This window comes from Paenibacillus sp. J31P13, assembly GCF_056269295.1.
Window position 1 is genome coordinate 57,672 of the sequence record NZ_JBWDNR010000012.1, and the last position, 57,671, is coordinate 115,342.

The window sequence follows — 57,671 nt, forward strand, 5'->3', positions numbered from 1 at the left end:
CGGACCAACGAAAGCCACGAAAGTTCCTGCATCGCTGTAATGCTTGAGATCAGAGTGATAATAACGCAATTGTTCCTCTGTTAGCGTGAATTCGATTTCTTGCGTCTCTCCCGGTTGAAGCGTTACCTTGCGGAAGCCCTTCAATTCTTTAACCGGACGAACAACCTCACCTGATACATCTCTTACGTAGAACTGAACCGTTTCTTCGCCAGCGACAGTTCCTTTATTCGTCAACTTGACTGTAAGCGTAAGTGATTGCTCTTGCGTCATCGTATCCGAGGAAATCTGTGATTCGCCGTATTGGAAATCGGAATAGCTTAAGCCGAAACCGAAAGGAAGCAGCGGCTCATTAGGAATATCTAGATATTGCGATACGTAACGAACTTGTGCGTCTGGAGCACCTTGAGGACGGCCAGTATTGAAAGCATTATAATAAACAGGAATTTGACCAACACTATATGGGAATGACATCGTCAAACGGCCGGACGGATTAGCATCACCGAACAACAAATCGGCTACTGCAAGCCCGCCTTCGCTACCAGGGAACCATGCTTCTAGAATAGCATCCGCTTCCTCATATACACCGTGCAGATCAAGTGGACGACCATTAAATAGAACAACGACAATCGGTTTTTGAAGTGTTTTCACTTTACGGATAAGCTCTAGCTGAACCTCAGGCAGCTGAATATTCGCACGGCAGCCAGCCTCACCGCTCATGTCTGAATGCTCACCTAGTGCTAGAACGATAACATCAGCATCTTTCGCAGCCTTTTGAGCTTCCACCCATTGGTTTTCTGTTGCCGTTTCAATATCACAGCCATCAGCTGTGAACAGATTTCCGGATGCAGTCAGCTTCCCTTTGATTGCTTCTGCTACCCGAACTACAGCATCCTTAGAGCCTGTCCAAGACCAAGGACCAAGCAAATCCCCGCTTTGAGCAAATGGACCAATGACAGCAATCTTCTGCTCTGGACGAAGCGGCAGGACGCCTTCATTTTTCAATAGCACGCATGATTTTACAGCTAGCTCTCGTGATACCTCGCGATGGGCGTCACAGAATACAACTTCCTTCTCACGTTCAGGATCAGCAGCTCGATAAGGGTTCTCGAATAAGCCAAGCTTTTCTTTAAGAGTCAGAATACGAAGCACGGCTTCATCAATAAGAGCCACATCCACTTCATTTTTCTCTACGAGTTCCTCTAGATTTTTGGAATAGCAGGTCGTCATCATTTCGATGTCTACTCCTGCACGGATCGCTTTTAATGCCGCCTCGGCTTCATCTTCAGCAATACCATGAGCAATTAATTCCTTAACTGCTCCCCAGTCAGAGATTAGAATGCCGTCAAAGCCCCATTCCTCACGAAGCAGATTACGCATTAGCTTTTCATTACCAGTTGCCGCAATGCCGTCTACCGTGTTGAATGACGTCATAACCATCTCACAGCCCTCATCAAGAGCAGCTTTGTAAGCTGGCAAATAGAACTCGCGAAGCTGACGCTCCGACATATCAACGGTGTTGTAGTCACGGCCAGCTTCAGCAGCACCATATGCAGCAAAATGCTTCACGCAAGCTGCAACTCTATCGTTGTCACCTGCAAGATTCGTTCCTTGAAAACCGCGAACGAACGCCCGAGCGAATTGTGTATTCAAGTATGGGTCTTCACCTGTCGATTCCATAACCCTGCCCCATCTTGGATCACGAACTAGATCCACCATCGGCGCATAAGTAACATGTACACCTGATATAGAAGCTTCCTTCGCTGCAATCTCTGAGCTTAGCTCTGCCAGCTCTAGATTCCATGAGCAACCGATTGCCAGCGGCACTGGGAAGATCGTCTTAAAACCATGTACGATATCCGCCATCATAAGCAAAGGAATACCGAGACGGTTATTTTGCAAATGCGTACGTTGAACATTGATCGTCTCTTGCGCTCCTGCCATACCAAGCACGGAACCTGAATTATGAACCGTCTCCTCCGTTATACCAAGCTCGTTCATGGGACCTGTAATTAGCCCGTCGCCATCTGCTCCTTCAAAGAATGGAACAGCCAGCTGAAGCAGCTGTGAGATTTTTTCGGAAAGCGTCATTTGCTCCAGCAATTCATTTATGGATGAGCGTCCTTTTGATGGGTCTGAAGCTGTGTTTATCGGATTAGACATAATATTTTACTACCTCCTAATAATAATGTACGATTCAATCGAAACGTTTCGATTCGTTCCTTTTTTGATTATAAATCTGTGTTAATTCGAAGTCAAACGTTAATTATCGATTAGAATATTGGACCAAATTGAAGTTGCGTACGTTTTCAAAATGCTGTAAAGTAGAAATCGAAACGTTTCACTGGAAACTGTTCAATTCATGCAGGATTTACGAGAGGAGTAAGAACGGTGGCTAGTATTAAGGATATCGCCAAGCTGGCAGGTGTTTCCATATCGACAGTTTCTTACGCTCTTAATGGAAGCAATAAAGTAACGGAAGAAACGACTGCAAGGATTTTAAAAATAGCTAATGAATTAAATTACGTGCCAAATGCTGCTGCTAGGTCACTCAAGAAAAGACAATCCAACATTATTGGAATCTTCTTAACTGATTTTAATGGCAATTTCTATGGGGAACTACTACAGGGTGTAAAAGAAACGCTTAACCGGTTTAACTACGATCTCATCGTATGCAGCGGCCTACAGTCGCATCGCATGATTCCTGAGAGACTGATCGATGGTGCAATCATTCTAGATGAAACCTTTTCTAATGATGCGCTGCTCAAATATGCAGATCAAAATCATAAGCTGGTCGTTCTGGACCGCGAGTTGAACCATATTAATATCAATCAGGTTTTACTGGATAATAAAGCTGGCTCTACTCTAGCAATGGATTACCTGCTGGAGCAAGGTCACAATAAGATTTACGCCATTACGGGACCAAAAGGCTCCTATGATGCCAATCAACGACTGCTGCCTGTCAAACAAGCCGTGGAACGTAATCCTCATCTCGAATATATTGAAATTCATGGTAATTTCGACAAAGCTTCCGGTCAAGCAGCTGCTAAGCAAATTGCTGAACAGTATACGGAGCCAGCTGCTGTCTTCTGCCTTAATGATGAGATGGCGATTGGTTTATATAATGAACTGAAAGACAACACGACACTGATCATAGGGGAACATATTCATCCTATTGGCTTTGATAATATTGAACTAAGTCAATATGTGACCCCTAGACTAGCTACAATTGATTACTCGATGCGCAAATGGGGCGCTTTAGCCTCCGAACAGCTTCTGAAAATGATTGAAGGTAAGCCCATTGATCATGAGAGAATCTATGTAACACTGATAAAGGGCGAATCCGTTAATAAAGGGCCCCAGGCAAAAATGTAATTCCCCCTAGTGGAGTATTACCGCATACTGCTGCGTCCAATTACGTATAGTAGTTCCGCATATTGCTGCATTTCGTTTTTATGAGTAACTATAGTGTTAAAACGACTTACTGCTACATCTAATTAAGTATCGTACTCCCGCTTATTGCTGCATTTCGTTTTTATGAGTAACTTTAGTGTTAAAACGACTTACTGCTGCATCCAATTACGTATAGTAGTTCCGCTTATTGCTGCATTTTGTTTTTATGAGTAACTTTAGTGTTAAAACGACTTACTGCTACATCTAATTACGTATCGTACTCCCGCTTATTGCTGCATTTCGTTTTTATGAGTAACTTTAGTGTTAAAACGACTTACTGCTACATCTAATTACGTATCGTACTCCCGCTTATTGCTGCATTTCGTATTTATGAGTAACTACAGTGTTAAAACGACTCACTGCTGCATCTAATTACGTATAGTAGTTCTGCTTATTGCTGCATTTCGTTTTTATGAGTAACTATAGTGTTGAATATTGAAATTAATCAAAAATTGCAACAGAATTTTGTTGTCATAGTTTCAATTATTGAAATAATACCGACAAATTGGACTGTGGTAGAAGCATTATGAGGGGTTAGTTTCACTTTTTGACACTAAGCAAGCCTCTGGCAGCCAAATGACTGCGTTAGTTTCATCATATGAAATTAATTTATACAATTGTGAATTGTATAGTGTAGGCGACTTACTGCTGTGTCCAAGTACGTATAACAGTACCGGATAATAGCATATATGACTTACTTCTGTATCCAAATACGTATAAAACTACTGGTTTATAGCCTATATAGCTTACTGCTACATCCCATTACGTATAGTAGTCCCGCATATTGCTGCATTTCGTTTTTATGAGTAACTTTAGTGTTGAATATTGAAACTAATCAGAAAATGCATTTTAATTTCACTGTTGTAGTTTCAATTATTGAAATAATATCGACCTATTGGACCTCGGTAGAAGCAATACAAGGGTGCTAGTTTCACTTTTTGAAACTAAACAACCATCTAGCAGCCAAATGACTGCGTTAGTTTCATCATATGAAATTAATTTATACAATTGTGAATTGTATAGTGTAGGCGACTTACTGCTGTGTCCAATTACGTATAACAGTACGTATAACAGTACCGGATGATAGCATATACGACTTACTTCTGTGTCCACATACGTATAAAACTACTGGATTATAGCCTATACAACTTGCTGCTGCATCCCATTACGTATAGTACTCCCGCTTATTGCTGCATTTCGTTTTTATGAGTAACTTTAGTGTTGAATATTGAAATTAATCATAAAATTCAAAGGAATTTCACTGTCGTAGTTTCAATTATTGCAATAATACAGAGCAATTGGACTACGGTAGAAGCATTACGAGGGTGCTAGTTTCACTTTTTGAAACTAAGCAACCCTCTGGCAGCCAAATGACTGCGTTAGTATCATAATATGAAATTAATATAGTCAACTGCCAAATTTATAGCATAGATGATTTACTTCTATATCTGCTGCGTCCAAATACGTATAGCAGTACCAGATTATTGCATAGATGGCTTACTGCTGTGTCCAAATATGTATATAACTACTGGTTTATAGCATATACGACTTACTGCTGCATCCAATTACTTCGTATAGTATAGAGTTTTGCTTTTAGCAGTAAAGGAATTTAAATAAAAAGACAAGAAAAAGAGCCACTAGAAGCGATTCTAGCGGCTCTTTACTATTTACCAGAGAGTTATGTACACTCCCTCACATTATTATATTTATCTAACACTCCAAATGAGAAACCTTATTGCGAAATGGAGAATCCGTATTTTTTAAATACGTCTAATGCTTCATCCGTCTGAAGAAACGCGTAAAACGCTTTGGCTTCTTCACTATGTTTGGTGGCTTTCACAATTCCGATTGGATAATTCACCGGTGAATAGCTGCTTGCGTCAACGTCAAAAGCAATTTTCACTTTAGAAGACGTTAAAGCATCCGTTTTATATACAAATCCCAAATCCGCATTGCCTGTTTCTACGTATTGCAGCACTTGCCGTACGTCCTTGGCTTGTACCATTTTCGCTTGCAAGCTATCCCATAGTTTTGCATTCGTTAAAGCTTCTTTCGCATAATTCCCCGCAGGTACACTCTCAGGGATACCAATTGCGATGATCTTCAACTCGGCTTTCTCCAGATCTTGCTCACTGGCAATGTTCGAATCGGAATCATGTGGCACTACTGCAACAAGCTCGTTTGCCAGCAGATTTTGCTGCTCTCCGCTATCAATCAATCCTTTATCGACCAACGCTTTCATATTTTTAGTTGCAGCTGACAAAAACAAATCAGCTGGCGCGCCTTGCTCAATTTGCTGCTGTAGAGCTCCCGATGCGCCAAAATTAAAAACAAGCTTAATATTGCTGGATTTTGATGCGTAAATCTTCTGAATTTCACCCAAAGCATCTGTCAGGCTTGCAGCAGCTGAAATCGTCAGCTCTACTGATTCTACAGAGGCTTCACTTGTTCCAACGGGTGATTCTGAACTCTGATTTTTATCAGAATTCACATTACTTCCACAAGCACTCAATACAATCGACAACATCAAAATCACTGAAATCCACAAACTACCTTTACCTAATTTGAACATATGACTTCCTCCATCTCTCTATCTAGTTATATCTAGTTATAATTAGTTTTCATTATACTTACTTTCTCTATGAATTGTAAACGGAAAACATGCAAAAGCCTCCCGTACAAAGGTATGCTACAATGAAACTATATAATTTGAGATGGAACCTTCTATGAGGAGGCAAGGAATGTCACAAGAAATTTCTTATACAACAGAAGAAATATCAAAGCTTTTAAAGATTTCCAAGCTTACAGTCTATGATTTGATCAAAAAAGGCGAGTTAACCTCGTACAGAGTGGGCAAGCAGATGCGAGTTGATGCGTCGGATCTAGAATCGTACAAGCTTAGAAGCAAAGGCGCACAAGCTCAAGCACAAACACAAGCTCAGATTCGTCCTGAACCGCAGACACAAGTGAATTTTACACCTTCTAATGTCAGCCATAGCATGCGTCCACTTGTTATAACCGGTCAAGATATGAGCCTTGATATATTAGCCAAGCATTTGGAGAAAAATACGTCTGGATTTAGGCCGTTACGCTCCTATGCCGGCAGTCTCGACAGCTTGATAAGCATGTATAAGGGTGAATCTGACATTGTCAGTACCCATCTCTTGGATGGTGATACAGGTGAATACAATCTTCCTTATGTCAGCAAGCTTCTAGTAGGCATTCCTTATATGGTCGTTCATTTACTTTCGAGAAAAGCCGGTTTTTATGTAGCAAAAGGAAATCCGCATAACATTCATACATGGGCTGATTTAAATCGTTCAGGCCTGCGCTTCGTCAACCGCGAGATAGGATCAGGCGCTCGTGTTTTACTCGATGAACAGCTTCGACTTCATGGGATCAAAACCGAGCAGCTAACTGGGTATGACCATGTACAGACCAATCACTTGTCTGTAGCAGCTAAGGTATCCTCAGGTGAAGCAGATGTTGGGGTTGGTATAGAGAAAACAGCTTCAATCGTTGATCAAATAGACTTCATTCCATTGATTCATGAACGCTATGATCTTGTGATGATCAAAAAACCGGAAAATCAAGCGTGGATTCATGCTCTGATGCTCATTCTACAATCCAAAAACTTCAAACAAGAGCTTGGGGCAATTGCAGGCTATGATCTTTCACTTACCGGACAAATTTTATTTGAAAGTGGATCAAAATCCTTCTATTAAAAGCGAATAACCACTTTGATGGTGAAATCAAAAATCCCTCGTCCAAAATTATGGACAAGGGATTTTTTATTCAATGAATTATTTCCAAATCTCATCAGCAATTTCTTTAATGAAAGCAAGTTTTTCCCACTGTTGTTCTTCCGTTAAAATATTTCCCTCTTCCGTAGAGGCGAATCCGCATTGCGGGCTAAGGCAAATATGGTTGATATCAACGATCTCAGCAGCTTCCTTAATCCGGCTAATAATCTCCTGCTTATCTTCCAGTTCACCATTTTTTGAAGAGAACAAGCCTAGCACTACCTGCTGATCCTTCAATGCTTTAAGAGGTGTAAAATCTCCAGCACGATCTGTATCAAATTCCAAGTAATAACCGTCAATGTTATCGATGTTGAATAGGGCTTCCGCTACAGGCTCATAACCGCCGGAGGATGCCCATGTTGAGTGATAGTTACCTCTGCAAACATGGGTCGTAATAATTAAATCGGACGGCAGATTGGCGATAGCCACTTGATTAACACGGGCATACAATGCCACGATCTCATCAACACTAACTCCCTCTTGCTGCCTTGCCTCCCAGTAGTTCTTGTCACAGAGCATACCCCATGTGCAATCATCCAGCTGCAAGCTGCGGCAGCCTGCATCATAAAAAGCAAGAATGGCAGCATGGTATGCGCTAGAAATGTCAGCCGCAAGCTCATCCGTATTGCTATAATAGGCTTCCGTGCTTGCCTTATTCTCACCGCGCTGCAGCTCTGCAAGGAATTGCGCAGGAGCAGGAATTGTCTGACGAGCAATGACTTCTTCACCGGCAACTTCCTTCAAAAATTTGAAGTCTTCTACAAAGGGATGAGTAGAGAAACCGATTTTCCCAGTCAAGCTCGCTGTCTCCGCTCTTGTCTCGATCCCTTGGAATTGGTAGCCCTTTTCAAGATTAACCTTCTCTACACCATCAAGGCCCCACATAAAATCAAGATGCCACCAGGAGCGTCTAAATTCGCCATCCGTTACTGCCTTTAATCCTACAAGTTTTTGCTTCTCTACCAGCTTGATAATCTCTTGATCCTCAATCTTCTTTAATTCATTCGCAGAAATTTCATTCTTCTGAAACTGGCTTCTTGCATCCTTAAGCACCTGCGGTCGCAGGAAGCTGCCTACTGTATCATATCTAAAAGGAGTTACCGTTCTCTGCTCTGCACGCTCTACTGTTTTAGTCATTTGTATGATCTCCTTTAGCTTTTATTATTTTTTCTTCGCTAAAAGAAAGATACCATGAACGTTTAGTTATAGTGTAACTCCAAAAACCTATATCTAGATATAGCCCAAAGCTATAGCATTAAAAATGCTCATCATCATAATTAACTTACTGTTTACTCCCTGTAGCCTCCTGAAGCTTCTCAACATAAGCGCTTGCCAGCTTGGATAGTGCTACGTTTTTATGACAAATCCAGCCCACGTTAATGGTTTCATCACATGCCAAGGGAACAGGAATAATATCATTGCCATTCAAATCAGAACTAAGTACTCCTGTTGAAATCGTATAGCCGTTCAAGCCAATCAATAGATTAAAGAGCGTTGCCCGATCGTTAACACGAATGCTTTTGGGATGAGACAGCGTACTAAGAATCTCCTCTGAGAAGTGAAAGGAATTATATTCTCCTTGTTCAAATGACAGGTAAGGATAGTTTTGCAGCTGATCGATCGTGACCATTGATTGCTTCGCTAATGGATTGTTTTTACTGATGAAAATATGCGGTTCGGCCGTAAATAAGCTGCTAAATTTCAAATTTGCCGCTTCAAGCAGTTTATTAATAACTTTTGAATTAAATTCATTGAGATACAGTACGCCAATTTCACTATGCAAGCTTTTAACATCCTCAATGATTTCAAAAGTTTTCGTCTCACGCAAAGCCAATTCATATTCATCATGCCCATGCTCTCGAACCAGATTTACAAAGGCATTTACTGCAAAAGCATAATGCTGAGTCGATACGGCAAAATGCTGCGGGGAAGGCTTCGCGTCCAAATAGCGGTTCTCCAGCAGCTCTGCTTGTTCAACGACTTGCCTAGCATAGCCAAGAAACTCTGCCCCCTCCATGGAGAGAGAAATCCCTTTATTGGAACGATTAAATATCATTATTCCGAGCTCTTCCTCCAAGTCTCTTATCGCATTTGATAGGCTGGGCTGGGATATAAATAAACGTTTGGCTGCTTCATTCATCGAGCCGCGATTAGCTACCTCAATGACATACTTCAATTGTTGTAAAGTCACTTGCTCTTATCCTCCCTAGTCCATTACTCAATCGTGAAATTTACAGCTTCATTTTGGGTTTCTGCTAGTCTTGTGCACACAAAACCAGCAATATTAGAAATGGCGGCTTGCGCCTCTGGCAGCATGTAAGCCAACAAATGAAATACACTCCACATATTGTCCCATACTTCCAGCGTAACTGCGACCCCCGCAGCTCGAGCTCGCTCATCTAAACGTGTAGAATCACTTAATAATACCTCATGATCCCCAACATGGATAAATAAAGGCGGCAGTCCACTCAAATTCATTCTTAATGGTGACAACAAAGGAATAGTCCCCATCTGATTCCCTAAATAAATATCTCGAATTCGTTTATTTCCTTCCAAGCTGCCCGTTGGATCTAGCTTCGATCGACTCCTGTAAGATTCACCATCCAAATGAATGAGGTCGGTATGCGGTGAAATAAGAAATGCACCTGCGGGAAGTTCTTCAACGTTATCACGAAGAGAAATAAGCGTCATAAGCGCTAAACTCGCCCCGACCGAATCTCCCCCAAACATGATATTACATGCTTGATATCCATTAGCAAGCAACCACCTATAGGCACTCAAGCAATCCTCGTTTGCAGCAGGATACGGATGTTCAGGTGCAAGACGATAATCTAGGGTTAACACCTTTATTCCGCTGGTTTTTGCTATTCTTGCAGTCAGATCACGATAAAACGAGGGAGTGCCTGAAAAAAATCCACCACCATGGAAATAAAGAATGGCTTGATCTTCATTTCCATGAGTAGCTTCCGTGGGACTAACCCACTCGCCGCTCATATAATCTATCGTTATTTTTTCAACAATAATATCCGAATGCTTTGGAAAATTCGCTTCAGAGTGAGCCATTTCTTCTCGGATCTGCTCTACTGATTTACTTCCAACCCCACTCGTCTGTTTCAAATAATTTTTAATCGCTGACAGCTGTTCCACACATGTCTTTTCCATGTTTTTCCCTCCTACTGGTTATACGGTTAGCTTACAACCTGTAGTAAGGTACAAGGTCAACCTACACATTCATATTTAGCATTTGCAGCGTCATCTGTACATCGGGATGTTTATCCGCAGCTTGTAAGTTTCTTTTGAGATCCGCAAGCTGTGTAAGAGTTTTCTCCTGGCTTAACATAATCGAATGAATTTCTCCCATCTTCTTGTCAATGACCGCAATAAAATCATCAAGAGAGATAGCACCCTCAGGCTTAGATAGCGCCTTTTTGATTTCCTTCAACGAAAAACCGCAATACTTAGCATTTTTTATAAAAGCAATTCGACTCAAAACCTCTTCGGAATAAATGCGATAGCCAGCTTCTGATCGTATAGGTACTGGAATCAATCCTTGATTTTCATAATATCTGATTGTTTCTATATTTACATTAGCCATTTTGGCAATTTGTCCACGTAAATATCCCGTCACTCCGAGCACTCCTTTCGCAAAACAACTACAATAATTTTACATTAATCCAAGACGGAAGTATGTAAAAAAAGGGAAAGGGACTATTTTAGAGGTTACAATAACCACTAAAATAGTCCCTTTACTGTTTCATGCTTAGATTGACTAGCCCTTAATAGCGCCTTCAGTCAATCCTTTCTCAATAAACCGTTGAATAAACAGGTAGATAACTAATACTGGGATGACCGTCAAGGAAACAGCACTTGCCATAAGTCCAAAATCGGTTCCGTATTGTGAACTAATTTCATTTAACAATGCAACGATTGGGCGTACATTTTCTTTGTTTACAAAAATCAAAGAGGAGAACAAATCGTTATAAGCCCATAAGAAAACGAAAATACTTGCTGATGCGAATACGGGTCTTGAGACCGGTAAAAATATTTTCGTAAACATATTATATCGGTTACAGCCGTCAATAAATGCTGCTTCCTCTAAATCCTTCGGAATGGTGGCCATAAATCCGGCAATAACCAGAGTAGCAAAGGCTAGATTACCAGCGGTTTGAGGCAATATCAGTCCTAGGTACGTATTAACCAATTTCCATTTTATAAGCAATTCATAAACGGGAACAATCGTCGCAAATGTAGGAATCAATAGTGTTGCGACAAGAATGGAATAAATAATGTTTCTACCGCGGAATTTAAATCGTGCGAGAATATAAGCAGCCAAACCACCAAATATTAAAACCAATAAAACGGTGCTTATGGACATGATCAAGCTATTCATATAGCTTTGTCCCATATTGATTCGGTTGAATGCATTTGTATAGTTCGTCATGACTGGACTTGAAGCGATAGAAAATGAGTTATTCATAACATCTCTAGAAACTTTAAAGGAGTTGTTCACGACCCAAAATAATGGATAAATCGTTGTTAAAGCCCATAAGGATAAACAAATATAAACAAAAATATCGCTTAATCCAAAACCTTTTTCTAATTTCATTTTTTTCACCTTACGATTATTCATATTAATTTGTTGTTGCATTGTCGGTCCCCCCTTTCCCAGTTAGTAAGTAACTTCTTCATTTTTCAACAACCGGTTTGTAATAACTGATAAAATGACGCCGAAAACAACAATATAAATAGCTATCGTTGAGCCGTAACCAAAGTTCAAATCAATCATCGCTTTTTTGTACATATACGTTCCAAGCACTTCTGTACCATTTTGTCCACGTGCCAATATCCAAATAAAATCAAATACCTTCAATGTCCCAGTAATGGCTAAGATCATAACGACTTTAATATCACTCATGATAAGTGGAATCGTAATAGAAGTCGTCTTCTTAATGCCTGAGATACCTTCCATTTTCGCTGCTTCGTAGAAATCTGAAGGGATTTTGGACATTGCTGTAAGGAATAAAATGAAGTAAAAACCAACATAATGCCATACTGTAGGAACTGCAATCGCCTTTAAGGCACCCGATTCGCTTAACCATAGAACTTTATCTAACCCAAGATTAGCTAATGCTCCATTTAATAAACCGAATTGATAGTTGTAAATGAGTACGAACATCAACGAAATCGCTGCGCCGGAGATGACGATTGGAAAAAAGAAAACAGTCCGGAAAAAGCCTTTTCCCCATCTGAGACTATCAACCATAACCGCTAATACTAGAGCTATACCAACTTGAAAAACAAGAACATAAAGCATAATTTCCAATGTGTGTAGTGTTGCTGCACCTAATATTTCATCCGAAAACATCCGTTTGTAGTTCTCGAATCCAACGAATTTTTTCTCAAAAAATCCTTTTGTCCGAAAAAAGCTTAAATAAATACTTTTTAGAAACGGATAGTAAATGAACGTTGACATTAAGACCGCAGCTGGTAACAAAAACAAAAATATATACTTCTTATCGCCCTTCATACTATCACCTACGGTGTAATTTATTTTTGAATCTTGAAATGATTTCGCCGCCCGTTCTAACTAGGGCGGCGAATATCATTGGCGGTTTAAAAATTTAATTATTTATTTTCGTCTTCGATCTTCTTAGCAGCTTCAAGTGCTTCTTTAGCTGTTTTTTCACCAGTTACAACTGGTTTAATGAATGAACGAATAGTTGTGAACGTTTCAGGAGCCATTTTACCGTCAACTGCAGAGCTGATTGAATTAGCTTTGGATACCATTGCAAATCCATCAAGCGCTACTTGTGGTTGACCAGTGATTTCTACATTAAGAGCAGCAGGTGAACCGCCATTTACTTGAGCGATTGCTTGGATGCTTTCTTTAGATGTAACATGTTTCAACAATGCAATTGCAGCGTCTTTTTTCTTAGCATCGTCAAATGTTTTTTGTGCAAGGTAGAAACCTGAACCAAATCCACCTACGATATCATTACCAGAACCAACGCCACCTGGAGCTACAGGGAAAGGAAGTACTGTTGAGTTAGCTTTAACATCATCAGACATACCGCCGATTGCCCATGAACCTTCGATCAGCATTGCTGCAAGACCTTCATAGTAGTAGTTTTGTGCCATACCAAGATCGATTGTTGCTGCATCTTTAGGGAATGCGCCAAGCTCATAAAGTTTTTTCAGACCGTTCAAACCAAGTTCCCAGTTTGGATCGATATCGCCAGTAAGTGCTTTAGATTGGCTTTCTGGACCAGCAGCAGTCAATACTGCATGCTCGATTAGGTAGTGAGATTGGTCAAATGGTGCGGAGATAGGAATAATGCCTTTAGCAGCAAAAGCTTTAACAGCTGCTTCTAGTTTAGCCCAATCAGTTGGAAGCTCGATGTTGTTATCAGCGAAAAGTTTTTTGTTTACGAACATACCTTCATAGTAACCAGTTACAGGAACAGCATAGATTTTGCCGTCTGCTTGTGTTACCAAGTCAAGTACAGCTGGGTTCAAGCTGTCTTTCCAAGTTGGGTCTGCAGCCAAGATGTCATTCAATGGAGCTGTTTTGCCAGCGTTTACAATGCCTTCAGCATCTTTACCGATGAAGTAGAACGTCAGGTCAGCTTCGTTGCCGCTGTTCATGTCTGTGTTCACTTTTGTTCTGAAGCCGTCATCATTTGCGGACATTACATCATTTTCAATTGTTACATTTGGATTTTTATCCGTGAAGTCTTTAAGGATTTTTTCGAATGCAACTTTAGCAGGGTCAGTACCGCCGAAAGTTGAGAACACGCGTAGTTTAACTGGTTCAGCAGGAGCTTTTGTCTCTTCTACTTTTGGAGCGTCCGTTTCTTTCGGTGCGTTAGTTGCTGCACCTTTGTTTCCGTTGTTGTTTCCACCACAAGCGGACAAGATCAATACGAAGACAAGCGATAGAGCCAAAAGTACTTTTTTGCTTCTTACCATTTTTGTTAATCCCCCTTAAAATAATTGGTTTTGAAGAATAATATTTCGTCTTGCTAATAAAAATTTTAGGTTAATTCTATTGTCTTTTCAATGGGATAAATGGCAAAAACAGGGGAAGATATCTCTGAAAACGGGGGTAAAAATATGTAGATTATGCTCTCGAGGGGTAAAAAAAACTTATCGCATTTGCACTAAAATGGACCCTGTTAATCTTCTATCCTCACTATTTTTCATTAATTGGATATTTAAGAAGTAATTTCTTATTAAATCTCTCAAAAAGAAATTTTTCGAAAAAAAACAATAACAAAGTAGCATTTAAATAGTTCCTGAGCATCATGACTAGAGTTGTTCACTTATGAGGTTTTTAAAGGATTAGCGGAGATATAATCATGATATTCCAGTGAGAGGGGTAAAAAAATCTTGAGCAAAGGACAAAATCATACACAGAAGGAAAATAAGAAATGTCTTCTTTCGAGGCTTAAAAGGCCAATCGCCAGCATTAGAACAAATGCTGGCGACGCAACCCATCAATATGGAAAATGGCTTTAAACCTATTCGGTTTTGCCTTAGAATTCCTACAGCAATTTAACTCCGCCCAAACTAGCACCTTTAACAAAAAATCGCTCAATGTTCTTCTCAACAACCGGATCGGGAATTAAAGGCGGCGCTTGATGAGGTTTGATTCGCGCATCAATAATGACATTATCACAAGCCCAATGCTTATTCTCATAACGGCTGTTCACGCCATAAATATCATGTGAAGGATTGCTCCTTGTGAAGGTAGCCCATAGAAAATTATTGATCGTCTCGCTGATAAAACTGCTGTCATCGCCGATAATAATCATCGGACAAGAAGGAATGGAGCCTCTTTCTTGAATTGCGTCACTTAATTGTTTCATTTCTTGCTGTGCGCTCTCGTAATCTGTAAAGGCAGATCCCTGAATGACCACCACACCCGGCATAACCAAGCGTGCATTCGGATACCCCTGTATCTCTTGCAAAGCTACCGGCACTTCTTTGCACAATTCCCTTTTCTTATCTCCATATGCCGCAAAAACGACCTTGCTGCCGCTATTCAATCCCGTTCCGGAATAATCAAGCGTATCAATTGTCGTATTGGTATAAAAATGAATGTCTCTTTGAAGATTGATGCGCTCCAAAATATATGCTAAAAATTCGACTTCATGATGAGAGTCCAGCGGCTGCTTGTCTTCTGCAGTAATAAATAAATACTTGGCTAAGCTCAGCTGTCCCGTTCCTAAAATACGATTGGCGATGGTCAGAAGCTCAGCCGGCTGTTTGACCTGCTGATAGGGCGTATAACGCTCACTGCCAATTGCGAATAGCAACGGATGCACGCCCGCTGCGTCTATAGCATGTACTTCTTTTACGCCAGGTATCTCCTGCTTAATTGCATCACCTGTTAGCTCATGAATGAGCTGACCGAATGACGTATCCTCTTGCGGAGGCCTGCCCACAACGGTAAAAGGCCATATAGCACCTGGTTTGGCGTATACCTTATGCACCTTCATCACAGGGAAAGGATGAGTAAGACTGTAATAGCCGAGATGATCGCCAAAAGGTCCCTCCGGCTTTGTCTCACCCGGATGAATTTCGCCAGTTATGACAAAATCAGCGTCATTGCTGATGCAGAAACCATCGACATAGCTATAACGAAATCGGCGTCCTGCAAGCATTCCCGCAACGGTCATCTCACTGAGGCCCTCCGGCAAAGGCATAACTGCCGCGAGTGTATGTGCAGGAGGCCCGCCAATAAAACAGCTTACTTTAAGCGGAAGTCCTTTTTTGTTCGACTTGTCCTGATGAACGCCGATACCCCGATGAATCTGATAATGCACGCCTATTTCTTTGTTGGTTTCATACTCGTTACCATTCAGTTGAATACGGTACATCCCTAGATTGGAATTCATAATGCCTGGTTTATCCGGGTCCTCTGTATATACCTGGGGGAGCGTGACAAAAGCACCACCATCCATAGGCCAGCTTTGAATAAGCGGCAAATCGGATATGTTAATTTCTTGATGAGCAACAGGGAGGCTGCTGCTCTTCTTGACCGGCAGAGCTTTCCATGCAGTAAGTCCTGTTTTTACATGTTTAAATGGTTTTTTTAAAGCTTTTATTGGATCGTTACGAACTGCCATAACACTTTGGACGGAATCCCAAGTACTTCGGAAAATAAATCTACTGCGCTCAACTGTTCCAAAAAGATTGGATACGGCTCTGAATTTTGAGCCTTTAACATTTTCAAATAATAAAGCAGGTCCTTTGGCCTCATAGACCTTCATGTGGATAGCAGCCATTTCTAGATAAGGATCAACCTCTTCTTTGATCCGCACCAAATGACCATTCTTTTCTAAGTCAATTACACATTCTTCTAGATTGCGATACATTTAAATTGCTCCAATCTCCACACCATTTGGTGGCTGCTTATTCTCTGTAATGGATAATCTTTCGTCCTGTTCAACATGTATACTGATATTGTACATGATGCACCCTGCCGGCGGAAGCTGCGAAAATAGTAAAACGGTGACGATTAAATAAACCCTTCACTTTCTGATGGAAAGAAACATATGATACGTTACAGGTCAAATGCCTATTAGTTATGAAGGGTAGGAACTAAAGTGACGGCTTCTTATATGGATTTCACTTCACCATCCGTACAATTTACTTATGATTTAAGAAATAACCAATTTTTCAAAAAAGATAATTGGAATTATATTAATGGTCTTTCCATTAACGAGCTCAATACGTTAGGGAATGTGTCTTTATTGGATATTTTTCTAAGCACAGGCAACGTTATCGAGCCCCACACTCATCAAAATGCTACAGAATTAGTTTACTGTGTTTCAGGCGCAGCTGTTGTCTCCATGGTTAATCCATTTTCGAAAGAATTGCTCAGTTTTCCAATTCAACCCGGCCAAGTCGCTAATGTCCCTCAGGGCTGGTGGCATTATGAAGTAGCAACCACCGATCAAACCCATTTAATAGCCATATTTGATGCTCCAGTTCCGCAATTCATAGGCGGATCTGATCTATTGCGATTAACGCCTGCGAGTGTATTCGCTCATACGTACTGCCTCAATGAAGCAATGGTCAAAGAAACTCTAGCACCTATTACGGACACTGTCGTCATCGGACCGCCTAACAATTGCAAGCCCAATCAGACTCGGGAAATTCCATTTCCGCCAACTTATCCGCAGCAGCAAAATTATGAGTTTCCACGACAGCAGCCTGTTATCGGCAACGGATGGGGATATAGGTAAATATCAAAAAAAATGGAGTGCAAAACTGTTGTCAGTTTGCACTCCATTTCCAATACCTCATAGATTCATGTTGCGATATTCTTGCGGCGTAAAGCCAAAATGTTTCTTAAACAGCTTGATAAAATAATGAGGGTTCTGATAGCCAATTTCAATGGAGATCTCATATATTTTCCTTGTACTTGTTTGAAGCAGCATGACTGCCTTCTCCATTTTCAATCGACTAATATAGTCGCTGATATTCTCCCCGGTTTCAAGCTTGTATAGTCTCGATAAGTACGCTGGATGCATATTAAGCACATCAGAAATCGTCTGGACAGAGAGATCACCTGACAAATGAGAAATAATAAATTTCTGAGCTTCCTTCACGGCAGCCGTTTTAGCTGTCCTCGTCTCATTCTGCGCACTAAGCCGAAAGATCTCCAGTACATTCGCCGTCCATTCCTTCAAGTGCTTTACTGTTTTCGCAGGCAGCAGTTCCTTTCCTCGGACATACTCATCCCCTATAAGATCGGCAAGACTATGTCCCCTCTTATGCGCAATATAAGAAAACGCGGAGAAAATGGCGAAGAATGCTTCTGTCAATTGCTCCGACGAATCATGCCAATCCGTCTCCAGCTCCATCATGACACTATCCAGTTTCGTTGATACGGCTTCCCAATGACCAGCCTCCATAAGATGAACAAAGAGTGGCGGCTCATAGAGTGACACTAGCGTGCCTATTGTCGCCATTTCATTTCGACCGGCAATGTATACAGGCAAGTCTTTGTCGTCACCGAACCGTTTGCCAAATAAAAGCAGCAGATTATTATATACCTTCATGATTTCGTCTGGAAAACGTCCCCCATGTCCCGACATAACGGAAATCGGCTTGTTCAAGTAACGCTGGACATTCATTTGAAATTGATTGACGAGTCGATTCAAATGATTAAGCAGCATCCCCTCGTTACTTTCTTCTTCATGGGAGTCTCGCTCCAGTTTCGGGATTAAGACGAAAGCTAGATATTCGTGAACGTCTCTACAATACCAACTATTAAAGTGATCCTGAAACGTTTCCTTTGCCAAGTTGGCAATCGCGTACTCCATCAACGAAACCTCAAAGGAATTGTAATCGGACAATTGACTTTTAAAGCGGACCAGCATCATATATACATCCTGGCCGATTTCTACGGATACCTCGAGCAGCTTCAGCTGCTCCTTTAACTTAACTTCCTGCATCCGCGTGCCGTTTAGCAAGTTTTGAAGCAGCTCAGCTTGGATTTTCGGAAGGTGGTGCCGCATAGCTGCGATTGCCCGGCTATAGTTGTCTTCATTTTTCTTCTCAGCTTTAATAGTCTCAACGACACTGTTAATCCCAGCAATGAGCTCCTGATCATCGACTGGCTTGAGCATATAGCCTTGAATATGATGCTTAATAGCAGCCTGAGCATATTCAAAATCAGCGTGAGCGGTCAACAACAAACATTTGATATGCTTCCAGTACGTATAGATGCGCTGAACGAGCTCTAGTCCATCCATTTCTGGCATGCACACATCGGTGATCACAATATCAATTTCATAAGAGTTTAGCACGTTTAGAGCTTCAGCAGCTGAATAGGCTTTATGGACCGTATCGATGCCAATGGATTGCCAAGGAATCGTCTCTGCGAGCGTATCTGCCACACTCATTTCATCATCAACCAGCAACAGCTGCATCGTTATTTCTCTCCTTCCGAAACACCTGTGTGCGAGTCATTCCATCGGATCATTACTCGGAGTCCTCCAAGCGGTGAATGGGCAAAATGCAGCCCTGCCTCTAGACCGAACTGATATTGCAACCTTTGATGAACATTCCACAAGCCGAAGCCTTCTCCTACTTCAACAGGTCGATTTACCTTCAACTGAAGCTTGTGTATGGTTTCCTCGGATATTTGCTTCCCATTGTCATCCACGGTAATAGAGCAATTATCGCCCTCTCGTTCTCCAGTTATCTCGATAATGCCATACTGTCCGAACTTTTCTATACTATGAATAATCGTATTTTCAACGATTGGCTGAATTAATAAGCGCGGCACCCGAAGGCTGCGCATATTTTCAGGTATGTCCATTTCATAATGGAAACGTTCCAACCGTAGGTTCTGAATAACCAAATAATTATCAATCAGGTCAAGCTCCTCTTGCAGTGTTGTCATTGTATGCTCTAGCTTCGTAACATAACGATAATAAGCGGCTAAGTTCATGATCATGCTATTGGCAGCTTCTTTATCGTTGACAGCGATCATGTTTTTGATGAAAAACATACTGTTGGACAAGAAATGAGGATTGATTTGTGCTTGAAGATGCTTGAGCTGTGCGTCGCGAAAGCGAATGTTAACGGCAAAGACCTTTTCTACGAGCCGCTGGATCTCATCCGACATTTGATTGAATTTCTGAAATAATAAACCAAACTCGTTTTTTGGCTTGTAACGAATTCGGAATGCGTATTCACCCGTTTCGATTCTTTTCATTCCGCGCAATAGCATCGTAATCGGCAATTGTACATTTCTATATTGGAATACTGCAGCCAATAGACCTATGAGCATCATAACGATGATGGTCACATAGAAAAAATTTCGACTCATTCTGATAGGCGCCAGCACCTGTTCCAGCGGAGAATAATTGACCGCATACCACCCTAGGCTAGTTGAGTAGACATAGTTGACGAAATAAGATTGTTTATTAATATTCACGATACGATAGCCCTGCTCGCTTGGAGGCTCCTTGTCCAAAGCAACAATAATTTGATCTAACAATGCCGAGTCGCCAGCTTCGGTATCATAAATCGGATCGAACCCTTTTTTGTAAAAGAGGGAATTACCGATCTCGTCATGAGAAAAATCACGCAGCAATTTAATAAGGTCACTTTGCAGAAAGCGAACCTCAACCACCGTCTCCGCAGCGGTAATGCTTCGATTTACAAGGAGAGGGTTCCACAGCAGCTTCGAGAAATACTGTTCTCCACTTTTAATCGGATGATAAACCCAGCTCTCGCCCGTATGCTTGCTCATTTCCTTTAAATACGTTTCATCATAAATGCCAAAATAATCACTAGATATGGCTTGGCTTATTTTCGGATAATAAATGGTCAATCGGTTAGGCAAACTGCTCATAGCGCTAAGAAGACTCAACTTTCTAATGAAATCCTCCTGCGCTTGCAGCCTCTCGTATGCATCCGGACCCGTGCCCACGCTTCCCATTTTCCGATTGCTGGGATCTCGGCTTATGACAATAGACATAACAGAAAGCTGATTCACGGTATTGTTTATCTGCTCTCCAAAAAAAGAAAGGCTCTTCAATGCTTTCGCTTGAAGCTCCTTCTCCATGACTTTATCCGATATTTGATTCGTGTAGCCGAATAGTATGGCAAGCGGCAACAACACGATTATGATCAAAAGGACAGTTTTGCTGAACGTATTCCAACCGTTAAGCATGGCCCGCTTCTCCTCATTCCTGTTTATCTGCATTGTAACGATCTATTATCCTTTTACAGCACCTGCGGACAATCCGCTTACTACGTATTTCTGAGTGAATATGGCAATTATAATCACTGGCAGCGTAATGATGCAAGCGGCAGCCATAAGTGCGCCCCAGTTAATGGAGGTGTTCGCCATAAAGTTGTAGATCGCAAGAGGAAGCGTTTTCGTTTTTTCGCCTGACAATACAAGCGAGAACATAAAGTTGTTCCAAGAGAAAATAAATGCAAGCAAGGACGAGGTAACGATACCTGGTAGTGAAACGGGCAGCACCATTTGATAAAAGGTACGTACCTTGGAGCAGCCATCGATCCATGCTGATTCCTCGACCTCTTTCGGAAATTCCTCGAAGAAAGGAATCATGACCCACATAATGAATGGCAAGCCAATAACCATATGTGCTAGGATCATACCGCCAAAGGAGTCAATTAAATGCATTTTATTGAATAAAATATACCATGGAACCAAGTATGTGATGCCTGGAATGATTTTAGCAACAAGAATCGTTAACGCAAAATATGGCATTTTGTATTTAGCAATACCATATGCAGCTGGTAAACCGAGAACAAGTGAACCAATTGTCGATACCGTCGCAATAACGAGTGTATTCCATATGAACTTCATGTAATCATACTCTTGGAACACCGATAAATAGTTTTTGAATGTCGGTTTGAAAAAAAACATATGATCCGGCGACAATACCTGCACCTGAGTCTTGAAGGATGCGGCGAGCATCCATACAAATGGAAAGAGGAACAGCAGCAAAATGATAAAAATTAAGGTTACGGAACTTGTTTTTGCAAGTTTTGACGGTCTCATATGCGGTCCCCCTGCCTTTTGCGAATAGACGTCAGCACAAGAATAACGGATAGAATAAGGACAAAGAAAATGACGAGCAATGCAGATGCTGAACCAAGCTTAAAGTTCTGGAAGGCTAAATCGTATACTAAAATATTAAGTGTCTGAGAAGCGAAGTTCGGGCCGCCTTGCGTTGTTGCGTAGATGGTATCGAACGTCTTGAGCAAATCAATAACACGAAGCGTAACAGCCGTAATGATCGTTGGTGTTAATAGCGGAAGCGTTATATAGCGCAGCTTCTGCCAAGCATTCGCGCCGTCAACCTCGGCTGATTCGTATGGATCTGTCGGCAAGGAAGCTAACCCTGCAATAACGATAAGTGCGACGAATGGTGTCCATTCCCATACATCAATGAGAATGAGTGATGGGATTACTTGAGTAACCGAGCCGAGCCATTCCTGTGTCTCAATACCAAGACCCTTTAGCATTTGGTTAGCGAAGCCAATCGAAGGCTCATAAATAAGAAGCCACACCAAAGCAATAGATACCGGAGTTGCGACCATAGGCAGCATCATTACCGTTTTTACGATACGGCCGCCTTTAAATTTACGAGAGAATAAAATCGCAATTCCGACGCCCAAGACCGTTTCCAGTACAAGGCTGACAGAAGTATGGTAAAAGGTCACTTTCAGTGCATTCCAGAATCGATGGTCCTTGAATAGTGCTACATAATTGTCTAGTCCTACATATTTGGGCGGGGTAACAGCGGACATACTCCATTCGAAGAAGCTGAGTCTTCCTGTATAAAATAGCGGATAAGCAACCATAAGAAGAATAAATAGAACGGCTGGCAAAGTAAAAACCCACTTGAGATGGCGATCAATCCAATTCATGATCATGATACCGACTCCTTTCCATTCTGCATGCTTAAGCTGTTTGTCGGTAAAGGGGCAAACCGGCGTATACCGGCCTGCCCGCATTTATAAAGGATTTATTTCTTATTATCGTTGTCGATAATGGCTTGAAGCTCTTTGTTTGCGGCATCCGCAGCTGCCTTAATGTCTTTGCCCAGCATAGCTTGTACAACAACGCCACCAACTACGTCACGAGCTTCTGTTACACTCATTACTTGCGGTACGCTGTGATCAACACCAATACTCATTGTTTTTTTGATAGCTTCCGCAAGATCAGCAGGGAATTTCTCAATACCCTCTGGAGATGCCCAGACGGAATCACGCGCACCCGGTACACCGCTCTGTTGAATGCGAAGCACATTTTCTTTGTTTGTAGACCATTCCATAAATGCCCAAGCAGCATCCTTCTTCTCTGATTTCGGATTCATAGCCAGCGCCCACGCAGCAATCGCATAAGGCTTCTGACCAGCTGAACCTGCCGGGAATGGAGCAAACGCAACTTTATCAGCGACAAGTGATTTCTCTGGATCAGTCGTATTGTTATAAAGGGCAGAAGCATCTACATAAAATGCTGCTTTGCCTTGTGCGAACAATGCTGCAGCCTGCGGCCAACCCATGTTGAGCGCGCCCTTCGGTCCATAATTTTTCAATAAATTAGCATACATTTCCATACCGCGAATCGCTTCAGGTGTATTGATTGCTGCTTTGCCATCGACGATAAAGTCCCCGCCTTCGGAATAGATGAAGGAGGCTGCTGCCGACACAAGCGCATTGCGTTGACCTCGTGATACGAAACCATAGAAGTCATTTGCTGGATCGTTTAACTGCTTCACCGCTGCTTCAAACTCCGTCAAAGTGGTCGGTACGGGTATATTATTTTTTTCCAAAAGATCCTTACGGTAATACATAACGAATTGATCCGTCCAAAGCGGTATTGACATCAGCTTGCCATCTACCATGCTCCCGTCTACGGAAGCTTTAGAGAAGTCGTCGAATGCATACTCACCGTTTTGATTAGCGTAGCTGTCAAGAGGTTCCGTCCAGCCGTTTTTGTCATAAAGAAGCTTTTCCATAAATGGGCGGTAAGTAAATACGTCAGGCGTTCCCGCTCCAGATGTGAATTGAACGGCAAGCTTCTGTTGAAGCTGCTCTTCCGGAAAAACCTGCAGATCCACATCAATACCAGTAGCATCCTCAAATTCACCAAGTGAAGCCTTCATCCCGTCTGTCCAAGGATGACTCAGAGCAAAAACAGTCAATTTCTGTCCTGCATAAGGCTTGTCCTCAGATGGCTCTGCTGCCTCTTTATTTCCCCCGCATGCTGTCAAAGCCATTGTCATTGCAAGAACTAACCCAACCAAACCGCGCTTCTTCAGTTTCATCATGTTGAATCCCCTCTCGGCTAATCGTTTTTGTATATGCTTTCATTGTAAATTGATGTCCTATCTAAACCCATAGCAAATATTCAAGTATTATATATCAAATTTTGATTTTTCTTGGTTTCCCCATTTTTCATGCAATCAAAACAACAAAAAAAACCACTTCCGAAAAAGTGATTTTCATGCCGATAAGCAATGCTATAATACCTTTTCCTTGCTTTTTTTATCATCGGGTTCTGGAGCATAATGAAACAACGTGCAGAAACAGCTTCTGCATTGGTCAAATGTAAGTTTGCAAGAAACTCTCCCAGACTCTCAGCATTATATTCATTGGTTTATCAAGGAAATGATACTAAGGAAAATAGTAGAGATCATTCAAGAATAATAATAACAAAAGTGTTTGGTCTCAAGCTGATTCATTCCCTGTTCAACATCCAATATATATGAAGTAGAGGAGCCCCAAGCTTGGGGCTCCTCTTCTTTCTCTCGACTCCGCTAAACTATGCTGGATATCCTTCAATCCTGGTCTAACCCTTGTCTGTTATAAAATTCAAAAGCCGGTACAGGAATACAGCTGTTTCAGCGCGTGTCGTATTATTGAGCGGATTAATCATTCCTCCACTTCCTTGAATCAGCCCCTGCTCGATCATTCCAGCTATGCTGCTGGCTGCGTAATCCGTCACTTTGTTTGCGTCCTTGAAGCTATCAAGCGCTGTGATATCACCTATAATTTCTGCCGATTTCGCCGCCTTCAGAGCCCGCGCTGCCATCACCATCATATCTTGCCTTGTCAGTTTGGCCTTCGGAGCAAATCGTCCACCTTCAATACCGGTAACGATACCGAGCTTCTTAGCAATGGCTACTGCGTCGTAATAATAATCTTGCGGCTGAACATCTGTGAATGCATCGTCGCTTGCCTCTGCTTTCAAACCCAGCGCTCTAACAAGCATTAAGATGAAGTCTGCTCGGCTCACCCCTGCAGCTGGGCTAAAGGTTGAATCCGATGTTCCTTTAACGATACCCAGAGCAGCTAGCTTCTCAACAGCTTCCTGCGCCCATTCATACTTGCCGATATCTGTAAATATCACTTCTGGCTGTTTATAAAATACCGCATAAATGCCTGTTCGGTCTATTGAGAACCTAATGCGTTTATCAGAATCGGAATAAGCTGCTTCTGCAATGGCTGAAGCTGTACCTTGATCATTAATGGACAGAATACCGATTCTTGAGGCTGTCTCAGCATCTGTACGTAAATACGGAACCGTAACGGTGATCGGCGCCTTGGCGTTTATCCACGAATAAGCCTTTCCATCCAATAGTGTCGACAACTCAATGATCGCTCTTTCACCTACCTGAATCTGTACGTCTTGCTTCAATGATTTTCGATCCCTCTCACCTACAACAAAACGTAATTCCTTGCCAAGCTCGGCTGACTTCACCAGCATCCCTCCAGAAAGCAAGATCGTTGCTTTAGGAGTCGTTAGTTCAATAAGCAAATTTGGATGGTCAGACAAGAAAGCAGCAGGAATGTCCAATGCATATTTCGCTGCATCACCGTTTTTCTTAAATACAATTACGGCCTTCAGCTTCCCATCTTTATCTGTTTTAGCCCGAGCTATCGCCTTCTGCAGGTCTTGCTCACTGACCATACCGACAGCCATCATTCCACTCGAATCAAGCTTTGTGTTGATTTCCGCTTTGACAGAACCATCTGATTCCAGCTGGAATAGGTCAGGAACCGATGTGACCGGGCTTTCGCCTCCGCCAGACGTTTCTTTCTTGTACTCAAAAGTAATCTTTTTAGGCTCACTCTTATCGTCTAATGCTAGATACGCCTCATAGATTCCCTCTAACTCACCGGTAAGTGTAAAGGCAAATTGGAAGCTTCCCGCTTCTGTACTCGTACTCTCCTCTTCATAATTAACCTTACCTTGCGGATCAAGCACCTTCAAACTCACTTTTGCATGGTCTCCATTCACTACTAATCCATCAATCGTTACTTTTTTCGTTGCTGTGTCTATTCCCGCTTTAACACCTTCAATCGTCTTAACAACCTCGATTTCCTTCTTGTATTCAAATGTTAGCTTCTCAGGTTCACTGCTATCATCGGTTGCAAGATATGCTTCATAAGTTCCCTCTAATTCACCTGTAAGTGTAAAATCGAATTGAAAGTTTCCGGCTTCTAAACTTGTCTTTTTATCTTCGAAATGAACCTTGCCTTCTGGGTCGATGACCTTCAAGCTCACGTTTGCAAGATCGCCATTCATCACAAGTCCATTTAAAGTAACTTTTTTGGATGCGGCATCCACTGCTGCTTGAATGCCTTCTATGAGTTTGACTTGTTCCCCTCCCGATAAGTGATAAATACCAAATTCGTAGAACGAATAGCCGTAAAATGTCTCTCTTTGAATCCCTTCAAATTTCATGTATCTCGCCTTGATCGGATCAAAATGAACGGTTTCTTTTCCGTCTTTCGCCGTAATTACGCCATTATTTTCTTTTATTACATTTGTCCAATTTTGCTTATCATCGGAGACAACTAATTTGTATGTTTTCGCTCGAGCGTACTCCCAATCAATGGTTACAGTATCCATCTCTGTCACTTTACCGAGATCGACCTGGAACCACGTATTGTCCAGCAATTCACTTGCCCATCTTGTTGAAGGGAATCCATCAACTGCTTTCCCAGGAGCATAGTTAGCATTGGAGGCTTCCACGGTAGATGCTTCCGCCGCTTTATTCAGCGCCAAATTTCCAAGCAGGTAATAGACGTCCTCCTTCAGCGTGCTGTAAGCTACATCTGTAACCATATGATCTTTTTTCAGAAGCTCCAGCTTTGCATTAAAGCCCTTTAAGTACTTGGTAAATTTCGCCTCATCGCTTCCTTCGAACCGATTCATCATCTCCAAATAATTGTTCAGGGAACGAGCCGCTTCCTCATTCGTGAACTGTTTGGCTTCCTTATAGCTTTCAATTAGATCTTTCAGATCAGAAGCGTTAGTGCCAGCCTCAATCACATAAGATGTTTTCTCCGACTTGCCTGCTGATACGGTAACGACAAGCTCATGTTTTCCTGGCTTGCCAGCCAAATTAATGACAGTTCCTTCTTTGTAAGGCTTGCCGTTAAAGGTAGCCGTTACTTTATTCAGTCCGCTTCCATCATCATTGATTAATTTCCACGTAAACGAAATAGGTTTTCTTTCTGGAACGACTGATCCGCTTTGAAGCATTTGGCCATTCATTTGTACCTCTGCCTTTGGAGGGGCAGCGTTATTCGTTTGATACGTTCCATTTGTAAATTGATAGAGCCAATCGTACAGAATGCGTGTTGCAGGATCAGAACTTACCGCAGTATCAAACACGGCATTGTTACCTTGGTAGTAAGCTTTAAATCCTGATGTCATAAGACCGGTTTGGGCGCCGCTGTTCAAGTAATCAACATACCGCTCCCTAAACACGCCATCTGTCACCATGCGATCATCAAACTCCATCTCATTGCTCATCCCGTATTGCTTAGCAATGTTCGCTGCATCTTCAAGACGATCCTCATCCAATTCCTCAAAGAAATAGTTGGGCTGGAATGCTGCCGCATCTATTCCAACATCCTTCCACATATGACTCTTGTAAGCTAAGAAGTGCGGTATCCAGAAGAGCTTCAAGCTCTTATCATGCACTTTATTGCTTGTCGAACGAATTAAATCCGGCCCTGTCTCGCTTGTACTAATTTGTTCTTCCAGCCAGTACATGCCGACAAGCTCAAGATGAGAGTAATTTTCCGTTGCCCATTTTTGCTCCACTTCATTTAACCACCACTGTACGGCTTTCTCACGGTTTGCATACGCTTCCATTTTTCCAACGTCAGAAGCATTGAAGCTTTCGGATACTCCATCACCATCAATATCTCCGAAGTCATTCATATCTTCTCCTGGATCTGGAATCATTAACACGACCTTCACCTTATGGTCAGGCTGATTCAGCTTGCTTCCGACTTCTATCGCCGCTTCGTTTAACTGCTGCATGTCACCTGTTTCTGCAAATGTTTTATTCAAATACCATTTCCAGTCCTCGAGATTCGCACCACCATTATAACCATGACCGTTCGGTGTTGTAAGACCTAGATAAAGAACCCCGTCAAATAACCAATCCACTGGTTCCCCTGCCCGATCTACGTAACTGATATTCGGAATAATCCTCTCCTTCGTCCAATCTCCCTTCTGATTCGCATAATGCCCATTATAGAGCAATCCCAGATTGTGAATGCCAGCCGTTGCATCTCCTGGCGCCAAAAAGCCCAGCTGATCAACGGCAACTTGTTCCGCACCTTCTACTTTTCCATCCGTACCCCAAATTTCGACTTCATCAATGAATGTCCAAGCTCTCGTGTGCATCGAGAAAGTTACTTTGACATAGCGGGCATAAGCCATCTCGGCATCAGAATTACCACTTTTGATGCCATCTCGGTGTCCATCCCAGTCATACACCTCTTCTCTTGGCGGCCCATCCCCCCAAAGCAGCTTGGTGGAATTGTGTGAAAGCGTTCCCCAATTTTCTTTGTCATCGGAGACGTACATGGATACCGTTAACGGCACAAGCATAGTGTTAGTCGGCCAATCCTGCAAAAACCGCGCCTTAATACGGGAGATAGACTTCTTCTCGCCTAAATCAAACACTACCTCACGCGTCATCTTTTTCACATGCCCTACCCACGCCGGGTCCGACATATCCAATTTGCCATAAATGCCATCCGTCAGCTTATTATGATCATCTGGATACTTGGCCTCCGGTGCTTCCGACCATTCATAACTGAGCCCCGCAGCAAGATTACGGAACGCCGACTGTCCTTGTCCCTCTTCCGCTTGCACTGCCGGAACCCCTGTCAACAACATGATCGCAACCAATGCGATGGCAACCCATCGTTTATTCGATCTCATAAATGATAGCTCCCTTTCTATTTTTGAATAAAGAAACAGCTAAACGTGATATTGGTTGTGCTTCTTATAAAGCCTATTGCGAGACACATTCCCCCTCTCTACGAATCCCTCACGGTTGATGCAGAAGTCTATAACCATGTTCTTACTGTTACTTTAAGAAAATTAACCCTTCTTTCAAAGAGATAACTTATGACTTTGATATACAGTTGTTTACCTGTGCCCATTTACAACGAATTCGTCCTGTTTGGCATGAGCCAAAAAAAGTCCCCAAAGCTGCCTGCGGCGCTTTGGGGACCTTCTAACGTTTTTATGCGGGTAGCTCTTGCTTATTATGCATATCTGAGATTTTTATAGCACGCCCCTCATGCCGTCTCGAATGCTCCGCTGCAAATGCCATCAGATGGCTTTGCAGTGATGCCGTTGCAGAGGTCAAGCCATGAGAAGGATTGCTATCAAAACGACAAACATCTCGCAGGAACGAGCTCACCATACGTTCATCGCCGCCTCCGTGGCCATCTCCTACAACATTGCAGCGAATCTCAAGCTGTTCTCCTGTCGCATAACGATACAGTGTGAAAGCTCCCTTCTCCATATCTCCAATGATTTCACCTTTTGTGCCCATAATCTGAACTCGGCGTGTACCGCTCTGTGTCAGTCCTGACATAATGAACGATGCGTTCGCTCCATTCACAAATTCCATATTCACAAGCTGATGGTCAACGACATTATTATCGCAGCGATATACACAGCGCCCAAATGGTCCTTCCTTCAGCGCTTTCAAGATGCCCTCCTGCGACAAATCATTCGTCATATAACGCGCCCAAGGATGATCCGGCGGCTGCATATACATCTTCATAGCCGAGAATGCACAATCCTTCTCCACTGCGCAGCCATCAATGCAGCGTTCTGTCGAGCCTTCTGGAGCATTTTCAGCTCGAAAATGAAGCAAGGAGCCGTACGAGCTGACGCTTGTACACGGCTGATTCATAAGCCAATAGATAATGTCCAGATCATGACAGGATTTAGCTAAAATCATCGGACTCGTCTCCTCCGAATTCCGCCAATTCCCGCGTACATAGCTATGTGTCATATGGAGATAACCGACATTCTCCGTTAATTGAATCGTACCTACCGTTCCGAGCTCGCCATCCTCGATACATTTTTTTATGCCTGACCAGAAAGGTGAATAGCGAAGAACATGTGTTACTACAAGAAGCCTCTTATAGCGAAGCGATGCCTGCTCAAGCTGGATGCATTCTTCCAAGGATGGCGACATAGGCTTCTCAAGCATGACGTGATAGCCGAGCTCCATCGCCTTCATTGCAGGTATATAATGCATTCGATCTAGTGTGCAGATGATAATGACGTCTGCTATGCGACCTTGATCGAGTGCTTTTTCCCAAGTATCATAAACATGCTCATGGTCAATTTGATGTATTTCTGCAAACCGTTTTCTGCGTTCTTCATTTGGTTCAGCTACAGCAACAAATTTTAATTCATTCGGAAATTTCTCCGCATAAGGGCCATAAATATATCTCCCTCTGCTGCCAGCGCCTAATAATACGGCTGTTAATGTTCTCAAAATTTTTCCTCCTCTTGTGCGCCTTCTCTAATCAATTGTAAGGGGACTGTTCAGGAGGAAACAGAGATCATTGTTTACAATCTATATACTATTATTGACCTTGTATTTGCGACTGGCACCTTGCCATGCGGAAATCCTGCGGCGTCGTTTCGTTCTGCTTTTTGAAAAACCGAATAAAGGCAAGCGCAGAATTGTATCCGAGCGCAGCCGCGATTTCATTTACTTTCATGGACGTGTTCAGAAGCATGTCTTTTGCCACCAAATTTCTGTAGTCATTCACATATTTCGATAATCCTATGCCCGTAATTTGCTTATAAAGCCTAGACAAATAAGACGGATTCAAGCTTACGTAATCTGCCAAAGCGGTTAAGGAAATATCGGTAGACAAATGCTCCTCGATATAGCGATGCACTTTATTAACAACCTCTGTCGGCAATTGCGTGCCTCGGAGCGTATTCCATTCAAAAAAACAGTCAGCCATTTGCCTATAATATTCTATGAGTTCCGTCCATGAGGTCGAATCCCCATAGCGGTACAACTTCTCCAAATCAAGCTGCGTATTCATGTAATCTCGTATGTCCCTGTTTTTGTGAATATAGTACAGAAACACCGCTGAGAGGGAATGATACATTTCAATTTTACGCTCATTAGGCATTCCTGGAACATTCCATATTGCGGTGAGCTCAACATAGAGCTTATTGAATTGCTCCCGATGGTTATTCTCCAAACAGCTCATGAGCAGTTGAACCCTGGCATGATAAAAGCTATCATGAATGATTCCCGCTTTATTGTCTGCTTCTTCTTTCTGAATGTCTTTATCGGTCATGATAACCTCATTATATAAGCCATGCCCTTGCACCAAACCGTATTTGTTGGCGTGAAAACGATCCGACAGATTATTCCAAGCGGTCACTTCGCTTCCAAGAAGAAAAGAAATAGTAGTTCCCAGCAGCCTTTTGCATGTGCCTTGAATCGTTTCCAATATACCGCTCGTATAACGATGGGCTCTAACAAAATCCAAGCTGCTGGAATCAGCAGATAACTCATCCGAAGTTTTCGGTTGAATCATCCAGACGATCTTTGACAGCTCAAATACAACGGAATAGCTCTTAACTTGTGCCGACAAATACTCGTCACAAATATTTTGCAGCGCATATGTCAATAAAGCTTTATCCGGCGTAGTGAACATTTCTTTCCAAGCATCGATCCTTGCAATGAGCACATAAACCGGCTTATCAGCATCCAGTGGAATATTTAATTCGTTGAAGGCCAGCTTTAGCTCATTTTCCGTTACTTGCTTGCCCTGCAGAAGCCCCCACATATACTCTTTTTGCAAGGAGGGCAATGCCAATCTCATACTCGTTTGCGCTCTCGTGATCATCTGTACTTGGTCCTGTTCCTCTTCCATTTTCTCGATGGCTCGTTCGACAGATTGGATGATTTTCTCGTCGCTTTCTATTTTCAGAATATAATCAAAACCGCCGTAAGTAATGGCATTCCTTGCATATTGAAAATCGTTATAACCTGTCAGAAAGATAACTTTGCATGCTGGCCACTGTGCTCTTATTTCCTGCAACAGCTCGATGCCTTCTATTCCCGGCATTTTAATATCGGATACGACGATATCTATGCGATGATGGGATAATACCTGTAAAGCTTCTTCCCCTGAATAAGCTTTCATCACTTCGAGCTGCAAATGGTCTGTCTGCTCGAATAGCTCTACTAGACCATCAACAATAATGGGCAGGTCATCTACAATTAGAAGTCTGTACATGGTGCTTCCTCCTCTAGCTTGCACTCAGTTTGATTTTGACCATCAATCCGCCTAAATCAGATCGTGACAGCGCAATACCGAATTCCTCTCCATAACGCAGTTGAATTCTACGATGCACATTAATAATTCCTGTTGTTTCCTCGATTTGATTCGTTGAATGCCGCAGCTTCTTCTGAAGCAGCTCGATCTCTTTATCCGAAATGCTTTGGCCATTATCTTCAACGTATATCACGAATTCTTTTTCCGTTTGGTCGCTATGAACCTTTAACTCGCCGCGTTGCACCATATTGCCTAAAGCATGCTTATAGGCATTCTCGATAATGGGCTGCAGAATGAGTCTGGGAACATGAATAGCTGGAACATCTCCTTCAAAAGAAACCTGTATCCGTTCCCCGTAACAGATCGATTGCATGTCTACATACGTGCGAGAATGTTCCACCTCAAGCTGAAGCGGGATCTCATCCTCATCATCACGAGTGATGAACTGAAAGTATTGCCCAATGTATAAGCAAAATTGATAGGCCTTCTCCTTTTGATTGTCAGATTTAATTAATCGGCAGAGCACAAAAAAGCAATTATATAAAAAATGAGGATTAATTTGCGATTGCAGCCGTTTCAGCTCTGAGCGCTGATTCCGAATTTGCTGCTCGTAATTTTCCTTAATTAACGTATTCAACGAACGAACCGTATCATTAAAAGCTTGGTACAAATAACCAAATTCATCATTACCACGGTCAATCACAATCGGCTCCAGTCTGTTCTGCTGAACACGGCGGAAGGAATGAACCAGCTTCATCAGCGGCCGGTAAATAAAGCGCAATAGAAAATAAGTGAAAAATAAGATGATACAAACGGAGAGCACGCATGCCCACAAAAATAAGGTTTGATACATTTGCAATGAGCCGAGAACCCTTTCTTCAGGAATACACGTAATCGAATAGGAATTCCACAGCGTAGAATATTTATATACCGTAAGAAAACGCTTACCATTTTGGATAATCGTTTCGTAGCCTTCATTAGAATGTGATTCCTGCTTTTCCACAGCCAAAGCTTTCATCTGCCCCAGTAAATCCAGGTCTACTCCACTTTGAATTTCCCAGCCGCGTTCCAAATTAAGCAGCACGCTCTGTCCGCCTCGCGTTCCGCCAATTTGCGATAATGTGTCCTTGATCTTGCTCGTAGACAACTCAACCCCTACAATATATAGCGGGTTTTTAACCGTATTAATCGGATATTGCATCGTAATAAACAGTCGATTCTCCCAATAAATAAACGGTTCTTCATACAACTTCTCATTATGCTCCATCGCAATATACTCAGGTTTATTCAAATAGGTCTCAAAATCATTGCTCAAAATCGTACGATTAATTAATGGAATATAGGCTTTTGCTTCTTTAATAAACGCACTTGAATTTTTCATAAGTTCAAGCCGTCGCTGGATATCCAGTATTTTGCGTGCACGCTCATAAGAGCTTATATCATTGCCCGTTGTTGCAATTTCCATCAAATCTTTGTCCATCACATAATTGGGCAAATACTTGCTGATTCGATCCGCTTCCTTATCGAGCGAATCCATGTAGAACCTTGTCGTATTCAATATTGATTCTGATATTTCACTTCGGATATTGTCGGAGCCCTTCTCAATAATCATCCAAGTAATGGCCATCAGCGGCAACAAGGCCGCCAGAAAGGCAGCCATAATCTTTTTGAATATGGAGGAATCATGAAAAAAGAATAGGTTTTTCATCGTTTTTTCTCCTGCAAGTAGTAGTCGTCCTTTTCGGCACTATTCTTTTACGCTTCCCATTACGATTCCTTTGATGAAAAATCTTTGTAAAAAAGGATAAACAATCAGAATCGGAAATGCTGCAACAAAGATTTGTGCCGCTCTGCTTGTGCGATCAGACAGCTTGAGCATCAATTCAGCATTTTCCGCTTTAATAAAGCGGAAATCCATCTTGATGATGACAGTCTGCAGAAACGTCTGCAGTGGATAATTCTCAGTATGATTCATATAAAGCATACCGTCAAACCAACTATTCCAATGTCCCACCATCGTTAGGAGTCCCGTCGTTGCCAAAGCTGGCAAGGATAGCGGCACATATATTTTCCATAGTGTAGTGAAATGACCAGCTCCATCTATACGCGAGGATTCCTCGAGTTCTTTGGGCAAATTCCGATAGAAATTAAGCAATAGAATGACATTAAACACCGGAATAGCCGTTGGCAATACAAGAGCCCACATCGTATCAATCAAGCCAAGTGATTTTACAGTTAAATAGGATGGGATAAGACCGCCGCTGAACAATATTGTAAACACGAATAGCCAGGCATACAAGGTTCTAAGCCGAAATTGACGAGAATCTTTGGATAATGGATACGCGGTTATAATCATCAAAACCATACTAATGGAAGTTCCTAGAACTACACGCTGAATCGATACCCAGAATGCGCGCAAATATTCCGGTTTTCCAAATACATTATCATAAGCCGCAGTAGTGAAGTCAACCGGCCATAAGATGACCTTGCCAGCAGCCGCGGCAGCTCCAGAACTGAAGGAGATCGCCAAAATATGAAGGATAGGCATGAGGCATAAGAAGGATGTCAGTACAAGAAAAGTAAAGTTAGCCGCTACAAATAGTTGTCTTCCGAGTGATCGGTTTGTAATCACGTTATGTCTCCCTTCTGAATTACGAACGCATCGTTAGAAAATGCGGTAATTCGCTACACGATAGGCTATGAGATAAGAAAGAGAAATAAATATAAAAGAAACAATAGATTTCAACAGGCCAACAGCAGTGGCGAATCCGAATTGCGCTTGCTGCACGCCCATGCGATAGACAAAGGTATCGATAATATCCGCGCTTTCATAGACAGGGGGGCTATACAAATTAAAAATTTGTTCAAAGCCAGCATTTAGTACGTTCCCGATATTAAGTGTAAACATAAGCACGATAATCGGCATCATGCCAGGCAATGTGACATGAAAGGTCTGTTTAATGCGCCCAGCGCCGTCAATTTCAGCTGCTTCGTATAGCGATGGATTGATGCCCGTTAGCGCCGCCAAATACACAATCGTACCAAATCCAAACTCCTTCCAAACATCCGAAACGACCATGACGTACGGAAACCAATCATTGCTCCCTAAGAAAAAAATAGGTTTTATTCCGAACAAACCCAGCATTTGATTGAAAACACCTGAAGAAGGAGAAAAAACATCAACAATAATTCCGCTCAGCAGAACCCATGATAGAAAGTGCGGCAAGTATACTAGAGTCTGAAAGGTACGTTTTATCCATTCTCTCCGCAGCTCATTAAGCAATATTGCAATCGTGATTGGAACAATGAGACCTGCTGCGATTTTCATTATGGCAATATAGACAGTATTGAAGAAAATACGCCCGATATCAGGATAATCCATCAATAGCTTAAAGTTTTTCAAGCCAATAAAGGGAGACCCGAACAATCCTTTGTTCGGTATATATTTCTGAAAAGCCATTATGATGCCGACCATTGGTACGTAACTGAATATCAAAACCAAAACGATTCCCGGGAGCAGCATCAGATGAAGAGGCCATTCCCTCTTCCACATCCGTGTTAGTACATTCAAGCCATTCACCTCGTTGTATAAGATCCAAATGGTTAATAAAAAGAGGGATTGTTTCGCCCAATCCCTCTTACATCTATTTTCCGATTATTTCAGAGCAGCGTAAAACTCGTTCACTTCTTTAGTAATTTCATCGCCGCCAAGCTTTTTCCATTCTTCTACGAATTTATCGAATTCATCCACCGAAACTTGATTCATAATGATTTTGAAGAAGACCTCATCCCGCTTCTTGAGCAAGATTTCTTGTCTTTCGACCATGGTCGGAGTTGGAGCGCCGTAAAATTTATTTTGTAAATATTCCTTATTTTTCTGAATGGCCGGTACATGTGAGAAAGCGCCTCCCGGACCTGAAATCAAATATTCCCACCACATGCTCGTGTCACCGTCAACATACTTCATTGCCCGCTCATAGCGCGTTTTATGATCCTTCGTTACCAAAATGCTTGTATCTTTATTTTCAATTGCTTTGGGCAGTATCTCGCCATTGTTATCCATTTGTTTACCTACGCGAAGCGGACTAAGCAGCCAGTAATTGTTGCCCTTCTCTTTTAGGTCTTTACCGTATTCATAAACCTTTTGCTCATCTGTTGGATGATTGTCGACGGCAATCCACTGGTTCAACAACCGGATGACGCCTTCTGGATGCTTCGCTTTTTTGGAGATTACATAATATTCATCAACACCCAGACCGATTTGTGATAATGCCGGGTTGCTATCCACAGTTGGAATCGGGAATGCCCCCCACTCCTGAACCACTTTCCCGTCCTTCACAGCACCTTTAACAAGTTGAGCTGGTGTCCATGATGCACCATAAACCATGCCAATGCTATTGTTGTAAATGAGTTCTGCTTCTTTCTCCACATCTTTGACAGCGAACTCAGGATCAATCAGTCCTTTTTTGAACATATCCTGAAGTGCAGCGAGCGCTTCCTTTACTTGCGGTTGAATATCGCTGTTAACCAAACCGCCTTTGCCATCTTCCATCCAAATATTCTCGTATGCATGATAGCCGTTCAAAAATGCCCGCAATCCCGTTACTCCTGTATCGATACTGAATGGGTTTTTACTCACTGCTAATCCGTATGATGTACCCGTGCCGCCAGGATCTTTGGCTTTAAATGCTTCAGCTATCGCCATGAAATCTGCCATCGTCTTCGGTTCAGGCAAATTCAGCTCCTTCAGCCAGTCCGTACGTACATACATAAACTGATATTGGTACGGATTGTATGAGCTTGGAATACCCATCAGCTTGTTGTCGAACATTGCTGTTTTCATCTGCATGCCGCCATCCATCGTCAAAAACTTCTTCGTTTCATCTGTGGCATTCTCGTCATACACTTTGGTCAAATCCATGATCATATCGGCTTCGGTCAGCTCTTTCAATTGCGTTGCATTAACCAGGAGGAAATCCGGGAGATCATTCGATGCGATCGTAATTTTCACTTTTTCTTTGAATTGGCTCGTATCCGCTACCCACTTGTTCGTAATCTTAACGCCAATGTCTTTCTCATACGCATCATAGACGGCATTTTTCTCGAAGCTCTCGCCTTCATCAAACTTCAAATATTGATCACTTGGTGATACCGTCGATACTTCAATCACTTCATTTCCTTTTTCAACTGGTGTGTTTGTTGCTTTTTCCGGTTCATTTGTGTTTTTGCCACATCCGGCAACAGCCAAGCTAAGAACCAATGCGATACTCAAGAGCGCCTTTCTTTTCTTCTTCATACTACCCCTCCACATGGTCTTCATAGTGATAATGCAGCTGCTTTGATGCAGCTTCTCTTCCTATTTCTAGTATAGAAAGGTGAGTAATCATCATCCATATACTAGTTTTTACTTTCGTATACACCTCTTGACTACAACAAGCTCCTGCTTGTACAAAGTGATGCTGAATCTAGGAATAATATAGAAAACAGCCGAACAGCCGAAGAAATCGCTTCACACGATTGCTCCGGCTGTCATTAGCCTCAACGATTATCTGAGAGTTTGATTTTTGTACCCAGATACCTCAAACATCACATCGCTTATATTTTTTCCCTGTTCCCTCATATCGTCTATATAAAAGTCTGCTTTAATTCTTCCCTTGTGCAAAATAATAGCTCTGTCGATGACATGCTCAATTTCATCAATCAAATGTGTCGTAATTAGCACGGTCTCGTCGCTTTTTAAATTGGATACCATTATTTTCAAAAAGTCTTTTCTCGTGAATATGTCTTTACCATGAAAGGGTTCATCCATTAGAATATAGGAGGCCGTTTTAGAAAATCCCGCACAAATTTCAAGCTTTAGTTTTTGTCCTTTTGAGAAGGTTTTTATTTTCTGCTCCCGCTCCAGCTCGTAAAAGCTCAGCAGCTTGTTATAATGCTCTCGATCGAATTTCGGAAAAAAACCAGCAAGAAAATCCGCGTACAGATTCGGTGTTAGATTGGGGAGATAACTGCCTTCCTCCGTGATATAAGCAATGTTCTCATATTGCTCCGTTACTGGCCGCCCTTCTAGACTAATGCTGCCGTCCTGAATTTCTCCAATACCCATAATGGCCTTCAATAAGGTCGTTTTTCCGCTGCCGTTGGCGCCAAGTATCCCGATTATTTCGCCTTTGTTTAACGTTAAGTTCTCCACATATAGGTATTCACTGCTGGCTGGATAACGTTTCTCTACACCTATCAACTCAATCATTCTGATCCCTCCTTGAAACGCTTCCTCTATTTAATATGAAGGTTATTGAAATTTCTATATTCCGATTCATCGTATCCGAATCCTCCATACTGAGGAGGGAGATTAATCGCTCTAATATTGTCGTCATTGATATCCGTTATTAACTCGCCTTTGTAAATCATAGTCGAGGCTTCATATACATAAACCATAAACCGTTTTGGACGCACGATATCATATTGAAATTGGCTTGATTCTTCTTCCTTGGTATTCAACGTTTTAACAACATAGAGCTTGCCTTTACGATGGCTGATAAACGTCAAGCCATTGTAATGGTCTTCCTCACCGTCCGTAAAACTCGCCTCAATCGTTTCAATTATCTGTACACCATGAGAAAAATCTATACTTATGACTGTTCTGTTGATGTTTCCAGTGTCCGCTAATTCAGTAGAATATCGACTAAAGCTCAAACTCAGTATGTCTTGATCGTGATCACTAAATGCTTCATAGTTTTCATTATGAGACTCACTGTTAAGATTTATTGACGAATCGACTATAGACCGTCCAGCTAAGAAGAAACTAGGAATGATCACTTCACCTAATTGATTCCCACTCTCACTGTCATAGGAACGAATAACAAGTTCATTATCCACAACTAATATCAAAGCGAGATTGTTTCCTGCTGATTCCAAACCGAGAACTTCAATGCTGGAATGGGATTCAGCTTTATTTTTATCGAGACTGATCGTTGCAACCGTTCTTGCATCTTGCCCACTGTCTCCCGTTATATCCCCATACCCACTATTATCAGAAAATTTCAACTCATAAATGCCGTTTTCACCTGTATAATCCCTGGTCGTAGGCAACGTAAAATAGATCTTTTCCCCTATTTTCGCAAGTCCATATTCTAGAGCATTTGTATAGGTACGTGTATTCCCATTATCGTTCTGGTCTGATTCCATGTATTTCACATGCGGATTTACAGTCGCTTTTCCTATAGGAATTTGATTATAGTCCAATCGTTTACGTGCTATAATTTCGAAATTTGGACCGCCATTCATAATTTCATATTCTAAGCCGTTCATTATTTTGGCTCTACCTGGAATATAGCGATTCGATGTCTTGCGTTGCGGCTGTTCAAATAGTATTGTCTGAGTCTTTACTTGCCCTTTCTCAATACGAAAGGCTGTACGGTGGTAACCATCGTTCAAATCTCCGCTGATCACAACATCCTCAATAGCGTCCCGACTGCCCTGCAAGTCTTTTAAATAAAACATACCTAAATCCTTCTTGGCGTAAACAGTCGCACCCATAGCGGTAATAACGATGATTGCTGCAATAAGCGCAAATAATACGGAATGTTTTTTTAATTTACTCAACATGATTCGCCTCCTCCCCTATGCAATCGCACCTTTTTTAATAAGCTTAATGCTATGCCATACGAAAAAACCGCTTATGAGAAGCAGCATAATGCTGCTTGGATATAAATGACTCGATGGATTGAAGAGGAGGGTTTCATTCAGCCTGTAGCTCAGAACCTTAACGATAATTATGATAGCAGTGACGATGAACACAAATCCCCAGTACCTTCTGCTGCGCTCGCATAAAGCCCCATAATAAAGACCCGTTACGATGGTAAAGAAGACACTTATGGAAGACAACCCTCTGCTAAAGCTGAATGGCATGATTATTCGAAAGAAATCAGAACGGATAAAAGCAAGAAATAAGCCATTGGACATATTAAATCGCCCTTCACCGTATCCCGCAATCTTTGACCAAACGATCTCGTAGCCAAGCTTTATACTAATGAGCTGTGAGCCAAGAAGAAGAAGCAAACAAATCACAAATACAATTAATTTACTAAAATAGATGGCTTCACGCTTTACAGGCAAAGACAAATACGTATAGATGCTCTTGCTTCCCCAATAGCTGGCATAGATTGTCTTCAAGAAGTATCCACAGGCTACAGCAAAACATATGAGGAATACGCTGATACAGCCGGAAGAAACATATATATCTTCAAAGCGCTCATGGTTGGCATATTCGTTATAATCCTTTACAGCTTCGTACATTAAATAAAGAGGAATTAGGATTGCAGCGATGCATATCAGAATAATTGCTCTACACCACGTTGAAAATTCATACTGAAGCAATCGATAGCTTTTTTCCATACAAACACCTCACTTGTATTATTAGACTAGTACAATAGTTTCAAAAAAAATTACTCCCACATTTCACTAATAAGCTCAACTACCTGCTTGAAGGACAAATGAATTTCCTTAGCAGAGCCAATAAATTCCTTGACCAGCTCTTGGGTCAGCTCAACTTTGATGCGTTTATAAATATCCTCATCTATGAATATTACACTTCCTTGCGTACTGCTTGTGCGAACGTAACCCTCATCCTCCATAAGCTTAAATGCTTTTTGTACTGTATTCGGATTAATGTTCAATTGCGCAGCTATCTCACGCCTTGAAGGAAGCCTATCGCCAGACACGGTCTTCTCCAATAATATTTGCCTCTTCACATATAATGCAGCCTGCACGTACACGGGCTCCTTTGTGTTCAGCTTTAACTCATAAAAATTAAGCACGTACACTCACCTGCCTTATCACTTAACTGTATTATGTCACTAATACAATATAATTGTCAATAAGTTACATATAATGAAAAGACCTCCCTGAAAAGGGAGGTCTGACGTTTACCCTGCCACATTCGATAATCCTTCTACAAAGGTAAGCTTCCTCTTCTTTGCAGGAATTCGAATATGGACGGCTGTTCCGATGCCAATCTGACTGCAAATGGAAATACCATATTCAGAGCCGTAATGCAGCTTGATTCTTTGATCAATATTTCGAATACCACAGCCGATATTGCCTTTATCATGCTCACTGAAAATATCATCGATTCGACTCTGCGGCATCCCGAAACCGTCATCAATGATCAAATAATGAATCGTCTTACCTTCCAACCTTGCAACAATTCGGATATGAATCCGGTCACCGCTCCAAGCGTGCTTCAAGGAATTCTCGATGAAGGGCTGCAAAATGAGCTTTACCGTCTCGTAAGGCCAGATGGCTACGTCAATATCGAATAAGACTTCCAAACGCTTACCGTATTTCACCTTTTGTATATCGAGATAAGCGTCTGCCTGTTCTAACTCTGCTGCAATGGGAATCATTGTGCGTCCTGAATTAAGCGTGAGTCTATAAAATTTAGCCAACTCCATGACCATCTTCTGAAGCTTTTCATTCTCCCCAAATTTCGCCAGCTGATTAATAGAAGATAGGGTGTTATACAAAAAATGCGGATTGATCTGAAGCTGAAGCATCTCCAGCTCAGCTTCCTTCTTCTGAAGCTGAGTCAGATACACCTTTTTAATTAATGCCTCAACATCCTCACCCATTCCATTTAATGCTGTAGCAATTTGTGAAAACTCATCTCTTCCGCTGTATGTCATCCGTTTGTGCAAATCTCCGTCGCGGAAGGCATTCAGCACCGATACGAACTTCGTAATTCGTTTCGAGAAATATCTCGAAATCATAATGCCTGCAAAAGTAAACAAAACAAAGCATAGTATGCAAATGCTAATAATATAAACACGCATTTTCTCCGCTTCCTGCTCGATAATCGTTACAGGAACCAGCGCGACTATCGTCCAGTTCTGCTTCACTATCTTCTCTTCTATTTTCAAATATTTTAATGTATCACTATTCTCTGCAGATATATATTTGTTCACACTGGACAAGTTATTGTTTGATCCTACCGGCAGTTCTCCTGAGGAAAAAATTGTTTGCCCATTCGAATCGATGACCGACAGCATGCTGCCTTCGCCAAGCTTCTTGTAATAGATACTGTCGAAGAGATCCGCCATACGAACACTGAACCGCATTACGCCCAGCTCTTCAATCTCCAAAGGATTGTTCGTATCTACGATACGACGAATCATAGATATTCGATTATCCTTCATATCATCTTCCACTTGCTTCCATTGCATAGTAGAGCTATATTTTTCCTCTGGAATAGATTTATACCAAGCTTTGTCCTGAATTCGCTTTATATTTAAAATATCATAGCTTTTGCCCTCGAAATCAGCGCTTTCTTCCGTATCTCTATTCTCATAAACAGGCCTAATTGTATCATTATGGAAGTAAACAGAAAGTCTTAAATTGAGTGCGATGGATTTCAAAGCACTATCCAGCTTAGGCATAATTAATTGAGTCATGCGTTTATAATTTTCCGCTTTGCTTGATTCTTTTAACCGGATACTCTGCACCAAATTATAATCATCATAGAGCGTAGACGATATTCGAACGATGTCATCGGCTTTATAAGCCACATTATCCCGCATTTGCACCAAAGTGCCTTGAATATTCATACGTGTCTGTTTGCGCATGGAAGCATCATACATAGAATGAGACACATAGAAATTCACAGAAACCAATATGACAATAAAAACCATGTAAGAGAGCATCAGCTTATATCCGATCGGTAAATATCCGAGTCTCTTTTTCTTATCCCGGATTGATTTCATCTAGCGCGCCCCCATCATTGCTCTCTCTTCCTGTATTCCAGCGGTGTCATTCCAAATTTCTCTTTGAATTGCCGGCTAAAATACGGAAGGTAACGATAACCAACCTGATCAGCGACTTCGTAAATTTTCATGCCCTGTTGTTTCAATAGCTCACAAGCTTTTTCCATACGCAGTTGAACGAGCAGCTCGTTGAAGGTGTAGCCTGATTTTTCTTTAATTAAAAAACCCATATAGCTGGTGGAAAAAGAGAAATGCTCCGCGATATCCTTGAGCGTAATATTTTCATTCATGCGTTCCTTAATGGTCTTAATAACGTTTTGAATGAATTTGCTTTCCTTCGTTACTGATTTCTCCTTCAATCGCTCTGATATTTCATAGACACGTTGGACAAGCCAAGAACGAATTTCTCTGATCGTCTCGAATTGCATAAGAATATCAAGATGATGAATATCTATGCCAAGCAGCTTGAATAGATCTTCATTCTTTTCACTCAAATACTGATCCAGCTTCCATATAATATAGTTCGACATATTATGAACGGTAAATCGGGAACGAAGACTCGTTACCGATTTGAATAGATTATCAAACTCATCATAGATTTGGACTAGCTCGTATTCTTCCATAGCCTTTATAAGCGCATTCATCCGTGTATCAAGTATACGGGCATCTAGCATGCCCGGCTCGGCGCTAACCTCTTCATACTTAATGACACTGCCAATGCCGAGAAACATTTTTGCTTCCACCGCTTCAATAGCCTGTCGATACGAAATTTGCAGCTGTTCAATCGTTCCAACAGACTCCCCCATACCCGTTGTTATCGAAACCGGCATCTGTTGTTGTAATGCATCGTACAATCTTTTCACCGTTCCGCCAATATCATTGTCATCCAGCAGTATCGCAAATCGTTGCGATGATAGCTTACAATAAGGAATGTTCCCCATACTCTGAATGGCTTCATTCATTTGTTGAAGAAAGATTTTCGACCATTCATGCTGGGAAGTCCCATTTCCTGTTTGTCTCCAAGACTGGTTATCCAGCTCCATAATAACGACGCGAAGCGGCCATTTTAATTGATCAAAACGATAGGAGACCAGCATCTTTGATAGAGAAGTATCTTTATCCGTTTCTTCTCCTTCTAATAGACGAATAAGAAAATCACTTTTAGCAATTGGAATCATTTGCTGATAAGCAACCTCTACCTCACGCTGCTTGTTCTCCTCGTCAAGATCCTGCTTAACCTTTAACAAAGAGGATACCAGTACACTATCATCCATCGGCTTCAGTACATAATTGTATGCCTTTAATGACAACGCCTGCTGCACATAACTAAACTCTTGATACCCGCTGACGAAAATAATTCGCATTTGCGGTTTTCTCTCAAGTGCGATGCGGGCAAGCTCAAGTCCAGACATAAATGGCATATTGACATCGCTTACTAAAATATCAATAGGATGCTCATCTATGATTTCGCAAGCAGATAATGCATTGTTCACACTGCCCTGCACTTCCAAGCCAAGCTCAGACCAAGGAATGAACCGCTTCATTCCTTCCAAATCAAGCTCATCGTCATCGACCAACAATACCTTATACATGAGAAGCTCCTCCTAGAAATTGTTGGATTATTGGAACTGAAATTGAAATTACTCGTTATGCAGTATTTTTAGATTTGCCTGCCATTTATCTGTAATGAAATCCAAATAGCTTTGAAAGCCGACGGCTATAGAATCATCATGTGCCCTATCCAGAATCGCTAAAACTTCCTCATCTGTTTCACCGTATAATGCAATTGCTCGTGCTTCCAGCCAAATATCCTTCACTTTTCTATAAATAATTCCTTCTTCAGAATTCGGCATTGGATGCAAATTTATAAACTCTGTCGCATCGCCTTGCGATTTCCAGGTAACCTTGTTCTGCCAATACGTTGCCCAGTTGCGTTTATCTAAAGGTAGGGTCTCTTCGTATTCGATTTTTGTCTTATCCAAATATCTTGTATTTCCCACCCATATTAGATCGCCTGAAACAGCTTGAATTTGAGCAAGCCCCTCTGGATCACTTCCATAACGACTCGTGAAGTTTGGTGTATGCCCATCTGATTTAAATCCATTCCAGAAACCGTCAGGCCCTGGAGGCCCCCACATTTGCACGGCTGACCCTTCAGGTCCTGTCATCCAGTCCAGCATTGCAAATATAGCTTCTGGGTTTTTCGCGCTAGTCGTAATGGTTGATACATTCCAACCTAATAGATTATAAGTGCCTGGATAGATTTTGCTGCGATCCAGTCCTTCTTTGTATATAGGGTCAATAAAGAAATAACCATCCTGGGAATTGCTGTTAGACAGCTCGGCATTTGCTATCATTACCATTTTCATAGGATCAGCACTTGCGTAAACCGCAACCTTCCCATTTATCAGCTTCTCCGTAACCTGGTCCTCGGTTTGTGTCAATGCATCCTCCGTCATTAAGCCTTCCCTCATCAGCTTAGCCGCATATACAGCCGATTCCCGAAAACCTTCATCCTTATAAATGGAGGTCATCTTATCTCCCGTCGTTACAGCATAATTGCGAGTGAAGCTGAAGTCATTCTCCTTGAATGCAGAGAACAACTGATCAATGCCATGCCCTTCCTTGGCTAGTCCTGTTTCAAAAGGAACAATGCCTATATAATTTATTTTCACCTTCTTAAGATAGGCATATAGATCTTCCGTAGTTTCCAGCTTTGGTGACCCAAGCTCTCTATATATGCGTTTATTGACAACATATCCGGCATTGCCGTAAGCTTTGTCTGTATAGTAATTAGGAAAATAATAGATCTTCCCATCCTCCGCACGCAGCAAGTCTAATACCTTGGAGCCTGCCCATTTCTTAAGATTGGGGTATTTTTCAATATAATCATCCAAAGGGACAAGCAAGCCTGCTTCTCTAAGCTGATCCAAATCTGCATCACGCTGCCCCCAAATAATGTCTGGAAGCTGCTCACTTGCAATCATCTTCTTAAGCTTTTGGGTACCGTTTCCATCCGTTCCAATCCCTTTTATATGAATGTTTAGATTATCCTGAATCCATTTAGAGGATGGATCTGCTCCCCATTGCGGCATCTTATAGTAGCTGTAATGACCGTAAAATGTTACATTCAGAGGCTCTTTACCAAGCTCATAAAGTTGATCTGTTGGTAAATCCTTTACGTGTTCCTCCTCTATCGTGGGAGTCTGCGTTGGGATCAATGCTTTAGTCTGGCTGTTGCATGCGCTTAATATAATGATAATCATTGCAAGCATTAAAAAAAGCTTTAGTGTCCTCTCTCTCTGCCTGTTCACTAGCATGCGCCCCCTTGATCTTCAATCTTTGGAATTTCCCTAATCATACCAAAAAAGAAATTTGTAATATATAGAAATAGAAAATAGAGATATCCCAAAGGTTTTTGCGCCTTTGGGATGATCTCTTCTACTATGAAGGACTATTCAATGCCAAGTGTCTTTTTATTAGCAATCCATTTTTCTGTACGGAACTCAAGAAGCTTCCCATAACCAAGTTTTTGTGCATCCGCTTCAGCTTTGTCCAGGAGTTTGTCAACTTCCTCATCGCTTTTCGCAGTTGAAGATGCTGCATACACTTGGAGGAATAGATCGACTACGGACTGTCTAGTATTGCCTAGATCAGTATCCGGCAGTGGATCAAGATCATTCCATGCTGTAGCATCATAGGAAGTAGGCCAAGTTACAGCGTTTTGCCATTTTGTCAGCCAGTTTTTCTCTGCATCAGGCATGGTATTATCCTGTTTCACTTTTGCTGGATCAATAAAAGAGCTGTTGCCGTTAATCATGTAAATTTCATTATCAGCTTGAAGCTTAGCAACCTCTGCTGGATTAAAGGTGTCGGTGAAGATTGGATTGCCGTCTTCATCAAATCCCTTCCAGTTTCCGCCTTCAGGACCAAAATATTGAATACTCATACCTTCTGGACTAGTATACCAATCCAAGAAAGCAAAGATTTTCTCAGGATCTTTTGCCTTTGTCGTAATAACGTTTACATTCCATCCCAATCTGTTATACGTAGAGGTGAAGATTTTATCTTTATTCAATCCAGGCTTATGAATTGGCCAAATCAGGTCGTAAGCAGCTGTTGGATCCTTCTTCTGCAGCTCTAGTTGAGCGGCATTTACTTTTTTCATAACATTTCCACCAGCATATACAGCTACTCTTCCTTGCGATAGCTTCTCAACTACTTCAACTTCCGTTTGTGTAAATGCATCTTGAGTTATCAATTTCTCTCTGTACAATTTCGAAATATACTTTTGTGCTTCACGGAAAACAGGGTCTACGAAAACAGATGTCAACTTACCATCTTTAACAACCGATTGTACAGAATTGTTCAAAGAATTATAAAGCGTTCCTTCACCAAAACCAGTGTATATTACACCCAAACCTTGAGCATCTTGCGCGCGGTCCACTTCAAGTGGAACGACATCTTTATACTTCTCTTTTACTAGAAGCAGGTAAGCATAGAGATCATCTGTCGTCTCTAGTTTAGGTTTACCCAACTCTTCATAAATCTTTCTGTTTATAACATAACCTGCTGAACCAGTAGGTTTATTCGTATACCAGTTCGGGAATTGATAAAGTTTACCATCCTCTGCACGAAGAAGATCCAAGCTCTCTTCTCCCATCCATTTTTTCAAGTTTGGATATTTATCTAGGTATGGATCGAGTGCAACGAGCTTTCCTGCCTCACGGAGTCTTTCAAAATCTGGGTGATTACGATCTCCCCATAGTACATCCGGCAATTTATCATCAACAATCATCGTACTCAATAATTGTGCGTTATTACCGCCAGAAGGCATCGTTTTTATATTAACCTTCTTATTTTCCTTGACCCATTTGCCTACAGGAACGCTATCCCATTCTGGGAAATCTTGCCAAGCATAGTGAGCGAAAATCGAAAATTCCAATGGTTCGGAGCCAACTTGCCATACATCAGACGGAGGTTCAGTCTCTGCATTAGCATTCGTACTCGTAGTCGGTGCATTTGTTGCTGTACTCTTCGGCTCATTTCCCCCGGAGTTCGAATTGCTGCATCCTGCAAGAACCGTCGCCAGAATGAATACTGCTGATACCAGCATTAGCATCGGCTTTTTCATCTTCTTCATTTTGTTAATACCCCTCTCATTATTAGATCTATGTCCAAAGCGAATTTCGCCTTCAACCAATTTGAATCAAAGCCTATTCCTTTAAAGAACCTACTAAAACACCTTTAACAAAATATTTCTGTACGAATGGGTATACCAAAATAATCGGTAAGGTTACGACCATCATCGTTGCATTCGTCAGTGATTTGGAGGTTATCGTTTTCGCACTTTCCATTCTTTGCATGGTAGCAGAATCAACTGCACCCTGAGATGTGATAGTATTGGCATTCAAAATAGATCTTAGCAAGGTTTGGACCGGCTTCAAGTCTGCGTCCGAAATATATATCGTTGGCAAAAACCATTCATTCCAATGAGCAATAGCTGTGAATAGACCCAGCGTTGCAATAACTGGCCCTGACAACGGTAATACAATTCGCAAGAAAGTCCCCCATGTGCTGCAACCGTCTATTTGTGCTGATTCCTCAAGCCCAACGGGCAAGCTCTTGAAAAATGTACGGAATACGATCATATTCCAAACACTAATCAGCGAGGGAATAATATAAACTAGGAAACTATTCATTAACCCTAAGGAACGAATTAAGAGGAAGGTAGGGATCAAGCCGCCCCCGAAATATAACGTGAATATAAAGAACAATGTATAAAATTTCCGGCCTATTAAATATTGCTTTGTTAGTCCATAAGCTAAGAGCGTTGTCATAAATATAGCGGTGATCGTTCCGATAATCGTGCGGCTAATGGATATGTAAAAGCCATTTAGCAGACGTGAATCATTGAAAACAATTTCATAATTTTCTAATGTGAATACTCTAGGCCAAACTGTGATGCCTCCAGCAGCGGTATCCGATCCAAGATTGAATGAAATAGCCAATGCATTAATAAATGGATATAACGCGCTGATTGTAAGCAATACCAATAAGGTATATATGACCACCAGCATTACTCTATCGCCAAACCCTAATTTCCTCAACGAGTATCAACCCCCTGTTATTCTTTATGTTCTACCACAAGCTGTTTCCGGATCTTCTTGCTGTATAATTCGCAAATGCAAGGAGTCCGACGCTTATCACAGCTTTAAACAACCCAACTGCTACGGCATACGAGTATCGTTGATTCTGTAAGCCAACGCGATAGACATACGTATCTATAACATCTGATACAGGTCTCAAAATCGGATTCTGCGCAAGCAGCAAGATATCCTCAAAGCCGGCATTTAGCAAGTTGCCAATGGCAAGAATCATAAAGATTACAATAACAGGCATAATTGTCGGTATCGTAATGAGATAGATTTGCTTGAATTTGCTTGCCCCATCAATATCGGCCGCTTCATACATGCTTTGATCCACGCCAGCAACAGCAGCAAGATAGACGATGGAAGCAAATCCAACTTCCTTCCAAACATTCGTTGATACGAGAATAGTCCAGAAATATTCTGACATAGAGAGGAAATTCACTGGCTCATCAATCGCCTTAATCTTCTCTAGAAAGAAGTTAACACTGCCGCCATCCGTTGATAGCAAAGAGATAACCAAGCCTGATACGATAACCCAAGACATAAAGTGTGGTAAATACGTTATCGTCTGTACAATCCGTTTGAATACCATATGACGCACTTCATTCAGCATTAGCGCCAAAATGATGGGAGCCGGAAAACCAATTACAAATTTAAAGAGACTGATCAAGACCGTATTACGCATAATCATCCAAAAATCAGGGGCATTGAAAAACGCTTTAAAGTGCTTTAATCCAACCCACGGATTGTCAAATAAGCTAGCTCCTGAATAAATGTTGTAGTCCATAAAACCACTCAATACTCCGTACATGGGAATATAGGAGAAGATAAATACCAAAATTACTCCCGGCCAAACCATCAGCTGTACGTCCATTTGCTTCATTAATCGTCTAAAAAAGCTTTTTTTTCTCGTTTTAGGCTGCTGCGGCATCCCTGCAAATTGCTGTTCTGTTGTTGCTTGCGACATGCTCATCCTCCCGATTTAAAAATACATGTATCCTTGCGGATCGTCTCTGAAGCAGCTCGTTGCTTCAGCAGCAATGCCTGTTCATTAGGCTCATGTACATTCTACCTCTGGGAAAAAGTTGAAACTATATAACAAAAACCCGATTTTTTATACTTCCACAAGGATTATGACAAATTCAATCATATTTCTGATTTCTACGAACATTATTCCAGCTTCAGAAAATAATTTATTCATTTTCAAATCAAAATGACCGCAAAAAAAGCATTCCCGACGCACTCGTTTGTGCGCTGAAAATGCTTTTCTATCATTTTAGACCATCAAGCATTACAAATGCCCTCTCATCTTCTTTCGGAATTGATGAGGAGAAATACCCTCTTTATTCGAGAAACAAAAGGTAAAGTACGATCCATGCTGAAAGCCCACCTCCTCTGCTATTCGCGTAATGGTCCAGTCCGTTTGTACGAGCAGCTTCTTCCCTTGTTCTATTCGGTAATGCAATAAATAATCCATTGGTGTCATGGCATACACCTTAAGCATGCATCTAGCCATGTAATTCGGGTGATAATTTAGTTCCCGCTGCAAAATGGAATTCGTCACTTTACTAGTATAGTTTTGCCTAATGAACAGCTCGACCTTCTCCGCCAAGTTAAATGCCGTTCCATCAGACGTCTCAGCGAGCTCACGATCTAGATACTGAATGAAAAACTGAAAGGCAGATTGCTTCTTCCAATTTCTAAGGGACCTAGGTTCTTCCTCCAATTGAAAGAACTGCCCTAATATATCCATAGCCTTGGGCTTAAGCCTCGTATACTTCGGAAGAAACACCGAGCATACCTCACTATGATTCAAATAGGCTGTTTGCTTATGAGCAGCAATCAATGCAGATTGATTGTCCAAGCATTTGCTCATGCTGCTGCATTCATCCCACGCCCCGAAAGTATGAAAGTGAATCCAAATCATTTCCGTATCCGTCAGACAAGCCTCCGTACCATAATGATTCGCATCTGGTCTAAGAATGAAAGCTTCTCCTGCTTCGATCGTCCATTCTCTCCCCCCTTCCCCCAAGCTTAATGCTCCCTTAGTAACAACGACTAAATCAAAGACACCAATGTTGCTGCGACTGACATGGCGCTCACCCGCCTGATAGAAAGCACGACCGCAATCTATAAAATATGGGATGGGCGGTGAGATGAAATGAAGGATAGGAGAGCTCAATATCATTAACCTCCAGTTGGTTGTAATTCTTAAAATTATAGTTGGAAATGATTGTATATTAACCATAATACTACATGTATTATGGTTAATATAGCGCTTTCAACAAAGTTGAGAATTATAAAATAAAGGAGCCTATTCCATGCGAAATCCACCCATATCCACAGCTGTAACTTTAAAAAATGTTGTGATCCAAGATGACTTTTGGTCTCCTTATATTTCATTGGTCCGAGATGTTGTCATTCCTTATCAATGGGAAGCACTTAATGATCGTGTCGTGGAATCAGAGCCCAGTCACGCCATAAAAAACTTCAAAATTGCAGCCGGATTAGAAAAGGGCAACTTTTACGGCATGGTATTCCAAGACAGTGATGTTGCCAAATGGCTGGAGGCAGTCGGTTATTTATTAGCATTAGCGCCGGATGAAGAATTAGAGAAGGTCGCTGATGAAGTTATTGACATCATTGTTAAAGCACAACATCAAGATGGTTATTTAAACACCTACTTCACCCTTAAAGAGCCTGACGGTCGATGGACGAATCTAGCGGAATGCCATGAATTATATTGCGCGGGCCATCTGATTGAGGCTGCTGTCGCCTATTCCAGTGCAACCGGAAAAACCAAAATTTTAAATGTGGCTTGTCGCTTAGCAGATTGTATCGATGATGCTTTCGGCTTAGAAGAGGGAAAAATCAAGGGCTATGACGGGCATCCGGAAATTGAGCTTGCATTAGTCAGACTTTATCATGTGACAGACAATGATCGCTATCTGAAACTTGCCAAATTTTTTCTAGACGAACGAGGGCAATCTCCTCACTTCTATGATGAAGAATACACAAAGCGAAACGGTCAGACACATTTCCCTATGCTGAGTATGGCAAAGGATAAATCATATAGCCAGGCACACCTGCCAGTAAGAATGCAGCAGACAGCAGAAGGGCATGCCGTACGTGTAGTCTATCTATGTGCAGGAATGGCTGATGTAGCTGCCGAAACCGCTGATGAAACTTTAGCAGCCGCTTGTCGAACGCTTTGGACAAATATGGTCTCCAAAAGGATGTATATAACGGGAGCTATTGGATCAATGGCACATGGTGAAGCATTCTCGCTTGATTATGACCTGCCAAGTGATACGGCATATGCAGAAACCTGTGCTTCGATTGGATTAATCTTCTTTGCTCGGCGTATGCTGCAAATGGAAGCCAATAGCCAGTATGCCGATGTACTCGAACGAGCTTTATACAACACGGTTATTGCCGGAATGTCACGGGATGGGAAGCATTTCTTTTATGTTAATCCACTTGAGGTCTGGCCTGAAGCCATCGGTAAAAATAGAAATCTCGATCACGTAAAGCATCAGAGACAGCGATGGTTTGGCTGTGCGTGCTGTCCGCCTAATATTGCCAGACTCCTTGCTTCTCTTGGATCATACATTTACTCGTTCAAGGGAGCGACGCTGTACACTCACTTATATATCGGAAGCCAAATAGAACTAGAGCTATTTGGTCAGAAGGTTCAGATAATTCAGCAGTCCGAACTCCCTTGGGAAGGCAAGATTCGTTTTGAGTTCAAAATGAATCAGTCTTTAAGGTTTACCTTTGCGATGAGATTACCGGAATGGTGTGACACTGCAGAGCTTCTAATCAATGGCATTCCTTTTGTAATCGATGAAACTTCATTGATAGATGGCTATATACACATCAATCGTCAATGGGATTCTAAAGATATCATTCATCTTGTATTGCCGGTGAAAATTAACTTTATGAGGGGTAACCCTCTTATCCGTGAGACGGTAGGCATGGTTGCGCTCCAACGCGGTCCACTCGTGTATTGCTTGGAAGAGGCCGACAACGGAAACCATCTGCATCAATTGCTTATTAGGCCGGATCGCAAAAGCGATTCCGTCTTTCGCCCCGACCTGCTCGACGGTATCCAAATCATTAAAGTGCCAGCTCTCCGTATTCGGGGGGAAGGCTGGAATGACCTGCTATACCAAGCGGATATTGAAGAAAAGCTGGATCATATGACAGCCCAATTTATCCCCTATTTCGCTTGGGCAAATAGAGATGCTGGCGAGATGCGAGTATGGGTGAGAGAACATCGGTTTTAACCCTATGAGGTGCAACGATATAAGCTTCTGACTCTGTTCAGGGAGGGAAGATGATGAAGTAATCATTCTGGGAATGCAGCCATCACCTACAGCAACCCGTTTTTTTCAGAAATGATAGGCATTTCCGAAAGGCGACGAATTATAAATGATGGAGGGGTTTATGTGAGATTAATAAAAAAAGGATTAGCAATGAGCATTGCCATGATCACGATCCTCGCTTTAATCGCAGGCTGCAGTTCTAAGAATAACGGTGATTCCACAAGTCCTAGCGACAAAAATTCAGACTCTAACAAATCTGAAAAAATAGTAACACTCAAGTATTTGGACTGGGCTCCAGATGAAGAAAGAAAATCACAACAAAAAAGCTTTGACGCCTTTATGAAGGTATATCCGAATATTAAGATTGATTATCAAAGCGTCCCTGAAGATGAGTTTCCATCTAAACTAACTGCAATGGCTGCTTCAAAAACATTGCCTGATATTAGCGCAATGAATGAAGCCCAAGCGCTTAGATGGGCAGAATCCGGCATATTAATGGATATGTCCAAATACTATGAGGACGGCACCATTTCTGCCAAAATGGAGAGCAATAAATTCGTTTCACCAGACGGCAAGCTGTTAGGCTACAGCGTTGCCAATGAAATCATCATCCTTCATTACAATAAGCAGTTGTTTGACGATGCTGGTATTCCATATCCACCTGCTGAAACATCAAAAGCATGGACATGGGATCAAATGCTTGAGGTTGCTCGTAAGCTTACAGTTGATAAGAACGGTAAACATCCGAATGAAGACGGTTTTGATAAAGGAAATATCGTGCAATATGGGATTGACGTTAACCATGCAGCGGATTTCTTCTGGACTCCATTTGCCATTAGCAATGGTGGTGGCGAAGTCAGCCAAGACGGCAAAGAGCTGCTCATTAATAAGCCAGAGACAATCGAAGCTATTCAGAAGGTTGCAGATTTGTCTTTAAAAGAGTATGTCTCTCCTACCCCTGCTCAAGCACAAGGTTTACCAGGTGACGTTGGTCAGAAGCTGGCATCAGGCAAGATTGCTATGGCTACTTCCGGTCAGTGGGAGCTAGTTAATATCGGTCCCCAAGTTGAAAAAGGATTGAGGAATGGCGTTGGCGTGCTGCCAATCTTCAAGAAACCGGCTACAACGAATACGGGATTACCGCTCGTCATCTATAATACAGCGAAACATCCTGATGAAGCGATAGAGCTTTACAAATGGTTGATGGACCCGAACCAAAATCAAGCTAACTTTGACAGTGGTGTGTGGATGCCGACTGAGCTTAGCTGGTATACGGATCCAGAATTAATCAAGAAATGGACAGCGACACCGGTGCATCCGCCTGAATACAAAACTGCTGTTATCGATTATGCACTGGAAGCAACTTATCCAACGCCTTGGTTCTTCCTGCCAACGTATAGCCGACTAGGTGAAGTACTGAATCCAGGGCTTGATCCCGTCTGGCTCGGCACGAAATCCGCACAAGAAGCTATTGATGCCATCTATCCCAAAATGAAGGAAATCTTCGACAGCGGCAAAGCTAATCCATGAGTAATTTATGAGTATTCCATGCAGGGAGGCTGTCACTTTAATGCAGCCTTCCCGCACCCCAACATTAAGGAGGCATAATGAATGCCCACACTCCAGCGACATACCAGCTACAAAAGCCATAAACGACGGCGCATTTGGGCTGGATATTTATTCATTTTACCTGCCATATTAGGCATTATCATTTTCACCTTAGCTCCGCTGCTCTACAGCCTTTATTTGAGCTTTACGAATTGGACCGTATTAGCGCCGAAGGAATGGATAGGTTTCGAAAACTACCGCAAAATCTTTATGGAGGATTACTTTTTTGTAAAATCATTAAAGGTAACTGCCTACTATTCTCTCGGAAGCGTAATCACAATCGTATTCTTTTGCTTTATTATCGCGATGCTGCTCAATTCTGCTGGAAAGGCAAAAGCCTTTTTTAGAGCAGCCTTCTATTTGCCAACGGTCATACCTGTTCTCGCTGGTGCGATCTGCTGGGTTTGGATGTACAACGTTGACTTCGGAATTATCAACTATGCACTTGGATTTTTAGGAATCGATAAGCAATATTGGGTTGGAGCACCTGGCTCGGTCATTCCTTCCTTGATTATTATTGCTGTTTGGGGAGCTGGCAATGTCATCATTATTTTCATGGCCAGCATGCAGGATGTTCCTAGACATCTACTTGAGGCGGTGGAAATAGATGGCGGCGGTTGGTGGAGGAAGCTATGGTCCGTAACGATTCCACTGGTTTCACCCGTTATTTTCTATAATGTTATTTTAGCCTTTATCAACTCGCTGACCGCATTCACTCAGACCTATGTTCTTGGCCGCAGCGGCGGGGGCCCGGATGATTCCGCACTATTTTATGCCTTCCTAATCTATCGAGAAGCTTTCAAACATCAGAACATGGGATATGCTTGTGCGCTGGCTATGGTACTCTTCGTCATCGTTGGATTTTTCACCTATTTGCTCTTTAAGCTCTCGTCTGCTTGGGTGCACTACGAGGGGGGCAGCAAAGGATGAATTATCGTGTTCGAGGTCAAATAGTTAATTACTTTTTTCTAACTTTTTTAGCGTTTATCTTTATTTTTCCGATATACTGGATTCTTCGCTCTTCTCTGCTCGACTTCGGAGAGATTATGTCGTACCCTCCAATCCTATTTCCGGATATTTTCAGGTGGGAGAATTATACGGAAGTACTCAATCGGGTGGATTTCCTAAAATATATCAGCAACACATTTATTATTATCGTGCCCGTATTAATTGGAGTTGGTCTTACGAGCAGCTTGGCTGCTTTCGGGTTTTCACGTATTGAATTTCCTCTAAAAAATTTCTGGTTCACACTAGTCATCATGACGATATTGCTGCCAAGTATCGTGACGTTAGTACCGACTTACATCGGCTGGTCGAAACTTGGATTAACGAACACCTTTCTGCCGCTCATTATACCTGCATTCTTCGGTGGCGGCGCTTTTAATATTTTTCTATTACGGCAGTTTTTACTGACGATCCCTCGTGACTTGGATGAGTCAGCAGTCATTGATGGTGCCGGATACTTCACGATCTACTCGCAAATCATTTTGCCACTTGTTAAACCAGCCCTTGTTGCTGTTCTATTGTTCACCTTCGTTGGAGTATGGAATGATTTCTTAAATCAACTCGTCTACTTAAATGAACAGGATATGTATACAGTAGCACTAGGATTATCAACGCTGCGAAGCAGCCTTACATCCCCTATGCATTTGATTATGGCAGGCACGATGATTATGGTTATTCCAGCTACAGTCATTTTTCTAATCGGACAACGATACTTCACCGAAGGCATAGCAACGACAGGAATTAAAGGATAATCAAAAGTAAAAAAAATCATTAGCTTCAATTGAAAAAGGGTTATTCTACAGGCAGCTTATTTCAAGCGCCTGTAGAATAACCCTTATTTTATCTTTTACCATACACCCTATTAAGCACTAAGCCAAACAACATACCGAGAAAAGATAAAGCAGATATGGACAAATAAAGAGTATTGCCTCCAAAGTTTCCGAATATGGTTCCGCCAATATAGGAAGCTATAATCCCCGATATACCAAAGAAGAGCAGTGCCAGCACCGTTTGGCCTGTAGCACGCCATTCCGTTGGAACAATACGATACAGATATTGAATAGCCGCGGAGTAGAAAACTGGAAAGGTTAACAACTGCAAAATTTGTAAATAAGCGAGCAGATGCGGATCAGTAATCCAGGCTGAGATGAAAAAACGAAGGAAATAGAACCCTGCCGAAATCGTAATGATAAGCAGCTCTTTTCCTTTACGCATCCACCAGAAGCTTAGAGCAAATACTAAAATTTCACTGCCTGCTGCTAGGAAGAAGGCTTGCCCTACCAATTCCGGGCTCCCACCTAGCTCACGAATATATAAACCAAGGAAGGTATCGTTCATACGTGCAGGAATGGAACAGGTAAACACTAACAGCAGAAACAGGAGTGTCTCTTTATTACTTATAAAATG

41 protein-coding genes (2 of these 41 cut by a window edge) are annotated in these 57,671 nt (G+C 41.9%); 7 read left to right on the plus strand and 34 right to left on the minus strand.

Features of this window, described 5'->3' with window-relative positions:
* A protein-coding gene (gene bglX / locus AC0YOD_RS25595) for a beta-glucosidase BglX (RefSeq protein WP_475802175.1) crosses the window boundary here: on the minus strand, positions 1–2,160 show its 5' portion. The gene continues 45 nt to the left of window position 1, outside the view; the window shows 2,160 of its 2,205 coding nt (coding positions 1–2,160); the start codon lies at positions 2,158–2,160; its stop codon lies off the left edge, out of view.
* 228 nt (positions 2,161–2,388) lie between these two features.
* Between bglX and AC0YOD_RS25600 the strand changes: the two genes are divergently transcribed.
* Positions 2,389–3,372, plus strand: coding sequence for a LacI family DNA-binding transcriptional regulator (locus tag AC0YOD_RS25600; RefSeq protein ID WP_475802176.1), 984 nt, complete (start codon positions 2,389–2,391; stop codon positions 3,370–3,372).
* Between the two features lie 1,810 nt (positions 3,373–5,182).
* Here the strand turns inward: AC0YOD_RS25600 and modA are convergent.
* Positions 5,183–6,022: a molybdate ABC transporter substrate-binding protein gene (gene modA / locus AC0YOD_RS25605; RefSeq protein WP_475802177.1), complete on the minus strand. Its 840-nt coding sequence runs from the start codon at positions 6,020–6,022 to the stop codon at positions 5,183–5,185.
* A gap of 169 nt (positions 6,023–6,191) precedes the next feature.
* Here modA and AC0YOD_RS25610 point away from each other — a divergent pair, with 169 nt between their 5' ends.
* Positions 6,192–7,175 carry a substrate-binding domain-containing protein gene (locus AC0YOD_RS25610; RefSeq protein ID WP_475802178.1) on the plus strand — a complete coding sequence of 328 codons (984 nt, stop codon included), beginning with the start codon at positions 6,192–6,194 and terminating at the stop codon, positions 7,173–7,175.
* Between the two features lie 78 nt (positions 7,176–7,253).
* Here the strand turns inward: AC0YOD_RS25610 and AC0YOD_RS25615 are convergent, their stop codons facing one another.
* From AC0YOD_RS25615 to AC0YOD_RS25650, 8 genes are all read right to left on the minus strand, one after another.
* Complete coding sequence (locus AC0YOD_RS25615; protein ID WP_475802179.1) at positions 7,254–8,390, minus strand: 5-methyltetrahydropteroyltriglutamate--homocysteine S-methyltransferase; 1,137 nt, start codon at positions 8,388–8,390, stop codon at positions 7,254–7,256.
* A 145-nt stretch (positions 8,391–8,535) separates the two neighbouring features.
* The gene (locus AC0YOD_RS25620; protein ID WP_475802180.1) at positions 8,536–9,444 is read right to left on the minus strand and encodes a LysR family transcriptional regulator; all 909 of its coding nucleotides are present in this window, start codon (positions 9,442–9,444) and stop codon (positions 8,536–8,538) included.
* Positions 9,445–9,467: 23 nt separating this feature from the next.
* On the minus strand, positions 9,468–10,415 hold the full coding sequence (locus AC0YOD_RS25625; protein ID WP_475802181.1) for an alpha/beta hydrolase: 948 nt from the start codon (positions 10,413–10,415) through the stop codon (positions 9,468–9,470).
* 61 nt (positions 10,416–10,476) lie between these two features.
* Positions 10,477–10,881 carry a MerR family transcriptional regulator gene (locus AC0YOD_RS25630; RefSeq protein WP_475802182.1) on the minus strand — a complete coding sequence of 135 codons (405 nt, stop codon included), beginning with the start codon at positions 10,879–10,881 and terminating at the stop codon, positions 10,477–10,479.
* A gap of 141 nt (positions 10,882–11,022) precedes the next feature.
* Positions 11,023–11,901 (minus strand): carbohydrate ABC transporter permease, encoded by an 879-nt coding sequence (locus AC0YOD_RS25635; protein WP_475802183.1) that lies wholly within the window; start codon positions 11,899–11,901, stop codon positions 11,023–11,025.
* 21 nt (positions 11,902–11,922) lie between these two features.
* On the minus strand, positions 11,923–12,726 hold the full coding sequence (locus tag AC0YOD_RS25640; RefSeq protein ID WP_475802184.1) for a carbohydrate ABC transporter permease: 804 nt from the start codon (positions 12,724–12,726) through the stop codon (positions 11,923–11,925).
* Between the two features lie 152 nt (positions 12,727–12,878).
* Entirely contained in the window at positions 12,879–14,222 is a 1,344-nt protein-coding gene (locus AC0YOD_RS25645) for an ABC transporter substrate-binding protein (protein WP_475802185.1), read from the minus strand.
* 575 nt (positions 14,223–14,797) lie between these two features.
* Positions 14,798–16,633, minus strand: coding sequence for a UbiD family decarboxylase (locus AC0YOD_RS25650; RefSeq protein ID WP_475802186.1), 1,836 nt, complete (start codon positions 16,631–16,633; stop codon positions 14,798–14,800).
* Between the two features lie 231 nt (positions 16,634–16,864).
* Here AC0YOD_RS25650 and AC0YOD_RS25655 point away from each other — a divergent pair, with 231 nt between their 5' ends.
* On the plus strand, positions 16,865–17,506 hold the full coding sequence (locus AC0YOD_RS25655) for a cupin domain-containing protein (protein ID WP_475802187.1): 642 nt from the start codon (positions 16,865–16,867) through the stop codon (positions 17,504–17,506).
* A 57-nt stretch (positions 17,507–17,563) separates the two neighbouring features.
* Here AC0YOD_RS25655 and AC0YOD_RS25660 read toward each other — a convergent pair whose 3' ends face one another.
* The 23 genes from AC0YOD_RS25660 to AC0YOD_RS25770 all read right to left on the minus strand — a co-directional run bounded on the left by AC0YOD_RS25660 (position 17,564) and on the right by AC0YOD_RS25770 (position 51,505).
* Positions 17,564–19,198 (minus strand): response regulator, encoded by a 1,635-nt coding sequence (locus AC0YOD_RS25660; RefSeq protein ID WP_475802188.1) that lies wholly within the window; start codon positions 19,196–19,198, stop codon positions 17,564–17,566.
* A gap of 2 nt (positions 19,199–19,200) precedes the next feature.
* Positions 19,201–20,952 (minus strand): sensor histidine kinase, encoded by a 1,752-nt coding sequence (locus tag AC0YOD_RS25665; RefSeq protein WP_475802189.1) that lies wholly within the window; start codon positions 20,950–20,952, stop codon positions 19,201–19,203.
* Between the two features lie 45 nt (positions 20,953–20,997).
* Positions 20,998–21,813 (minus strand): carbohydrate ABC transporter permease, encoded by an 816-nt coding sequence (locus AC0YOD_RS25670; protein WP_475802190.1) that lies wholly within the window; start codon positions 21,811–21,813, stop codon positions 20,998–21,000.
* Positions 21,810–22,691 (minus strand): carbohydrate ABC transporter permease, encoded by an 882-nt coding sequence (locus AC0YOD_RS25675; RefSeq protein ID WP_475802191.1) that lies wholly within the window; start codon positions 22,689–22,691, stop codon positions 21,810–21,812. Before AC0YOD_RS25675 ends, AC0YOD_RS25670 begins: the two co-directional genes overlap by 4 nt.
* Positions 22,692–22,783: 92 nt before the next feature.
* Complete coding sequence (locus AC0YOD_RS25680; protein ID WP_475802192.1) at positions 22,784–24,088, minus strand: ABC transporter substrate-binding protein; 1,305 nt, start codon at positions 24,086–24,088, stop codon at positions 22,784–22,786.
* 524 nt (positions 24,089–24,612) lie between these two features.
* Positions 24,613–29,016 (minus strand): DUF4855 domain-containing protein, encoded by a 4,404-nt coding sequence (locus AC0YOD_RS25685; protein ID WP_475802193.1) that lies wholly within the window; start codon positions 29,014–29,016, stop codon positions 24,613–24,615.
* A 307-nt stretch (positions 29,017–29,323) separates the two neighbouring features.
* The gene (locus AC0YOD_RS25690) at positions 29,324–30,598 is read right to left on the minus strand and encodes a Gfo/Idh/MocA family protein (RefSeq protein WP_475802194.1); all 1,275 of its coding nucleotides are present in this window, start codon (positions 30,596–30,598) and stop codon (positions 29,324–29,326) included.
* Between the two features lie 91 nt (positions 30,599–30,689).
* Entirely contained in the window at positions 30,690–32,372 is a 1,683-nt protein-coding gene (locus AC0YOD_RS25695; RefSeq protein WP_475802195.1) for a response regulator transcription factor, read from the minus strand.
* A gap of 13 nt (positions 32,373–32,385) precedes the next feature.
* On the minus strand, positions 32,386–34,119 hold the full coding sequence (locus AC0YOD_RS25700) for a sensor histidine kinase (protein WP_475802196.1): 1,734 nt from the start codon (positions 34,117–34,119) through the stop codon (positions 32,386–32,388).
* 39 nt (positions 34,120–34,158) lie between these two features.
* Positions 34,159–35,043 carry a carbohydrate ABC transporter permease gene (locus AC0YOD_RS25705; RefSeq protein WP_475802197.1) on the minus strand — a complete coding sequence of 295 codons (885 nt, stop codon included), beginning with the start codon at positions 35,041–35,043 and terminating at the stop codon, positions 34,159–34,161.
* 33 nt (positions 35,044–35,076) lie between these two features.
* Positions 35,077–35,982, minus strand: a complete 906-nt coding sequence (locus tag AC0YOD_RS25710; RefSeq protein ID WP_475802198.1) for an ABC transporter permease — start codon at positions 35,980–35,982, stop codon at positions 35,077–35,079.
* Between the two features lie 84 nt (positions 35,983–36,066).
* Positions 36,067–37,707: an extracellular solute-binding protein gene (locus tag AC0YOD_RS25715; protein ID WP_475802199.1), complete on the minus strand. Its 1,641-nt coding sequence runs from the start codon at positions 37,705–37,707 to the stop codon at positions 36,067–36,069.
* Between the two features lie 249 nt (positions 37,708–37,956).
* Positions 37,957–38,661 carry an ATP-binding cassette domain-containing protein gene (locus tag AC0YOD_RS25720; RefSeq protein WP_475802200.1) on the minus strand — a complete coding sequence of 235 codons (705 nt, stop codon included), beginning with the start codon at positions 38,659–38,661 and terminating at the stop codon, positions 37,957–37,959.
* Positions 38,662–38,687: 26 nt separating this feature from the next.
* Complete coding sequence (locus AC0YOD_RS25725) at positions 38,688–40,016, minus strand: hypothetical protein (RefSeq protein ID WP_475802201.1); 1,329 nt, start codon at positions 40,014–40,016, stop codon at positions 38,688–38,690.
* A gap of 18 nt (positions 40,017–40,034) precedes the next feature.
* Entirely contained in the window at positions 40,035–40,808 is a 774-nt protein-coding gene (locus AC0YOD_RS25730) for a hypothetical protein (protein ID WP_475802202.1), read from the minus strand.
* Positions 40,809–40,858: 50 nt separating this feature from the next.
* Entirely contained in the window at positions 40,859–41,230 is a 372-nt protein-coding gene (locus AC0YOD_RS25735; RefSeq protein ID WP_475802203.1) for a GntR family transcriptional regulator, read from the minus strand.
* A 108-nt stretch (positions 41,231–41,338) separates the two neighbouring features.
* Entirely contained in the window at positions 41,339–43,171 is a 1,833-nt protein-coding gene (locus tag AC0YOD_RS25740) for a cache domain-containing sensor histidine kinase (RefSeq protein WP_475802204.1), read from the minus strand.
* Positions 43,172–43,185: 14 nt separating this feature from the next.
* A complete protein-coding gene (locus AC0YOD_RS25745) occupies positions 43,186–44,763 on the minus strand; it encodes a response regulator (RefSeq protein ID WP_475802205.1) in 1,578 nt (525 codons plus the stop codon).
* A gap of 48 nt (positions 44,764–44,811) precedes the next feature.
* Positions 44,812–46,491 carry an extracellular solute-binding protein gene (locus tag AC0YOD_RS25750; RefSeq protein WP_475802206.1) on the minus strand — a complete coding sequence of 560 codons (1,680 nt, stop codon included), beginning with the start codon at positions 46,489–46,491 and terminating at the stop codon, positions 44,812–44,814.
* Positions 46,492–46,625: 134 nt separating this feature from the next.
* Positions 46,626–48,314 (minus strand): extracellular solute-binding protein, encoded by a 1,689-nt coding sequence (locus tag AC0YOD_RS25755; RefSeq protein ID WP_475802207.1) that lies wholly within the window; start codon positions 48,312–48,314, stop codon positions 46,626–46,628.
* Positions 48,315–48,387: 73 nt separating this feature from the next.
* Positions 48,388–49,281, minus strand: a complete 894-nt coding sequence (locus AC0YOD_RS25760; RefSeq protein WP_475802208.1) for a carbohydrate ABC transporter permease — start codon at positions 49,279–49,281, stop codon at positions 48,388–48,390.
* Between the two features lie 31 nt (positions 49,282–49,312).
* On the minus strand, positions 49,313–50,290 hold the full coding sequence (locus AC0YOD_RS25765; protein ID WP_475802209.1) for an ABC transporter permease: 978 nt from the start codon (positions 50,288–50,290) through the stop codon (positions 49,313–49,315).
* A gap of 324 nt (positions 50,291–50,614) precedes the next feature.
* Complete coding sequence (locus tag AC0YOD_RS25770; RefSeq protein ID WP_475802210.1) at positions 50,615–51,505, minus strand: helix-turn-helix domain-containing protein; 891 nt, start codon at positions 51,503–51,505, stop codon at positions 50,615–50,617.
* Positions 51,506–51,644: 139 nt separating this feature from the next.
* On the opposite strand from AC0YOD_RS25770, the gene AC0YOD_RS25775 reads away from it, so the two are divergent.
* The 4 genes from AC0YOD_RS25775 to AC0YOD_RS25790 all read left to right on the plus strand — a co-directional run bounded on the left by AC0YOD_RS25775 (position 51,645) and on the right by AC0YOD_RS25790 (position 57,016).
* Positions 51,645–53,612 (plus strand): glycoside hydrolase family 127 protein, encoded by a 1,968-nt coding sequence (locus tag AC0YOD_RS25775; protein ID WP_475802211.1) that lies wholly within the window; start codon positions 51,645–51,647, stop codon positions 53,610–53,612.
* 162 nt (positions 53,613–53,774) lie between these two features.
* Complete coding sequence (locus AC0YOD_RS25780) at positions 53,775–55,181, plus strand: ABC transporter substrate-binding protein (RefSeq protein ID WP_475802212.1); 1,407 nt, start codon at positions 53,775–53,777, stop codon at positions 55,179–55,181.
* An 81-nt stretch (positions 55,182–55,262) separates the two neighbouring features.
* Entirely contained in the window at positions 55,263–56,189 is a 927-nt protein-coding gene (locus AC0YOD_RS25785) for a carbohydrate ABC transporter permease (protein ID WP_475802213.1), read from the plus strand.
* Entirely contained in the window at positions 56,186–57,016 is an 831-nt protein-coding gene (locus AC0YOD_RS25790; RefSeq protein ID WP_475802214.1) for a carbohydrate ABC transporter permease, read from the plus strand. Before AC0YOD_RS25785 ends, AC0YOD_RS25790 begins: the two co-directional genes overlap by 4 nt.
* An 88-nt stretch (positions 57,017–57,104) precedes the next feature.
* Here AC0YOD_RS25790 and AC0YOD_RS25795 read toward each other — a convergent pair whose 3' ends face one another.
* Positions 57,105–57,671 carry the end of an MFS transporter gene (locus AC0YOD_RS25795; RefSeq protein WP_475802215.1) on the minus strand. It continues 573 nt past the right edge of the window, so 567 of the gene's 1,140 nt are visible here — the last part of the coding sequence; its start codon lies off the right edge, out of view — the gene reads right to left on this strand; its stop codon occupies positions 57,105–57,107.

Coding starts and splice junctions, on each gene's coding strand:
- AC0YOD_RS25670 (WP_475802190.1), bottom strand. CDS start 21,813: ATGAGACCGTCAAAACTTGCAAAAACAAGTTCCGTAACCTTAATTTTT.
- AC0YOD_RS25775 (WP_475802211.1), top strand. CDS start 51,645: ATGCGAAATCCACCCATATCCACAGCTGTAACTTTAAAAAATGTTGTG.
- modA (WP_475802177.1), bottom strand. CDS start 6,022: ATGTTCAAATTAGGTAAAGGTAGTTTGTGGATTTCAGTGATTTTGATG.
- AC0YOD_RS25730 (WP_475802202.1), bottom strand. CDS start 40,808: ATGGAAAAAAGCTATCGATTGCTTCAGTATGAATTTTCAACGTGGTGT.
- AC0YOD_RS25715 (WP_475802199.1), bottom strand. CDS start 37,707: ATGAAGAAGAAAAGAAAGGCGCTCTTGAGTATCGCATTGGTTCTTAGC.
- AC0YOD_RS25665 (WP_475802189.1), bottom strand. CDS start 20,952: ATGCTTAACGGTTGGAATACGTTCAGCAAAACTGTCCTTTTGATCATA.
- AC0YOD_RS25660 (WP_475802188.1), bottom strand. CDS start 19,198: ATGCAGCTGTTGCTGGTTGATGATGAAATGAGTGTGGCAGATACGCTC.
- AC0YOD_RS25765 (WP_475802209.1), bottom strand. CDS start 50,290: ATGTCGCAAGCAACAACAGAACAGCAATTTGCAGGGATGCCGCAGCAG.
- AC0YOD_RS25625 (WP_475802181.1), bottom strand. CDS start 10,415: ATGGAAAAGACATGTGTGGAACAGCTGTCAGCGATTAAAAATTATTTG.
- AC0YOD_RS25650 (WP_475802186.1), bottom strand. CDS start 16,633: ATGTATCGCAATCTAGAAGAATGTGTAATTGACTTAGAAAAGAATGGT.
- AC0YOD_RS25675 (WP_475802191.1), bottom strand. CDS start 22,691: ATGATCATGAATTGGATTGATCGCCATCTCAAGTGGGTTTTTACTTTG.
- AC0YOD_RS25610 (WP_475802178.1), top strand. CDS start 6,192: ATGTCACAAGAAATTTCTTATACAACAGAAGAAATATCAAAGCTTTTA.
- AC0YOD_RS25695 (WP_475802195.1), bottom strand. CDS start 32,372: ATGTACAGACTTCTAATTGTAGATGACCTGCCCATTATTGTTGATGGT.
- AC0YOD_RS25645 (WP_475802185.1), bottom strand. CDS start 14,222: ATGGTAAGAAGCAAAAAAGTACTTTTGGCTCTATCGCTTGTCTTCGTA.
- AC0YOD_RS25750 (WP_475802206.1), bottom strand. CDS start 46,491: ATGCTAGTGAACAGGCAGAGAGAGAGGACACTAAAGCTTTTTTTAATG.
- AC0YOD_RS25685 (WP_475802193.1), bottom strand. CDS start 29,016: ATGAGATCGAATAAACGATGGGTTGCCATCGCATTGGTTGCGATCATG.
- AC0YOD_RS25700 (WP_475802196.1), bottom strand. CDS start 34,119: ATGAAAAACCTATTCTTTTTTCATGATTCCTCCATATTCAAAAAGATT.
- AC0YOD_RS25720 (WP_475802200.1), bottom strand. CDS start 38,661: ATGATTGAGTTGATAGGTGTAGAGAAACGTTATCCAGCCAGCAGTGAA.
- AC0YOD_RS25635 (WP_475802183.1), bottom strand. CDS start 11,901: ATGCAACAACAAATTAATATGAATAATCGTAAGGTGAAAAAAATGAAA.
- AC0YOD_RS25785 (WP_475802213.1), top strand. CDS start 55,263: ATGCCCACACTCCAGCGACATACCAGCTACAAAAGCCATAAACGACGG.
- AC0YOD_RS25680 (WP_475802192.1), bottom strand. CDS start 24,088: ATGAAACTGAAGAAGCGCGGTTTGGTTGGGTTAGTTCTTGCAATGACA.
- AC0YOD_RS25615 (WP_475802179.1), bottom strand. CDS start 8,390: ATGACTAAAACAGTAGAGCGTGCAGAGCAGAGAACGGTAACTCCTTTT.
- AC0YOD_RS25790 (WP_475802214.1), top strand. CDS start 56,186: ATGAATTATCGTGTTCGAGGTCAAATAGTTAATTACTTTTTTCTAACT.
- AC0YOD_RS25745 (WP_475802205.1), bottom strand. CDS start 44,763: ATGTATAAGGTATTGTTGGTCGATGACGATGAGCTTGATTTGGAAGGA.
- AC0YOD_RS25740 (WP_475802204.1), bottom strand. CDS start 43,171: ATGAAATCAATCCGGGATAAGAAAAAGAGACTCGGATATTTACCGATC.
- AC0YOD_RS25755 (WP_475802207.1), bottom strand. CDS start 48,314: ATGAAGAAGATGAAAAAGCCGATGCTAATGCTGGTATCAGCAGTATTC.
- AC0YOD_RS25640 (WP_475802184.1), bottom strand. CDS start 12,726: ATGTCAACGTTCATTTACTATCCGTTTCTAAAAAGTATTTATTTAAGC.